Consider the following 57671-nt stretch of genomic DNA (forward strand, 5'->3'; position numbering starts at 1 on the left):
TTAAGTAACCAGGAAAGCGCCGCAGGGTCAAAATCGCGTTCTTCAACAGGAATAGGTACAAAACTGAGTACAGCAGAATCAACTTTAGGACGCGGGATAAACACACCGGGAGGAACAATGAACTCGCGTTTAGGCTTACAAAAACTCTGCAGCCATACAGAAAGAGCCCCGTACTGTTTAGATGAAGGCGCAGCAACAATTCTGTCACCAACCTCTTTTTGAATCATAAAAACAGCACGCTTAAGACCTGTGGCTTTGCTCAAAATATCCCACATAAGCGGAGAAGCAACGTTGTACGGAAGGTTCCCGATGACTTTCCACGGCTTATCAGAGGTAAGATTTTCCCATGGAAACAGTAACGCATCAGTAAGGACAACCTGAAGTTCCGGATCGCCTGCAGGCGGCTGGCGCTTATGCTCATGCGCCCAGTGATTGTCTTTTTCAAGAATAGTGAACCATGCCGGCTTGCGGTCATGAATAAGATGTGTCAGCGCTCCAGGGCCGGGGCCGATTTCGATGACATGGTCATCGGCTTCAATCTTAAGCGCATCAACAATGCGGTTGGCTGTATTTTTGTCCTGCAGAAAGTTCTGCCCAAGACTTTTCTTCGCGCGTGGTCCTTGCTTAATATCCAGTGCCATGTATGTATATCCAGACAGGTAGACTATGGTGCAAACGCAGATGCAAAGAAGCTGTCTACCCATTTAAAAATGTCGTTTTTGCGGATTGATTCCCGCATTCTATCCATCCGTTTCCGCCGCTCACCTTCATCCATCATATATGCCTGATGGATAGCAGCAGCTACACCTTCTACATCAAAAGGATTCACCAGTATAGCCCCATTTCTGAGCTGTGCGGCGGCACCGGCAAACTCACTCAACACCAGCACGCCGTTACGTTCAACATTGGCAGCACAGTACTCTTTCGCCACCAGATTCATCCCGTCCCGAAGCGGTGTAACCAACGCAATATTGCTTGCGCGGTAATACGCAAGCAGCTCTTCAAAATTGAGATTTTTGTACTGATAGTGGATTGCCACATAGCCGGGCTCAGAAAATTCACCATTTATCTGTCCAACAAGCCTTTCAATTTCCTTTTTCAGCTTCGCATACAACGGAATCGTCGCCCTGCTCGGCACAACTACTTGGAGCAGGCTTAATTTTCCCCGCAATTCCGGATAACGGGTAAACAATTTTTGCATGGCATGAAGTCGATGTGGAATACCTTTTGTATAATCAAGCCTGTCCACACCAAGAATGATCTTTCTATCCGGCAACGCACTGTGCACATGCTGAGCCTGCTTGCGAACCACTGCAGAACGGGCTGTTCTGTAGAATTTTTTATAGTCAATGCTGATGGGAAATGCGCCTATCCTGATTGTTCTCCCGCCAACTTTCGCAGTCACCACCTGCCCGCGTCCGGTTACTTTCACATGAGGCGCCAGAATAGAAATTGCCTGAATAAAATTGCGGCGATCATGCAGCGTCTGAAAACCAATCTGGTCAAACTCAAGCAGCGCGTTCAATAATTCTGAACGCCACGGAAGACGCCTGAAGCTGTCCACAGCCGGAAACGGAATGTGCAGGAAAAACCCTGTCCGCCGATTGTCGCCAGCTTCACGCATATACTTTGCCACATGCATAAGATGATAATCATGCACCCATACATAATCATCTGCATTGCCGCTTTCTACCGTTTTACAAGCAAACAATGCGTTCACATCCAGATAGGTCTGCCAGTAATCAGGATTAAAATTACATTCAAACTGCGAATCATGGAAAAGAGGCCATATTATCTGGTTGGTAAACCCGAAATAAAAATTGGCTATCTGCTCATGGGTCAACCCCACCTGCTGTAACGTGTAGCCTGTTTCCTGTGAAAAAAGACGCAGTGCTGCATCCACTCCCTCCACATCCGGAGCGCCGGACCAGCCTATCCATGTACCTTTATTTACAGTCAATACCGGAGTTAATGCTGTCACTAACCCACCAGAAACAGGGGAAGAATGACAGGTGCCACCTGCGCACTCTAACGAAACTGGCAATCTGTTTGAAACAACAATTACGCCCTGACCGGCTCCAGATGTCTTGGACATGGGTACTCCTTTTACAGTTATTCAGCCTGTTAGAATACCCAGAGATGCGGATTGAAACAATGAGAGTATATCCAGATTGACGACAAATCCGCACATTGCGACCCCATTACGACAACGTCAGACGGTCACGTCTGCCTTTCCATGCTTCGAAGCATACGATTTCTCAATACATAACAAACCGTTGCTCTAGCCAGACAGATAGGAGATTCGACAATAACCTCTATCTTCAATAAAAAACCCCGCACTGTTTTTTCAGTACGGGGTAAAAATATATATAGCTAAACTAGGACAAAGACGACGCAGCAGCATTGATAAAATCAATTATGTGTCGACCATCCGGTCTTTCAGGAAGCAGCCATTTTGCAGCTGAAACGCGCGGTTCACGGCCTATAAGAATAGTATGTCCCTGCTCTCCCAGCGCGCGGAATGCATCTTCATCCGTCACGTCATCACCGATGTACGCTGTGACAGCATCCTTTGGCTCTTCTTCAAGAACAGAATAAATCGCACGGGACTTATTGATGCCGGGAACACGCATCTCAACGCCTTCGTGAAAATCCAGAAGCTCGAGTCCGAATTCTTCCGCGACCGGCTCCCACAATTCTTCCACATCTGTCAGGTATTGCGGAATAAGCTCAGCATTTATGCTGCTGACATGCGCAGCAACGCTGCTGGGCTTGCGCTCAATAGCATGTGGAGCCAATAACGATGCGACCTTGGAGGCTGCAATCTGCAATCCCTCTTTGGCTTTTTCTGAGATGGCTACTTCTTCCAGCTTCCCTGACGGCCTGAGGTGCTCGCAACCATGGGAACCCCACGCTTCAAACGGCAGTCGACTTTGCAACAAAGGCTGAATCTCTAGGACCCTGCGCCCGCTCACAAGCACTGTACGGCAATGCTTGACTACAAGAAGTCGTTCAAAAGCCTCCCGCACACCATCATACGGAAGGGCGTTGTCTCTGTCCGGCACAATTGGCGCCAGCGTACCGTCATAATCAAAAAAGAGAACCGCCCTGCGACAGGCAGCCAGTTGTTGTCCGAAATCAGCCTGCTGTTCAGCTGTCCACACTTTTGTCATGGCTGTCATGGTCTCCATGCTTACTCTTATACTGCTTGATAAGTCGGATCATGCGGCGCTGACGGAACCGTGTAACTGCCCTGAACGTAATAAAATAGGACAAAATAGAACATGGCACTGCCATTATCAGCCCGCCTGTCATCATAACGATAACAATACCACCACCCTGCTCAAGCAGATCTTTAAGTTCCATATGATGCGGATCGAACGAAACATCAATAGGAATAAGCCAGTTACCTATAATAAAACAGGCAGTATAAAATGGAACCCAGTTTAACGGGTTGGATATCCACGTACCTGCTGCCGCTGCAATTTTGCTGCATCGTACCACAAACGCAAGTGCAACAGCCACCACTGTCTGAAACGGAAGAATAGGCAAGCAGCCGGAAAAAACCCCGACAGCCATACCCAACGCAATAGAATGGGTTGAAACTTTCAACCGCATTACGCGGAGATAATTGTATTTAATCGCCCGCTTAAATGAGACCCAAAACCGCACCAAAAACTCCTCGTTTCTGACCCTTACGACAGTGTATCAAATCGTAAGAATTGAATTACAAGCCCCGCACGCCCCTGTGTTACAGAGCGCAAATCGGTAGAAAACCCGAAAAGACTGCACATTGGAGCCAACGCTTGCACCATCTTCAATCCTGCACGGTCAAAAAGGTTTTCAACTTTTGCGCCTTTCGCGCCAAGCAGGCTGATAGCATCCCCGACATTTTCATCCGGAACAGAAATCTCTACATCCATAATCGGCTCAAGCAATTCCGGCTTTGCATTTGCCAATGCAGCCTTCAATGCCATGCCCGCAGCCATACGATACCCTGGTTCTGAAGAGCTGTCAGTTCGCTTAATTTCCTGCACTGTGACCTCTACGTCCTGCACAGGATACCCCTTGATAACCCCGCATTGCAAGCCGTCCAGAACCCCCTGCTCCACAGCATCAACCCATGCTGTAGGCCACTCTGATGTATCAAACGCAAACCGGACAACATTACCTGAATCACGCTCACGGGGTGCAACAGAAAGACTTGCGTACCCGTAGTGCTTTTTCTCACCGAGTTCGCGGTCAAATTCTTCCACAGCAGCACCGGTGCCACTGATTGTTTCCTGATACACGACCTGCGGATTACCCACACGCGGAGCAACATGGTATTCTCTGCGCAGTCGATCTACCACAACCTCAAGGTGCAGCTCTCCCATACCTGAAATAACCCGCTGCCCTGTTTCTGGACTCTGCTCATACTGCAATGTCGGGTCTTCAAGCAAAAGCTTTTCAAGGACCTCATCAAGTTTATCTGCTTCTTCAGAGTTTGAAGGCTCAAGCGCACGGGAAATTACAGGACGATAGCCGGAAATATTTTCGAGTACGTACGGCTGTGCTTCTGTTGCCAGAGAATCGCCTGTTCGGGCAAATTTCATTCCCGCCAGAGCAACAATTTCTCCGGCACGGGCTTCTTCCACCTGCTCCCTGTGGCTTGCATGCAGCATATAAAGACGAGCCGGTTTTTCTTTTTTCCCCTGAGTACTGTTATGCACATAGTCACCGGAGCGCAGTGTACCGGAGTAAATACGGGCAAGAACCATTTTTCGCCCTTCATCCATATACACTTTAAACGCAAGCGCAGCTAGCGGGCTGTCCGGTGCAATGACAAGCTCTTCAGTTGTTCCAAGATCAGGCCTGAGCGCTTTGGGTGCTGTTACATCAAGCGGGGACGGAAGATAATCAAACGCACCATCCAGTACGCACTGAACACCGCAATTCCGCAGTGCTGAACCACTGAAAACCGGCGTAATTTTCAACTCCAACGTAGCCTTGCGGATACATTCTTTTATCTTTTCAAGCGGTATTGTTTCACCCGAAAGATACATTTCCATAATGTCGTCGTCGAAATCAGCCACTGTTTCCAGCAGACGTTCGTGCCACTCCTCTGCAAATGCCAGTTCAGCACCTTCCAGCGGAGAGCGCGAGTATTCACGCCCTTCTGTTTCCTGATCAAAATCGAGACGTTCGAGCGTCAACACGTCTGCAAGACCGTAAAATTCATCGCCTTCACCAAGCGGTGCCACCAGCACCAGCGGGGAGGCATTCAAGCGCTCGCGCATGGATTCCAGCACAGACATAAAATCCGCACCGAGTCTGTCCATCTTGTTGATGAACGCAATTTTAGGGACAGAAAATTTTTCTGACTGACGCCAGACAGTTTCTGACTGCGGTTCAACACCACCCACAGCACAAAAAACACCGACCGCACCATCCAGCACACGCAAAGAACGTTCTACTTCAATGGTAAAGTCAACATGCCCCGGGGTATCGATGATATTGATGACGCCGTTGTTCCATTCACATGACGTACATGCTGAAGCAATAGTAATTCCACGTTCCTGCTCTTCCGGCATAAAGTCCATGGTTGCAGTGCCTTCATGCACTTCGCCCATGCGATATATCTTGTCAGTATAATACAGAATACGTTCTGTAAGAGTGGTTTTTCCGGCATCAATGTGCGCAATAATACCAATATTTCTCAAGCTGTTCAGATACGAAGTCGTGCTCTTGCCCATGCAATCCACCTTCACTCAAGTGAGAAATTATACTTCGGAAAGAAGAGAAAAACGTCGATGAATAAACCACTGTGGCACTAATTGCGGCCAAATCCAGCAGCCTTCCTGCCCTGCTCCTAATGAAACAGGTACGGTGTCCGGCACAGTATCCACTACATCCGCCTCGCAACAAATAGCTGCAAGAGAAGAGACGGTTGCAAAATCATCCGCTGCCACATCCACAATGCTCAAATCAGGATGCGCCCATGAAAGCAAATCACGGTCAAAGGCACCACCGGAAACAATGCCGATAGACTTGTACTGCGGTTCAAACCAGACCTGTACTCCGCCTGACAATACACCTGCGTTATGAACAACCTGTCTTGCATCATCACCAAGCGCGAGAATTCTACCGCTCGCTCCTTCCACAGACAGCTCGTCCAATAACGTCGCAGTCTGTTCCTTGCTCACCTGCACGGCCATTTCTATGCCTGCCAGTTCAAGTGCAGCAAGACATTCCGCCGCAACAGGAGTTTCACCGGAGAACACCACGAGGATGTCTTCCACACCACTGAGTAGTGGCATCATTGCAGCAGCCAGCAATCGAACACCGGACACATAGGAGGAGTCAACAATCACGGCTGTCCAGTCAACAGGACGGCTCTCTGCAATAGAGATATGCCCCTGCCGCCAATGGTTCTCCTGCCTTCCCCATGTAACCTGAGGAGTGCCGTACAACACATGGAGCCTTGCAATGGTTGTTTTCAGCCATGCGCGACGATTATCCGGCACGGCATCGTACGCAGAGCCGAACTGCTCATCATCGAGCGCAACGGACTCCAACCATTCAGGAAAAAAGCTATTATCAAACATATATACTCCATACATGCATAGTCGCAAGTATGACAAATATTATTATATTTACGGAATTACGAATTACTGCCGGAAAGGGTCATCGATGACGTCTTTTTCACGCGGGAACGTGTGTACCAGAGAATTCGTCCAAGCGTTATGACAGCAAATAATATATTGGAGAACCATGCTCCGAATACCGGATTAATATATCCCCGCTCGCCAAGTGCCCCAAACCATGTAAAGAGCGCATAAAACGCAAAGGTAAGGATAAGGCCGACAGAGACATTGATATACAGGCTGTCTCTCCAAGTGAGCAGCATAAGCGCCACAAGCCCCATGATGACAACCGCAGCTGCATACGCAATTTTCTGATGATACGTTGTGCGTAACGCTTCCACGTTGGAACCGGACTGTTCAAGCCTCTCGATGGCAGCACCAAGCTCCCACAGCGCCAGACGGTTCAAGTCTGTATCTACAGATACCGTCCTGAAAACTGCAAGCTTTTGCTTTAACGGTACGACAAGCTCCGGCGTATTAACAACAGCATAGCTGCCCGGTTCTGTCTGAATGACGGATGAAAGTACCCAGTCATTCGGGCGCACAACTGCACTTTTCGCTTTGATAACTTCCTGAATAGCATCGCCGCCGTCAGACATACGCATGATGGTCACCCAGTCGGCTCTACCTTCCTTCAGGTACGCTTTTTTCAGGTTCACGACATAGTTGTCTTCAAGGAACCAAATATCAGAAGCGACAGTCTTTTCTGCGCTTTCACCGCGCACATCTTCCTTCCATATCCTTCTTGATTCCACGTCTCCCATTACCCCTAAGTACTGGGAGAACCCGAGCTGTACGACAGCCCAGAACAAACCTATGTAGAGAATGAACCTTGCGAGTGACACAAAAGAAACACCGCCAGCCTGCAGCGCGACAAGTTCCTTGTTACGGGACATTACACACAACTGCACTGTACAGGACAGCAAGAATACCGCTGGAAGAATCTGAGAGATAATCAGCGGCAGCTTACAGATAAAATACAGCGCAACAGTGTAAATACCGAGGCCAGCTTCAATAAAGTCATCCAGTTTTTCAAACAGGTCGGTCAGCAGGTAAATAGCTGTGCCGATCCCGAGAATAAGCAGCATTAAAAACAGATTCTGCTTCAACATATAGCGGGTTAACAGTGTCATTTACTGTCCCCCTTTACGCTTGCCAAAACGCAGAATCACATGCGTAATCATGGCAGTCACGTTTATGGTTCGCTCTTTAGCGGTCAGGTACAGTCCAACCACAGCCAGCACAGCAAACAGCGCATTCGGAATCCACAGGCTGATGTCCGGTGGAAGCCCTCCTCCGCCTTCGCCGCTTTTCATACTGATGGAAAGCAGACTGTAGTACACAAGGAAGTTACCAAGAGCCATAACTACGCCCATCTGCTGGCGCATTCCCTCAAAGGCACAGGCCAGCGGCATGGCAAAAATACCAAGCACGATGCACGCGAACGGCATAGCCCAGCGTTTCGGGATTTCAACATCTGTCTTGCGGATAAAAGACTTACTTTCAGCAAGGGAAGGATCTTTCTTAATCGCCTGTAACTGCGCATACGACATGCCGGAAGGACGCAGCTTTCCTAAATGCACACCTTTTACAAGCTGTGACAAAGAAAGACGCACAACGTACTGGTTGAACCCGAGCACGCTGATCTGGTTTTTATCCTGACGATAAATTTTACCGTTATGGAGGACAAAGCGGATTTCGCCCTGCTTGGTATCAGAAATAATTTTGCCCTTTGGAGCAATGATCGTCACGCCGCCAGTATCTTTACTGGTATCCTGAACAAGCACGTGTTCCAGATCGCCGGTGGCAAGACTGGAACTGCGTGAATAAATCATAAGTTTCGGGATAGAGTTATTAAACACACCCGGCTGTAAAACTACTTTTGCGCGGGTCTGGGCTAACTCAAGAATGGATGAACGGAAGTTGTCCATTCCCCATGCAATACCGAACATGGATACCCACAGTGTAAGTACGGTACACAGGGAACCAAAAACTACAGGTGCCGGAAGAAGTTGATACAGGCTGACGCCGCCTGCTTTCAATGCCACAAGTTCCCTGTCGGAGCTCATACGCAAGAAGGTAAGAAACACGGACAGCATGGTGGCTATAGGAATAATCATAAGCAGAACAGCCGGAATCAGGTAGCCGAACAGCTTCAGCATTTCAATCAACCCGATATCCAGCCCGAGAAACAGCTCTCTGAGCTGCAATACTTTTCCGATTACGATCAGGAAAACTAATGAAAACATGGACAGACAGAAAATGGAAACGTGTTCCTTAAAAATCTGTCTGTGCACTAAACTTACTCTAAACAGAACAGCCCCCTAATGGTCACTTTCTGATTGTTTAAAAAAATTATTAAGCATTTCTGCTTCCTTGGGGCTCAGATTGAAACGCATACCAGCCTGATCCAGCAACCGCCTCAAGTTAGCCGGATGCTCTTTCAAATGTTCCTGTACGTAGGCAACAGCTTTTCTTACAAGTTCACTCTTAGGCATTATCGTTGCCATTTTCAGCTCCTTGTTATTAGTGGTAGATACAACCTGAACCTTTCACTTGGAAAAACATGGCAATCTAACTTACTAACCCGCGCCTTGCAACTCACTCTACTATACTGTATTTTTCTAAGGTTGTTGCCATTAACACTAAACCATATACGATTTATATATGACTGAACTTTATTCCGCTGTTATTCTTGGCATTATCGAAGGTTTGACAGAATTCCTTCCTGTATCTTCTTCCGGTCATCTCATCATCGCCGGACACCTTCTTGACTACACCGGCCCAAAAGCGGCTGTTTTTGAAGTGTTCATCCAGCTAGGCGCTATCCTTGCTGTTGTAGTCCTCTATCTTAACAGATTTTTAGGATTACTGAAGAACACACCGGAAATCCCGTTCTCCGGCATTCGCGGGCTCTGGATGCTTTTTCTTACCTCACTGCCAGCCAGTATTTTAGGGCTTCTTCTGGCAGGGTACATTAAAACATACCTGTTCAACCCCATTACCGTATCCTTTGCTTTAGGCATTGGTGCGATATTTATTTTATGTGTTGAAAAGTATGCGCCATCACACGATACCGATAAAGCAACCTTTCATTCTCTGGATGACATGACGCCAAAGCTTGCGCTCGGCATCGGCTGTTTTCAGTGTCTTGCCCTGTGGCCGGGTTTTTCCCGCTCCGCCGCAACAATAATGGGTGGTATGCTCTTAGGCGCGCGCCGCACTCTTGCCGCTGAATATTCATTTCTGGCAGCAGTACCTATCATGTTTGCAGCAACCGGATACGACATGCTGAAACATTATCAACTGTTTACTACTGCCGATCTTCCCTTTTTTACTGTAGGATTCGTAGTCTCATTCATCTCCGCCCTTATTGCAGTAAAAACCTTTATCACTCTTGTGGGTAAGATGACGTTTAAACCATTCGCTTGGTACAGACTTATTGTTGCACCGTTAGTATACTTTTTCTGGACATAGTTTTTTGACGGTAAAACGACTTTTTTTCAAAAAACGCTTGCATTGTGCGTGAGATTTCCTTAAACACTCTCCCGTCGCAACGAAGTGTGACGCACAAGAGATGGCGAGGTAGCTCAGTTGGTTAGAGCATGCGGCTCATATCCGCAGTGTCGGGGGTTCAATTCCCTCCCTCGCTACCATCTTATTACACACTTTAGGCCGACCACATACTTGATGGCGAGGTAGCTCAGTTGGTTAGAGCATGCGGCTCATATCCGCAGTGTCGGGGGTTCAATTCCCTCCCTCGCTACCATCTTATTACACACTTTAGGCCGACCACATACTTGATGGCGAGGTAGCTCAGTTGGTTAGAGCATGCGGCTCATATCCGCAGTGTCGGGGGTTCAATTCCCTCCCTCGCTACCATCTTATTACACACTTTAGGCCGACCACATACTTGATGGCGAGGTAGCTCAGTTGGTTAGAGCATGCGGCTCATATCCGCAGTGTCGGGGGTTCAATTCCCTCCCTCGCTACCATCTTATTACACACTTTAGGCCGACCACATACTTGATGGCGAGGTAGCTCAGTTGGTTAGAGCATGCGGCTCATATCCGCAGTGTCGGGGGTTCAATTCCCTCCCTCGCTACCATCTTATTACACACTTTAGGCCGACCACATACTTGATGGCGAGGTAGCTCAGTTGGTTAGAGCATGCGGCTCATATCCGCAGTGTCGGGGGTTCAATTCCCTCCCTCGCTACCAACGAAACAGTAAAGGCTCATAGATTTTATCTATGAGCCTTTTTATTTTCAAAGCTGCTTATGCCTTTCCGAAACTAACTTCTCAGTAGTTTTCACATTGCCTATCGATTCTCCTCACACAAATTCAACGCAACTACATGTAAAGCACAAAGCTCCCTTCCTGCATGGCTCATAGCAACGACCAATTCTCGATTCTGCACTACAGTATAAATCAATAATCTAATTAACAGCATAAATGTGAACCTATATCGTGCATGAAATTTATTATAGGAGAGTACTATGCAGTTAGACATGCACTACTATGGAACTTATGCAATGGCGCGTGCTGCAGGGCTAAAGCCAGAAGTAGCAACAACCATCGCGACTGCAGCACAATTTGTAGATGACAATGCTGCAGACAATGATGTTGATTTTAAGGATGGTGGCAAATTCTTAACCGAGGCAACAGCTCATCACCTAGCCTCCACTGAAAACTTTGATAACGATGACCAAAGACAAGTATGGGTTCCTTTTCACTTTTTACCAGGCGGTGAAGGTGAAAGCTATGGAGAAAAACTTCTTTGCCGCAAAGATAGTGCGAATGCACAATCAGTATTAAGTTTTGCACTCAGCTTAAGCGATAGAAACTATGCGCCCGAATTAATCGGTGCAACAGCACATATCTATGCTGATACTTTTGCGCATTATGATTTCTCTGGAGTAAGCAGTCCGTGGAATTATATAGACAACAGCACGTTGACTATTCTGAACGAAAACGATTTTGCTGAAGAATTAAAAGAATACAATAAGCAAAAAGAAAAAAGTTTTTTCGAAAACTTCACATGCCTACTACCAGATAGCCTCACAGGGGGGTGCGCTGAAACTCTCTCATGTGGATTAGGACATGGAGCTGCATGCACACACCCTGATCGCCCTTATCTTCACTGGAGTTTTGTCAGAGAGGAAACAGGGGATACCATTGAACATAACAATATCGAAACGTTTACTGAAGCTTCTGAAGCACTTCATACCTTTTTTACCGACTTCGCAAAACACAGACCAGACCTATGTGAGAATGACCCTATGGAGTTCTCTGAAATCAAGGCTGCTGTTCGTGAAGTGATAATGACTCCAGCTGATAAATCTGGACGTATTTCCGCTTGGCAACAAGCTTGTAAAGCAGGAAAAATTACCGGACATAGCGAAACCATCCCCGAATACAGCAGTGATGGTTGGAATGACGAAAGAAATATGCTGAACCATACTGAGTTTTCGCCTGATGCCGTGCAGCATAGCGCTTATCGTTTCTACCAAGCTGCGGCTCTATTGAGAACTTACATCTTACGAGACTTGTTACCTTCTCAAGGGCTCATCGTTGCGTAGCTAATAACAAAAGGGCGGCTAGGAAAACTAACCGCCCTTTCCTTTTCTTTCATTTTAACCAATTAACTCAGAGCTATTTCTTGCTCCCCTATCAATATAAGATTACAGAGTTCCTTATTCAATTAACTGTTTCTCCATAAAAGGCTTATAGATGCACGACGAATTTAATTTTTTTTCCGATACTCAGCAGATGGAGCCAGTTACTACTAAAAATGAACCATGCATTGGCTGTGGCTGGTGCTGCCTGCGTGATCCCTGTTCCGAGTCCCACCAAAAGTACGGGTATACAAAACGATGCCCAGACCTGCTTTGGGACGAAGAAACCACCCGCTATCTTTGCAAGTTGATGCTCGACCCCAAATATAGTGAAGAGGTACGAAAATCTCAGCACGAAGGGCAAGGCTGCTATGCGCCGCTTAATGAATGGCGGAAGGACGTTAAAAATAGAGGGTAATATTCGCTTACCAACACATAAAAAAGCTGCATACCCGCCTTTATTAAAGCAGATATGCAGTTTTCTTACGCTCATATTTGTTGTTGATCGCACCTCATACAATCAACAGTTCTAAGATCTATCTAAATCTACTCCTCAACGTCTCCCTGCCTTTTCAACTTCCGTTCCTCTACCCAGCAATACAGGACAGGAACAACAAATACTGTCAGCAGAGCAATGGACATACCGCCGAATGATGGAATTGCCATTGGCACCATAATATCTGCGCCTTTACCTGTTGAGGTTAGAATAGGCAGCAATGCAAGGATGGTCGTTGCTGAAGTCATCAATGCTGGTCTGATGCGTTTTTTAGCACCTTCCACAACGAAGTTGCGAATTGCTTCAACATCCTTTTGCGTGCTTCCTCTTTTGGATTCATCAAGGAAGGTTGCCATAATGACACCGTCATCCGATGCAATACCGAACAAGGCAAGGAATCCGACCCAGATGGCGACTGACAGGTTGATGGGATGCACCTGAAACAAGTCGCGCATGTGCGTTCCCATTACAGAGAAGTTCAGGAACCAGTCCTGACCGTAGAGCCAGATCATAATAAAGCCGCCTGACCACGCCACGATGATACCGGAAAAGACCATAAGGGTTGTGGTAATGGCATTGAACTGCAAATACAGGATTATCACGATGACCAGCAATGCCAGCGGTAGAATGACAGAAAGTTTTTTCTGTGCGCGTATCTGGTTCTCGTAGCTTCCGGCAAATTCAAAAGACACTCCGGCAGGAACCACAAGTTCGCCGCTGGCAATTTTATCATCCAGAAACGCACGAGCCTGCTCTACTACATCCACCTCTGCATAGCCGGGTTGCTTATCGAAAAGGACATAGCCTAGGAGGAAGGTGTCTTCACTTTTAATTACCTGAGGGCCACGCACATATTTAATGTCTGCCAGTTGTGACAGCGGCACTTGCTCTCCGGTGGCAGAGGCAACCAGAATAGACTCCAGCCCTTCCAGAGAATCTCGCAATTCGCGCTGGTAACGCACGCGGACAGGATACCGCTCTCTGCCCTCCACTGTTGTGGTAATAACACGCCCCCCAACAGCACTGTCGATGACATCCTGCACCTTGGCGATGCTTATCCCGTAACGGGCAATGGCATCCCGATCTATGATGATTTCTATATACGGCTTCCCGACAATTCTGTCCGCCGTCACTGCGGCAGGCATTATCGACGGTATCTGCTTCAAGTATTGCTCCAACTGCAAACCGAACTCTTCAATAACCGGCAAGGTCGGGCCTTTTACTTTAATACCCATAGGAGCACGCATGCCTGATTGCAGCATCACAATACGCGCTGCAATAGGCTGCAACTTTGGTGCACTTGTTACACCCGGCATATCTGCCGCTTTGACGATGGCATCCCAAATATCGTTGGATGACCGTATGCCACTCCACGCTTCCCTGTCCGGATTAATTTCAGGATCAAGCGCCATACGCCAGATTCTGAACGGTCTGCCATCCGGATCAGGAATAAGTCTGCCTGCGGCATCACGCTCATAATACCCTTGAACAAGGTACGGATAACCGTCTTCTGCCGGAAGCAGCTTGTTATCCACTGAACGCATGTAGTCTTTCTTTGCAGAAGTGAATTTGAAGCGCATGCGCTTACCACTTGCATCAAGCAAAAATTCCGGCTTGTAGTTAATCACAGTCTCGATCATGGAAACCGGAGCCGGATCAAGCGGAGTTTCCGCACGCCCAAGCTTGCCTACAGCACTCTGCACCTCCGGTATTCTCTGGATAGCCATATCCTGCTTTGCCAGTACATCCTGTACTTCGCCGATGGATGCGTGCGGCATAGTGGTAGGCATGTAGAGGAAAGAACCTTCATCAAGCGGAGGCATAAACTCTTTCCCAAGACCGGGGAATGCATGCGTTAACGCAGCAACAGGTGTGGTTGCACGAATAGAATCCGGCAACCAACTTGTGAATGTGCCAAAACCGAGCCAGATAATCATTCCGAATGCAGCAATGCTAGTAGGAACGAGCATGAACGCGCCCTTATGGCGCAAAAATCTTCTGAGCAGGAACGGGTACATTTTCTGAAAACCATAGAAGAATGCCATCAATCCGCCAATTGTCCCCGCTACAAACAGCAGGTTGGCAACAGTACCCTTCTCCGGCCCAAGTGGCAGCCAATGCTGCGCAAGCACCACAGTCACAGCAATAATGACCACCCAGTTTTCTACACGCTCTAGCGTGGAACCTAAAAATTCCGGTAAACGGTCACGGAGAATGCGACGTACACCCATGTACCCCACAACAAGCCCGAGCCACCATGTGACCATCGCACCCACTGCCACACCAGCGACGACAAATACAGCCGGTATCAGGTAAGACCTCAGGGTTCCAAACCGTACCTTTCTGCGTGCCTTGAATAATAAGTGCGTCAGTAACGGCAAAACAGTGAGGGAAAGTAAAATAGATGCACCAAGTGCAAATGTTTTGGTATACGCTAACGGTTTGAACAGTTTACCTTCCGCACCGTCCATAACAAAGACTGGCAGAAAACTGATGATGGTTGTGGCAACAGCCGTCATAACGGCGCTACCCACTTCGGATACCCCTTCAAAAACAAGTTTGAAGGAGTCAGCACCGTCTGGAGCTTTTTCAAGCTTTTTTAAGATATTTTCGCATATGATAATCCCCATATCCACCATCGTCCCGATAGCAATGGCAATACCAGACAAGGCAACGATATTGGCGTCCACACCGAGCGTCCTCATGGCAATAAAACACATGAGTACAGCCAACGGCAGTAAGGAGGAGATAACCAAAGAACTCTTGAAGTGCATCACAGCGATGAGCACAACAATGATGGTGATGAGAATTTCTTCAGTGAGCGCGTTATCCAGCGTGCCCAGCGTCTCCTGAATCAATCCGCTTCGGTCATAAAACGGAACAATAGTCAATTTTGAGACGGTTCCGTCTGCAAGCGTTTTACTAGGCAGACCTGCGCTGAGGGTTGCAATTTTGGATTTAAGATTTTTAATAACCGCGAGCGGGTTTTCACCATACCGCGCAACAACCACCCCGCCGACAACTTCAGCACCGTTTTTATCCAGTGCACCGCGTCGAGTGGCTGGGCCAAGTGTTACGGTGGCGACATCCTTAACGGTTATCGGGGTATTATCTTCAACCTTGATTACGGCTTTTTCGAGATCAGAAAGGTTTTTGACAAACCCGACACCACGAATAAGATATTCAACACTGTTAATCTCCATTGTCCGCGCGCCGACATCAAGGTTGGACTGCTTAACGGCTTTAATAACCTGCTGCAGGGTAACGCCATAGGCTCGCATTGCAGCAGGGTTAACATCAATCTGATATTCTTTGACAAACCCGCCTACAGAAGCAACTTCTGATACACCCTCGGCAGACAGCAGCCCATAGCGTACCAGCCAGTCCTGCACACTGCGCAGTTCATCAAGTCCCCAGCCACCAGTAGGATTTCCTTGGGGGTCGCGGCCTTCAATAGTGTACCAGAACACTTGCCCAAGGGCTGTGGCATCCGGGCCCAGTGTCGGCTGTACACCAGCCGGAAGCGTACCGGGGGGAAGACTGTTTAATTTTTCCAGCAACCGTGAGCGTGACCAGTAAAACTCAACATCTTCATTAAATATGACGTAAATGGTTGAGAAGCCGAACATGGAATAACTGCGGACTGTTTTTACCCCGGGAATCCCCAGTAAGGCTACCGTGAGCGGATAAGTAACCTGATCTTCCATATCCTGCGGGGAGCGTCCTGCCCACGCTGTAAAAACTATCTGCTGGTTTTCCCCGATATCGGGAATAGCATCAACCGGAACAGGGTCACGCGGAATACCGCCGAGATCCCAGTCAAACGGCGCAACCATCGCCCCCCACCCGATCATCAGAACGGTGAGCAGGATAACAACCAGCTTTTGTTTTAAGCAAAAATAGATAAGCTTTTCTGTAAAGGTGCGTGGAACAACAGTGCTTACTGATTCAGCGTCAGGGGCTAGAACGCACTCTTGAGGAGTAGCCTTCTTTTCGGGTGTATTTTCCATATCACTCACAGGCTCCCCCTAGTCCACAGCAAGCTGCTTTTTCACTTCGCCGCAATTGAACATTTTTGCCCCGAAATACGGATTACGAATGCTTTCATCCTGCTGCAACCAACTTGCACCTTTGTTGTCAAAGGCCATTGGGCAATGCACCTCAAACACATCACCTTTCAATACAATGCCCATTTTCTTTGCCACATTGAGTAATCCGTTTGAGATAGTGAAAAAACCTTTACGCATTGATTCGATATCGGATGCATTGCGCATTTCCGCAATACCGGTCGTCATCAAGCGTTTGTTGTCTGTCCAGAGTTTGGATGCCTGTTTTGATAAGCCGGAAGCGGACACTGCGTTCAATGACGCAGCAAAACCTTTCAGGGCAACACGCGCACCGTCTGGATTATCCTTACTTAACGCCTCGGAAACACCAATGTATGCGACCAGTGCTGACCCGATCTGGGTTTTAAATTTTTCTGGAACCTGCACAACAGGTACAAGAGATTTCGCTGCGCTTTGCACACCGAATGCTTTTTTCAGTGCTGCATAGTGTGCCTGTGCCAACGCAAACAGTTCATGCTGGCGCTTAAAGGAATCTGCTTCAGCACCTAAAATGCAGTCATTTACCAGCAGCATGCCATGTTCTTTCCACGCGAGCATTGCTTCGCCTTCAAGCATCCATGTTTCTATTGAACGCAGCTTTGTGCCAATCTGCTCGAATAATGCTTTGGTGCGGGCTTCATCTCTTTGCTGCAATGCCAGCTGTAATGCCTCAAAATCCTTATTCATAAAATAGAGCTTAGAAACAAGAATGGAAGGAGCGCCCAAATGGTCAGAACCGTGATCATGCCCTTCATGAGCACTATGATCGACAGAAATATGCCCACCTGCGGTGTCACTCATCATACTTGGTTTGGCTTTAATCTGAAGCGCACTGTCCAGCTTGAATGCCCCGTTGCTGACTACAAGCTCACCTTCTTCAAGGCCGCTTTTAACCACATATGTACCGTTAGACTTTGCGCCGAGTACGATCTCGCGTCCTTCGTATGTGCCTTCTTTTTCAGGATTCTGCACATAAACAATGGCGCGCTTACCCGTTATCAGCGCAGCAGAAACAGGAATCACCAGTGAAGAGTCATCACTGTCTGCTGTCTTTTTCTGCACAGCCTGCACAAACATTCCCGGTTTAAGCTTTCCATTAGGGTTCGCTACCTCAATGCGCACCGCAACGGTACGGGTTTTCTGGTTTACAGCAGGATCAATATATACAATCCGCCCTGTAAACTGCTCACCAGGGAAGGCTTCAGCCGTAAAGGAAACGTTGTCCCCTTCTTTAATCCACGGCAAATCGCTTTCATATGCATCCAGCACAACCCACACAGCAGAAAGGTCAGCAATAGAATACAGCGGTTGTCCCGCCTTTACATACGCGCCTTCCACAACGTCTTTGCGAATAACAATACCCGCCTGCGGTGCATACACCGTAAGGTTTTTTGAAGGGGTGTCTTTTTTGGCAATGGCTGCTATCTGCCCTTCTGATAAACCGAGAAGACGCAGCTTTTCTTTTGCAGCAGCAATATTGTTTTGCACTGATTTTCGTATAATTGAGGAACTTCGGGAGGTGACTTTTGCCATAGCGGCTTGAGCCTGAATCAGGTCAGCCTGAGCAGAATACAGTTCAGGGCTATAGATAACCGCCATAGGTTGCCCTTTGCGAACTGTGCTGCCTGTCTTGGCAATAAGCAGACGGTCGATACGTCCCGCTGTCCATGCACTGATTGTTTCCACGCGGGATTCATCATAATCGACCTTACCGACCATCCGTCGTCCGGCAACAACAGCCTTGCGGACAACCGGTGTTACTTCAACTTCTGCAAGCTTGCGGGCATTGCTATCAAGCTCAATCTGACGATAGCTTTCCGCCGCAGCTCTATTGGCGTCGATTTCCAGTTTAATCAAATCCATGAAACACAGCGGGCACTTCCCCGGCTGAGGCAATTGAATTTGCGGGTGCATAGAACATGTCCAGACAACTTTGCCTTCTGCCTGTCCTTCTTCCGAACCTTGCTTGGCAGAATCCATATGAACAACATCTGTCAGCTCATCACCGGCAGGCATAAATATGCCGGATGCCCATATACCGCCAGCCAACGCAATGGCGGCTGCACCAAAAACAATTTTACCCATACCACGAGGTAACTGCATCTCATTTCTCCAAAACGCCACACGCGCTCCCAACATACCGCGTTGGAAGCGCGTATGAACCAATTATTTAACGACTTCTACTTCAACGCCCTGTTTTTCGAGCTTTTTAATGAAAAACGCAGGGTTCTTTTTAAACTTCGGCAGGCACATCTGGCAGCAGAAATAGACGCGCTTACCTTTATGGTCTGCATAGAGGTCTTTGGTAATTTCGTTGCCCATTACAGGACACTTAGTCTGCGGAGTGCCCGCAAAACCTGCTGTAGCCGGCAACACAAATGTGATGATAGCCAGTGCCAGCACAGTGATTTTTACAAGTGATTTCATTCTCATCTCCTCGTTTTTTTCTAATTAATTCTTACATCAAGTTCAGGCGGTGGTAAGGGCAAGCCTTTCACTTTTGCTGTGTGCTTTTGCAAGACAGGCAACTCTTTCCCCACCAGTTGTTCCAGTTGTGCAATGCGTTGTGCCTGATCTGTCAGGGCACGCGCCTGAGCAATGTACAGCTCAAAATATGTTTTTTCTGCGGCTATAACCTGTTGCAGATCAACCTTACCGCTCTGGTACGCTTCCAGCGTAACCTCAACAGACTGCTCTGCTTTCGGAATCAGGCTTTCATCATATAACGCAATCTGCCGCACAGCATCGCGGTAGCGAAAAAGCTCCAGTTCCAGATCTGCCAGCAGCACATCCTTTCGGCCTTTCTTTGCCTGAATCGCTACCAGCCGCTTTTCCCTGCCTTCCTCAACAGCAGCATCCCTGCTGTCCTGCCATAACGGAATGTTCACACTTACACTTGCTATGACAGGATCATTCCCGTTCTGGGTAGGATTTCCTGACCGAGCTTTATCAGTATATATGGATGTAATCCCCAGTGTGAAATCAGGATAATAGTTCTTCTCTGCCAATACGATTTGTGCATCTGCACTGGCTAACTGCTGATCAAAGCTCAGTAATTCAGGATTTGTCTTTTCCAGAAGTGCGATGAGTTCTTTGCCGTCAATCCCGAGTTCCAGTTCTGCAATATCGGAGAGGTAAACCGGACACTCCACGTCACGCCCCATAGCAGCATTAAGACGTGCCTGTAGCGGGACAAGCATGTCTTCAAGAGAAGCCTTTCTGTTTCGGGTAGAATCAAGCTCGACTTGTGTACGAAGTACGTCTGAATATAAAACGTTTCCGGCAGTGTATCTGGCACGAATGGTTGCTTCTAAAAATTCCAGCAACTCGACCTGCTCACCTGTCAGCTGAATAGCGCGCTGCAAATAGACAAGTTCGTAATAGGCAACCTTCACGTCACGATAAATTTTTGTTTTGATACTGTCGGCTCTGGCCTTCAGCACATCGGAATCGCGCAGGGCAATTTTCTCTTTGGTACTCAGTTTCCCAAGCCACGGAAATTTCTGCGTAAGCCCGTAGCTCATCCGTTGCGGACCGACACGAGTTTCAACAGGAACGATGTACACACCAAAGGTTAATTGCGGATCCGGCAGTGTGGACACTTGCGGAGCCTTTTGCACAGCCGCCTTCCACTTACTGAATGCTGCCAGCAGCTCCCCGTTGTTTTGCGCTGCCACCTTTAAATACGATGGTAACGGATTCGGCTGCTCCTCAGCTGCATATAAATCGCCCACAGCAACAAGCAAGAGCCATACTATAACAAAAAGACGTGAAAACATACTCCCTCTCTTACAGTTATGTCGCACAGGTATAAAACGTATATAATCAAGCAATTACAATGGTAGTTATTATTTTCTGTAAAATATTGGAGTGTGCTTCCGCCCCATCCCTTTCAAATGAGAAGCAAAATCAATACCACACCACTCAATCCTTACTATTTCAGTCAGGTATGGCCACATCTTACTGAAACTGCAATTCTTTTTTTAATAAAAGTGTAGAATTTTTATACAGGTACATATTGAAAAAACAGCAACTGTCTACTTTTTATACAGCCTGCCAGTAAGCCATCTTTGCTCGCACCCTTTAAAAAAACAGCTGCTCATACCTGCAATATGAAAAATAACAGATGACGCATGGCTACTTGATCTACCAATATAAAAATGGCTACCTTGTGGGGATAGGGACACATAGCCCAAAACAAGCTCTCCCTGCTTGATGGCACCCGTAATTTCACTCAACAACAGCAGATGAAAATTTTCAGGATACCCTGCATACACTTTTCTGCCCAACCGGATTACTTCATCGATATGCCGATTCTTCAATTTGATACTGTAAGTGTACGTAAAGGGCAGATTATGGCTCTTGCCAATGTCTCATGGGAACTGCTCGAAGGGCAAAACTGGGCTGTTATCGGTGGGAACGGTGCCGGAAAAAGCACCTTTCTTTCACTTGTTCGAGGAGATATATGGCCTACCCAGAATATGGGAGTGCGCCATTATTTCAATGACGATGGTAGCCGCTCCCTTTCGCCCATAGGATTCCGAGAACACACCACGACAATTTCTGCGGAGCTGATTGAACATTATCTGCATCTGGAACGGGGCATTACAGGTAAAACCCTGCTTATGAGCGGCCTGCACAATACTCCACTGATATATACTCCACCGACACAAGATGAGTGGAACGAAGTATATGCTCTGGCAGAACGCATGGGTGTCACATCGCTGTTAGATAAACCGCTGACTGAATGTTCGACAGGTCAACTCAAACGGCTTTTTCTCGCCCGTGCATTAGCAAGTAAACCGCACATCCTTTTTCTTGATGAATATGCAGACGGTCTTGATCGCCAATCACGAAAAGAGATTATGGAACTCATCGACCGGCTGGCTGAATCAGGTGTACAAATCCTTTGTGCAACACACAGGGCAACTGAACTTCCTGCCTGTATAAACCGCATCCTGTTGCTGGAAAACGGAAGTATTGTTCATGCCGGAGCGCGGACAATCAGCGCCACTCAAGAACCAGCACCTGTGCTTACGTCCTCTGCTACCACGCCGGACAGCATTCGTCAGACAGCAAGCATGGACTTTTCTTTACTGCCACAACCTACACCTGCTGGCTCAGAACCAGTTATCTACATGAACAACGCTACGGCAGGTATCGTACAACATGCCAGTCTTACTATTGAAGCTGGCGACCGATGGATGATTACAGGTGCCAACGGAGCAGGCAAATCAACGTTATTGCGGATGATCACAGGAGAGCTGCCTGCAGCTCTAGGAGGTACCGTCCGGTGGTTCGGTCAGGAGCGGATGCCGGAAAGTGACGAATACAAAAACTTCTGGGCAATAAAGCAACGCATGGGAATTGTCTCCCCTCTCCTGCAAACACTGCATAGAATGGACATTACGGTGCTGGATGTGGTGGTTTCCGGTTTCTGGCAACACATCGGAGTACATACGTTTCCTACTGCGGCTATGATCGAACAAGCTGAAAGCACATTGTCTGCCCTCGGCATACACAACCTTGCAGAACGCAGCGCAAACACGCTTTCGTATGGACAGTTGCGTAAGGCTATTATTGCACGCGCACTGGTAAACAGCCCCAGCCTGTTGATTTTGGATGAACCATTCAGCGGTCTGGATGCTCCATCACGTAATGACATGCGCACTATCCTCAACATGCTTGCTGAAAAAGGGCTGACTATGGTGCTTGCCACTCATCACCCTGCAGAGTCACACGATTGGGCAACGCATGCTGCTACTATTGATAACGGAACCGTGACCATCTGCACTTCAACATCATGTGATACATAAAGCAACTCTGCTTACATCTCGATGGCTTTCCCCATGTATGCATTTATCACAATACTGCATGTATCAATCTGGTATGATTCACCGATACCCAACAGCAGTCTGACTTGCTGCTTCAGCCCTATCGGAGAATCATATGAAAATAACCATATCCGAGTATCTCCTGCGGAGACTTAAAGAACGTGATGTGAACGTTCTTTTTGGTATTCCAGGCGACTATGTTCTGCCTTTTTTCAACAACTTGCTGGATGGCAACCACGGTGTACGGCATATCGGCACCTGTAATGAATTGAACGCAGCGTACTGTGCTGACGGCTACGCAAAGCTGTCCGGTTTTGGTGCAGCCGCAGTGACTTTCGGACCGGGGTCACTCAATACCAGCAATGCTGTCGCAGGGGCATATGCTGATGATACTCCCATCCTTATTATTGCCGGAGCCCCTGCAGTTCAAATAATGCGTACACCGACACACAGGCTCCTTCATCACGCTATCGATACAAATTTCTCTGCCAACATCGATATCTTCTCCCCCATCACATGTGTTTCAAAGCAGTTACTGCACATAGACACTGCCCCTTCAGAAATCGATGACGTCATCCGCACCTGTTATCAGACAAAAAAACCGGCATATCTGGAAATCCCATACGATTTGCAAACAGCGCTTGTTGATCCACCAACTGCCCCTATAGACCTCATGCTGTTTCAGTCATCAGAACAGGAGCTTACTGCAGCAGTAGAAAACACGCTGGAGCTTATCAACAATGCATCTTCACGCGCAGTCATAACAGGACACCTTCTCCGCAGAGAAAATTGCATTACTGAAGGCATAGAAATCGTTGAAAATATCGGCGCAACAACTGCCACAACGTTTTGTGGAAAATTACCTGATTTTGAAGAACATCCCCATAGCGTGGGCGTCTACACAGGCGCAATGAGCCAGACATTCACAAAAGAAAAAATTGAAGGTGCGGATCTTCTTCTGAATCTGGGGCGGACAAATAATGAATTCGACACCGGCATTTTCACGACCAAAACAGGCAAAGAACAAGATGTCATTCACGTTCACCATGACCACGTCATCATAAACGACCAGCATTTTGCCAATGTATATCTGCGTGATTTTATTCCTGCGCTGGCTGAAGAATCCCGTACAATAACGCCTGTTCCCGTTTCTGTCCCGTTTGATACCAAACGATTTGCATTTCAACGTAGTGAAGCCTTTGTCCCCACAGGTAATAATCTCACCATAGACAGGCTCTTTGTACAATTTGCCAATTTCCTGCAGGAGGGGGACATCGTATTTGGTGACACCGGAGGCTACATTAATAGCTCACAAACCGAATTTCCTGCTAACAGTGAAGTCTTCGGATGTGGAAACTGGGCATCCCTCGGAAGTGGTTTTGGTATGTTTGTCGGTGGAACACTGGCTCCACAGGCACGATCCAGACGCCGGATATGCATTACCGGCGATGGTGGATTCCAAATGACCGCTCAGGAGCTATCCACACTGATTCGGGAGAAAACTGACTCCATCATCATAGTTCTTGATAATGCAGGATATGGCGCTGAAAGAGCCATTTATCCAGACAAGTTCCGCTCTTATAACGACATTCAAGTCTGGAATTACGAACTGCTTCCAGAGGCTTTTGGCGGAATAAAAGGTGTGGACTGCATGAGCTATGTTGCACGGACTGAAAAAGAACTAGCAGATGTTTTTAGCAACTTGGATACGCCGAAAGGTGTTCATCTTATCCGTATTCACCTTGCGCCAAATGACTCAGCAACATTCAACTTACAATTCAGCCAATCATTACGGCATTAAAATAAGAAAAGCTTTCCTCGGCGCCTCTGTTTTCAGGGGCGTTGAGGCATCCAGCCTAACCATAATCTTTTCTTACCTCACCCCACAGACGTACTCTGATAAATCCACATCGAGTACGTTGCCCCTGCTGCATACAATGGCTTTTCACTATTGTATCTACCCGCTCCTCTCAGCGTTCTTTCGCACACCTCACCGTACAGGACATTACTAGATAGTTTTTTACTGATTTTTTAATTTCAAGTGCTTTCTTTTTTCCAGTGCACTAGAGCGAGAAGCTATATTACGTAATTATAAATGAACAAAAACAATTTAACACTTCAATATGCGACGCAACTTACTCCTAAAGAAACCGTTTACACAACATCATAACAACAATGTGTAAACGGTTTCGTTTTAAAAAACCTTTATACCACTTATTAGCACTAATAAAAAAGAGTAGATGTATACGGTTACAATTCTATTACAGTACCATAAGAACTATTGCTATATTACACAAAGTTGACAAAAGCGTTGCAACATCAGTTTTTTTCTAGTAGCTCAGCTTTTGCATTATTTTTAAAGATTAATGCACATTTTTAGTTGCTATTTTATCAATTGAACACTGCTTAATACCTTTAACCTATTTGGAGAGAGAGGATGATTGGTATTTTCAAACCGGCACCGCACATTGCACGCGTGCCAGATGAGCAGGTAGATGCAGAATACAAGAAAAACAAAATGAAAGTTTTTCTTGGTATTTTTATTGGCTACGCAGCCTACTACCTTGTACGAAAAAACTTTGCACTGGCAATTCCTGATATCCTTAAAGAGTATCCTGAATATTCCAAAGCAATGCTCGGTACTGCAATGACTGGCCTGTCTATTGCGTACGGTGTGTCTAAATTCATCATGGGTTCTATTTCAGACAGAAGTAACCCTAAATACTTCCTGCCTTGCGGCCTGCTCCTTTCATGTGCCATTCTCGCCTTTACCGGCTTGAACAAATGGGTCTTTGAAAGCGTAACTCTGCTGGTTGTACTTATGACTCTGAACGGCTGGGTTCAGGGTATGGGTTGGCCTCCTTGTGGCAAAACCATGGTTCATTGGTACTCCACAAAAGAACGCGGCATGACAGTTGCTGTCTGGAACGTTGCACACAACATCGGTGGCGCTCTTGTTGCTAACCTTGCGTTTCTCGGTGTTATGATGTTCAACGACTGGGGTGCAAAATTTTACTTCAACGCAGCCATCGCAGCTGGCCTCGCGTTACTCGTATTCCTTCTCATGCGTGACACACCGCAGTCCTGCGGCCTGCCAAGTGTTGAGGAATACAGAAACGACTACCCTGAAGGTTACGACGCCAAGAAACATGAGAAGACCTTTACCTTTAAAGAAATCTTCTTTGAAAACATCCTTACAAACAAGTACCTCTGGGCAATCGCTATCGCGAACGCATTCTGCTACTTTGTTCGTTACGGTGTAGTTGACTGGATTCCAACATACCTGCAGGAAGTTAAAGGCTACTCCTTTAAAGAATCTTCCATTGCATGGTCTCTGTTCGAATACGCTGCTATTCCGGGTACCATTGTCTGCGGCTGGATGTCTGACAAAATCTTCAAAGGCAAACGTGCGCCAGCAACCATGCTCTTTATGGCACTCACACTCGTCTTTGTTGTTGTATACTGGTTCAACCTTAGCGGCCCTAAATGGATCGACTACGTAGCACTTGTTGCTATCGGCTTCCTCGTATACGGCCCTATCATGATCATCGGCCTTCACGCTCTTGATCTCGTACCGAAAAAAGCAGCAGGTACAGCAGCAGGCTTTACCGGTTTCTTCGGATACGTATTCGGTTCCGCTATTGCCGGTTCCGGTGTTGGCTGGATTGCAGACAACTTTGAATGGCGCGGTGTATTCATCACTATGGTAGCATGTTGTGTGCTTACCATTCTGTTCAGCGCATTCACCCTTGGCCACAAAGCTGAATCCAACGGCGCAGAGTAATCTGCAACGTAACAGCGTATTCTGATCCTTCAACGGTTCAGACACAACATACATAAAAAAACCCGCTTCACATGAAGCGGGTTTTTTCTTTATCTGGATGTAAGAGGCAACGAAAAGCGGTTAGCCTGCATGCTGCAGCTGCACCTCATCCCTGCCATCTATCTCTTCTATTAAAACATCTACTTGCTCATTACGGGCTGTGGCAATCTGCTTACCCACGTAATTTGCCTGAATAGGCAACTCCCGATGCCCGCGATCGACCAGAACCATCAGTTCAATGCGGCTAGGTCTGCCGTAATCAAGCACAGCTTCCAGAGCAGCACGAATAGTGCGTCCTGTAAAAAGCACATCATCCACCAGCAGCAATGTTTTACCATCTACTCCAGAAGGAATATCTGTCTTATTAATCATCGGCTGCACGTCCAGAGTAGTCCAGTCATCACGGTACAAGTTAATATCCAGTGATCCGAACTCGATATCTCTTCCGAGACGTTCTTCCAGAACAGCCCGCACTCGAGCAGCTATATCCACTCCCCTTCTCTGGATTCCGACCAGAACAAGGCTGTCGCATTCACCATGATTCTCTATTACCTGAAATGCAAGGCGATCTACTGTGCGTCGCACTTCATCTTCGGTCATAACAGTCTTAACGTTTCCCATCTTTGTGTCCTTTGTTCTGCGTTATTCCACAAGGAACGAATGCTGAGTACAGTATCTTTTTTCTTTCATAAAATAAACTGCATCCGCGTGCCACATGTGACCTATGTCAATGGCTCCCGTTCAGGATTCAGTTATTTATGACCCGACCGATTGACTTTGCCATTTCTATACTTATGTATTGTTATCCTTGGCATTTGCCTACTGGAACAGTACTCTTTCTATCATCAGCACATTAGCGGTTACTAAATGCCCCGTCTATGGTAGTATGAAAAACTGAAAAGGACTCTTTTCAGCGCACTGTAAAACACAGCCTTCAGGGAACACAGGCATGCACAGCAAATTCCCTGAGATGCCCGTAAAGAGCCTTTTCCGGCGCATCCAAAACCCTGATGCTGCGGTTCCATTTCTATTGACAAAGCCAATAACTGTCTTTACTTGATATGAACAACCTACGTGGAGGAAATTCAATGTTTACATTGACTGAAAACGCCCACAAAGAACTTGCGGCGTATTTTGCAGATAAGGAAAAATCTCCTATCCGCATCTATCTGGCTCCGGGCGGCTGAAGCGGCCCAAGATTGGCATTGGCTCTGGATGAGCCAAACGACGACGACTCCGTATTTGAAGAGAAAGAATTTACTTTCTGCATCAATAAAGACCTCATTGAAAAGTCTGGTAAAATTACCATCGACCTTTCTTACATGGGCTTTGTTGTAGAGTCCGAGAACCCTCTTGGCGGCGGCAGCTCATGTGGCGGTTGCTCCAGCGCAGGTTCTTGCGGCTAGACCAGCTTAGCTTACTAAAGGCGGTTTCTTATGAAGCCGCCTTTTTTATTGTCTCTGGTATATAAAAAACCGATAGGTCTGCGTTCCATGCCCGTGCGTGAATCAATACCGGCAACAGCTGTTTGACTTTTTATTAATAGCGCACATAGTGGTTACCTATACCATAACTGGAGGAACACACTATGTTCACTGTGACTAACGCAGCTCGTAACGCACTTGACCAGCACTTCGAAGATAAAGAACTTGGATCTATCCGTATATACCTTGCACCGGGCGGATGCAGCGGCCCTCACCTCGGCCTCGCCATGGACGAACCGACAGATGACGATACTGTCCTGAATGCAGAACCGTATTCTTTTTGTATCAACAAGGAACTGCTCGACAAAACAGGCGACCTTACTGTAGACATCCGCTACGAAGGCTTTGTTATTGAAACAACAAACCCGCTTGGTGGTGGAGGCTGCTCCGGATGCGGAGGCGGTTGCCACGGATAACTACCAATAAATCAAAAAAGCGGCTTCATGTTGAGGCCGCTTTTTTTATGCTCAGGAGATACTGCCGTGACGTTTAAAGAATCTGTCATGTACGGAATTAAAATTGCGCACAAAGAGAAAAAAGAATTTGTAGTGGGCAAAGAAGACGGACGCTGGGAAGTGCGCGAACTTGCAGACCCTAAATCCGACCAGATGTCTCCAAGCATTATTGTCACCGGTAAAGGCATCAAGTATCCGGATGACGAATATCTTTACGCCCAGTTGATTGAGGAAGGGGCGTAATCTGTCAGCACATATCCCGCTGACAACGTGCCATTCTTCATCGTGGTGCTTTCAAAAGTTCCATCCACTCCGCACTGCTGCAGACACCGCATTCTATCTTTTTTAAATCTGCTTCGCCGGAAGAATGAATACCCGCAATAGCATCACGAAGGGCGACAACACGATAATCATACGCTGCCGCTTCATAAATTGTGGTGCGGACACAATTGGCAAACCATGTGCCGGTAGTCACGACCGTTGTCACTCCCATAGCACGCAGCATTATATCCAGCTGCGTACGGAAAAAACATCCCCAGCGCGGTTTATAGAGAATCTGTTCCGTATCAGAAATCCGTTGCGGCTCTCCGGTACGCAGCAATTCACCATCAGCAACCACGCCTTCAGGAATAATTGCAGAAACCGGCTGCATCCCTTTCGTTCCTGAAATCACCAGATCAAGACCGCTCTGTACTGCCTCCCGTCTGCACACATCAACATTTTGCGCTGCCTCCTCACGGGAATAGATTCGAACCACATGGATAATTGGCAGCCGAAGTTCTCTGTAGCATTGGGCTATCGTTGCCGTAACTGCTGCGGCTTTTGCGGCTCCTTCCCCTTCTGCCGGAGCACCGGGCAGCACAAAGTCGTTTTGCAGATCAATAGTTATCAACGCACTGTTTTGTGGTTCTGGACGGGTAAATTGGGAAAAATGGTCAAACATAGAACGTTCCTTTTTTATGGATGGAACGTAATCATTCCAGAAAATTAGACAAAAAAAAAGCCGCACAATGTGCGGCTTTTTTTATTGTAATACTGCTTATTTTTTAAGCCAAGGCATCATCTCACGGAGACGACCGCCGACTTCTTCAATCTGATGAGCAGCTTCGATACGACGAGTAGCAGTGAAGAACGGGTATTTTGCCTGAGACTCAAGGATGAAGTCACGTGCAAAACGACCTTTCTGGATATCTTCGAGAACTCGTTTCATTTCTTTTTTGGTTTCATCTGTAATGATACGAGGACCAGTTACATAGTCACCATACTCAGCTGTGTCGGAGATGGAGTTGCGCATGTTGGCAAGGCCACCTTCGTACAGCAGGTCTACGATCAGTTTTGTCTCGTGCAGGCATTCAAAGTATGCAATTTCAGGCTGGTAGCCTGCTTCACACAAGGTTTCAAAACCGGCTTTAATAAGTGCAGAGATACCGCCGCAGAGAACAGCCTGCTCACCGAAGAGGTCAGTTTCTGTTTCTTCTGCAAAAGTTGTTTCGATGATACCGGAGCGTGCACCGCCAACGCCTTCAGCGTAAGCCAAAGCCTTCTCCTGTGCTTTACCTGTTGCGTCTTGGTGAACTGCGAACAAGCAAGGTACGCCACCACCCTGGGTGTAGGTACGGCGTACGAGATGACCTGGGCCTTTCGGGGCTACCATGAATACATCAACGTCTTTCGGAGGTACAATCTGTCCGAAATGAATATTAAAGCCATGTGCAAAGACAAGAGAGTCACCAGCTTTGAGGTGCGGCTTAATGTCGTTCTCAAAGACAGAAGACTGGTACTGATCTGGGAGTAGGATCATAATAATGTCTGCCTGAGCAGCTGCTTCTGCTGCAGACACCGGCTCAAAGCCGTCAGCTTTAGCTAAGTCGTAGTTTGCTCCGCCAGGACGCTGCCCGACAACAACATTAACACCAGACTCGCGAAGGTTCTGAGCATGTGCATGCCCCTGGCTACCGTAGCCAATGATTGCTACAGTCTGATCTTTCAGGATTTCCAAGTTGGTGTCCTGTTCGTAGTAAACCTTCATCTCCACTCCCTGCCGTGCTTTGCACGGAACATACGTTTAGGTTATCGATAGTATAAAAAACCCCCGCCTGAGGGTAATCACAAGCGGGGGCATGCCAAGCAAATGATTCTTATTTCTCAGGTTGCATGGAACGTCGCAGTGCGACAGTACCAGTGCGTGCAATTTCTTTAATGCCAAAACGGTCTAGTAGTGCAATAACTGCTTCTACTTTACCATGATCGCCGATGACTTCCAGTGTTAGTTCATCTAGGCTCACATCAACGACTTTGCATCTAAAAATATCTACAATACGTAGAATTTCTGCGCGGTTAGACTCGGTTGCATTAACCTTAATCAACGCCATTTCGCGCTCTACAGTTGTGCTGTGCTGCATATCAGTCACTTTAATGACTGTTACAAGCTTGCGCAGCTGCTTAACAATCTGCTCAATAATCTGCTGATCGCCACGGGTAACGATGGTCATCAAAGAGACGCCCTCTTCAAGAACCGGTGCTACATTCAGAGAATCGAGGTTGAAGCCGCGTCCGCTGAACAAACCGGAAATACGGGATAAAACGCCCGGTTCGTTTTCTACAAGTACGGATAACACGTGTCTCATATCTTTCCCCTACACCAGCAACATTTCTTCAAGAGAGGCTCCCGCAGGAACCATCGGATACACATTCTCTTCTGTTTCAACGCGAACATCCACAATACATGGAAGCGGAGAAGCAAAAGCAGCCTTCAATGTTTCTTTCAGCTTGGAAGGTTCAGTAACTCTGTACCCTTCCGCACCGTATGCTTCAGCAAGTTTCACAAAATCCGGCTGTGCATCCATACATGTTGAGCAGTAATTCCTGTCGTAGAACAGTTCCTGCCACTGGCGAACCATTCCGAGGAAGCAGTTGTTCAACACAACAATCTTAACCGGCAGCTTGTGACTTACAGCTGTCATAAGTTCCTGACTGTTCATCTGAATTGAACCGTCACCGGCAACATCAATCACCAGCTTGTCAGGAAATGCCATCTGTGCACCGATAGCTGCGGGGAAACCGTAGCCCATTGTGCCAAGACCGCCGGATGTCAGTAACGTACGCGGCTGACGGAACTTGTAGAACTGTGCAGTCCACATCTGGTTTTGCCCTACCTCAGTACTGATAATGGCATCACCTTTTGTCAGCTCAAAAATTGTTTCAACAACGTGCTGCGGTTTCAAAGATTCTTCTTTGTGGTAGCGCACAGGGTGCGTAACCGACCACTCTTTAATCTGCTCGTTCCACTCATCATACTGACCAGCCCAGTCAACATCGGCAAATTCAGTCTGCTGCACAGTAACCAGTCCCTGCAATGCAAGCTTACAGTCGCCTACAATCGGAACTTCAACTTCAACATTCTTACGGATTGAAGTCGGATCAATATCAATATGAATGATCTTGGCTCCGGCTGCAAAAGACGAAAGTTTACCGGTCACGCGATCATCAAAGCGTGCTCCAACTGCCAGAATAACATCGGCATTGCTCACTGCTTTGTTTGCAGCATAGGTTCCGTGCATGCCAAGCATACCAAGCCATAACGGGTCATCCCCGGGGAATGCACCCAAGCCCATCAAGGAACCTGTTACCGGAATCTGCATGGAACGGGCAAGCATTCCCAGATCTTCCGCTGAGTTTGAAGAAATAACACCGCCGCCTGCAAAAATTAACGGGCGCTTTGCTTCACTTAACAGTTCAATAGCGCGTCGTACCTGATTGTTATTCGGCTTATACGTCGGGTTATAACTGCGCATCTTAATACGTTCCGGATACTGGAACGCATACATCTGGTTCTGAACATCCTTTGGAATATCCACAAGCACCGGCCCCGGTCTGCCGGAACGAGCCACGTGGAATGCTTCCTTGATAGTCGCTGCAAGTTGACTCACGTCTTGCACCAAGTAGTTATGCTTGGTGCAAGGACGTGTTATACCTACAATATCAACTTCTTGGAACGCATCGTTTCCAATAAGAGGAGTTGGAACCTGACCTGTTAGAACAACTAGCGGAATAGAGTCTGAATATGCGGTGGCAATACCGGTAACGGTATTTGTTGCACCCGGCCCCGAAGTAACAAGACAGACACCGACTTTGCCGCTGGCTCTTGCATACCCGTCTGCTGCGTGAACTGCACCTTGTTCGTGGCGTACCAAAACGTGTTTTAAATCGTTGTGGTTAGACAATTCATGATAGATATCAAGAACCGCTCCGCCCGGATACCCGAAGAGAACATCAACGTTCTCTTTCTTTAAACTCTCTAACAGGATTCTGGCTCCAGAATACTCCATTTACATCTCCAATTCCCTGTACCGATCAAGCATTATTTGTATTTTGGTTTTACCGTCTAACTTTTGCTTCTTAATTTCCCGCAGGGAAAGTTCCTCCTGGGGGGTTAAGAATTGCTTGCTCTCAAGTTTATCTACCTGCTTTTCAAATAAGATGTGCTCATCCCAAAGCGCCTTGAGGTTCTCATCATGGGGCAAGTGTTTCTCGAGTAATTCAACGTCACGTACTTCCATGATTTCTTCTCCTTTTTTGGAGGTTATCGGCGATCTTCTCGGTTAAAGACCACCCATAGGGAATCGAAGCCGTTACATTCACGAGTAACGGGATCGTATATAGCAAGAGTGTAAGACACTCTTTTCATCATTCTCCAAGCGTTACTTTTGAGCTTTTTATGTGCTTAATCAGTTTTAAGGTTAATCTTTCTCTACTTTTCCAACTCTCCTGCTGCGAATATTCTTCAGTCTGTTTTCCTGCCGCTTCAACGGTAGCAAGCGTCTCCTCAGTGTTCACCATGCCCTGCCAGGTGCATGGTTAGCTCTGACAGAGACTGCCAGTGCTAGTGAATAGCTCCGGCGAGTTGGTACAAGGAACGGATAACAAAAATCTGTGCAAATTGAATTGCAAGCAGCAACACAACGGGAGATAGATCCAGCCCGTTGAAATACGTAAACGGCAACCACTTACGAATGCGGTAAAATGCCGGTTCTGTAAGATTTCTTAGTATGCGTACAATTGGGTTATACGGATCAGGATTGACCCATGAAAGAAGTGCAGAAATAATAACTACCCAAAAATATATGCTTAAGATTGCGTCGAGTACCTGTGCAATCCCTACTACAAAATTCATCGCAAAAATCTCCATTAAGCCTCCGGGTTACTCTCCCACGATTACCTACCGTCGGGAGCTCCACTAAGTTCTACTTAATCATCATGATGGATTACTTATCAAGTAAAAAATTACGAAATTGGCAATTTTTTTTATTTTTTTGTAAAGAGTCTATAATCCAGACTGCTTAATCCACTCGATAAGTGTTTGCTTAACCTGAGCAAAATCATCAATATGAACACCGCGCAGCGTTGCGCTCTTATAAGCCCAAAAAGGAATGCCTGCCCGCTTGGCTGCTTCTTCGTCAACAATGCTGTCGCCGATAAAGACAACCCTCTCCGCAGGTTCATCCCATGCCTTCATAATTTCAAGTGCCCCTTCAGGGTGCGGCTTGCACTCAACTTTTGCAGCAGTCATAACAGGATGGAAAAAATCATCCATGTCATGCTGTTCAAGAACCATTTCCATAGTGTCAGAACGGTTCGTGAATACCGCCAGCTTCATGCCAAGCCCCACAGCCGCTTCAAGTAACTCATACAACCCTTTTTCAGGAGTCATGAGCGGGAGCACAGTTTTTATATAGTTAACTTTTTTCTGCGCCGCAGGAATAAGGTAATGTTTCTCCTTCGGCACAATGGCTTCATAAAACCCCGTTACAGAGGAGTAATGCGCCACGTCTTCCTGCTCTTTTGTCAGGGGAGGCATTCCCAAAACTTCGAGCACCTGATTATAATATCCTATATTACAGGCACGTGTGTCAAACATCACCCCGTCACAATCGAATATAAGACCGCCAAGTCCGTTGGGGAACATGTCGTCCAGTAATTCAGGCGTAAACTTCATTTTATATGTCCATTTTTCGAGTATGTGTCCCCTTGTGCGCCATGCCAACCAGTTCAGCCAACATACCGACTGATAGCTATAAAAAATCTATAGGGTTAACAGAGACTACACAAAATCCTTTTAGAAATATGTGAGAAACTATTTGGCACGTCATATAACACATCAGCAAAATGCCATAACCCCATCAAGGCTATTGTTGTGCTTGCAGGCAATTATGCTGTGATGAAAATTTCCACTGCGCGACCAAGATGTGCCTGACCTTCCGGTGCACGGCTATGCCCCAGTAAAGCATATGCAGGGATTGAATACAATCTCCAACCGCTTTGCTCCGGCAGAGAAAACCCGTATTCCTCAACAGCTACTGATTCAGGTGTAATATCCGTGCCTGCTTCAGTCAGCACGTCTACCAGCTCCTTCTTCACGGCAACAAAGCGGGCGTAATCAGGCGCAAACTCAATGATGGCATTCGCCACAGCACGCCACGGCACACCCAGATCTTCTTCAACATCACCTGCAAGTGTTGCTTTCGGCTCTAAACCAGGAAGTTCATCCAGTTCGTCCTCGTCTGTAATACCGAGAATTGCATCCATATTGGCACTGGATGCAGAAAATTTGTCTTTCAGTGCTGCCAGTTCTGCTACACGACCTTCCATATCCCATGCCAACAGCAAGGTTTTCTGTGCTGCAATCCGTGCCTGTAAAGCAGGGTCCTGAACAGGCTCATCTTTCTCTTTCGGAATGAATTCACCAGTTGCTGCAAACGCATCAAGATCCGCAAATTCATCTGCTAACGGCTTTGATTTTTCGGTATCGGCAGTTTTTTCAGCCAGAACAGCACCGGACATATCGCGTGCACTGCGAAATGACATACCGTACTGAAGAAGTTCATGCAGCTGTCCGCGCGCCTCTGCCGGAGTGAAAGGAAGCTCCGGCGACACGTAAAACTGTGCGCCAGTAGCCTCGCGTAAGCCAGGAGAGCAGTACTGTATTCCTTCCGGCAACACTGTTTCCACATGCTGCGGCTGCACAGCCGGAATAACTAACGTAAGATTTTTCAATTCAGATGCGCTCATTAATTCATCCAACTATTTTGAACAGCCTGCCGCTGTTCCAGCATTTTGAGAATGTTTGTACCGGCGGCAAACGCCGGCACAAACAGGTAGTTTTATAACACAAATCAGGTTCAATTCGTAATAACAGTCAGTCAAATTATCGTTGTCCGAACTCTGACCACATTCATCAGAACAGCAAACAGGATTGTAAGCAGAACACATGGCACCTGCCGGCGGCAGTTCATCCACATACCCTTCCCACAAACGCGTTGCCTTATCATCGTCCAGAGAAAAACGATCAGCACGGTCAATAAACTCGTCATATTCACGCATAAACCGCGTAACTTCTGAGCACGCCCATTCGTCATTATCACCGGGATTCACATGTTCCTCATACAGACAATGTCCCAGCCTGTAGAAAGCGCAATGAATACCGGGTAGTCTTTGAACCTGACCAGCCACACGTTATCCCTGCACTACATCATACGGCCACATATCCATGCCGCCATCAAGCACATACAGGCTCTTGGCTCCAAGGCCATAGAGGTAGCATGCTATGGAATACGGGATATCAGAATTGTGGCTTACAATGACCAGCGGGGTAAAGCGCGGAACTTCGTCCTGCAAACGTTTTTTAAGCTGCGTAAATGGAATATTGTACGCCTCTTCAATATGTCCCTCGCGCCATGCAATCTGGTCACGGAGATCAAGAATAAAGAACTTGGCGCCCGCTTCGCGTGAGGCAAGTAATTCATCCGGTGTGATGCCGAAAATACGTTCTTCCAGTTTGTTAGAAAGCATACAGGCCGCTTTGTTCAGCATCAAGCCGCCAGCGGTCATATCTACACACGCGAGAGTCTGCACGGTCATATTGCTTGTCAGAGCAACGGCTACACCGGCAGCTACGCCATCAAGCCAGCCTGCATTACGTCCGCCACATGCCTGAGCACCAAGGACAACACCTGTGGCTTTATCACACACAAGCTTTACAACTGCTGTCGCATCGATACCGGCAAGAACTGGTGCTGCATCAAAAACAACAAATTCTGGCTCGTATCCGGCTTCTACAGCTTCCTTCTGTGTCAGCCCAGTGCGGAATGCTACACAATCTGCGGCCTGATAGCGGGAGGAAGCACAGCTTCCCTGCCATGTGACCGGCTGACCGAGCACAATGCTGCTCAATGCACGCCCCTGTGAAATAAGGGACTCCACAGAGCTTGCTTCAAACGGAGCATTGTATTTACCGGAAACTTCAGCACGTTTTACTGCTACTGCGGAACCAAAAAGATGCACATCTTCAAGTCCGCAGGAAAAATCATCCTTGACTGAAATAAAACCGGAAGGCTCAAGTTCCACGCCCTGCTCCGCAACAATCGGATGCACAGCTCGCGGAGTATCCGCCCAGAAGAACACATCGCCTTCAACAACCTGTTCCCCGCAAGTCAACGCACGAACATCACCTTCAGCAGACAACTCCGGCAGTACAGCAGTCTCTGTCATAGGCACAACCCGCACAGAACCCTCTGTGCCAGCCTCTACTCTGTCAGTTACGGCATGCCAGAATTCAGGGTCAAACTCCGCACACTCAGAACGTGCCCATGTTACTGAAACACCGGCCTTCACGAGCGGGTCAATCAAGCCCATAGCATGAGCACCGCCGTATACAACTGCGGTTTGCGGTTTGTAGCTTTCCAGCCACTCATCAACCAGACCAGCCTGCTCAAGCGGCCACGGAATCACATTCTGTGCTCCACGGACAGCGCGTGGCAATCTTGGGGCAGCGTCTATTTCCATGATAAGCTTTGTGTAGCGGATAGGAATAGTGCCCTGCGGAGAAGAAGCGTGAACAGTTTTATTTTCAAAATCCAATTCCATTGAAGCAATCGGGAGCACGCTTATCTGTTTAGCATCAAGCAAAACAGAAGATACGTGTGCCATCGGGTTACGTTTACCAAATACACCCTCTTTGGAACCTTCCTCAACTTCAATAGGAACAACTAAATTAACTTCAGCAGACGGAGCCTGCCTTTTAATGCGCGCAGCGGTCTTGGCACCGGCAAGACCAGAACTTATAATAACAATACGTTCCATTTTACACTTCCTCTTTTCTTAAAAAACTTAACAAACGGAGTACTGCCTTTTTTCCGTTTGTTATTCGACATATTACGGGAAACAGCGCAAGAACAACCCCTTGACCTGTCTTCCCCCCGTGTGTATAGCGGCTTCATATCCTTTTGGAGGGAACTATGTTCGGTATCGGTATTCCAGAATTATTAGTTATTCTTGTCCTTGTTCTGCTCGTTTTCGGAGCCAACAAGCTTCCAGAAATCGGCGGCGGGCTTGGCCGTGCCATTAAAAATTTCAAAAAGGCTACTACCGAGCCTGACGAAATTGATGTCACTCCAACTTCTGAAAAGAAGAAGGAAGAAGACTAGCAAGCTTTTTCAGCTTACAAAAAATCCCGAAGTACATCGTACTTCGGGATTTTTTTATTCGTAATAAACGTTATTCGGAGGCTGGCTGAAACTCGTAAGTCAACCCGCGTCCATTTACATATTCAGACAACTTTGTCAGCACACGGTCAATGTTTTTGGATTTGATAACCCACCGTGCCACAACCGAGTCAGACTGGATGACGACGCCATCCAGACGTGCATCAGAAGCAGAACCAACCCATTCACGCAGCACTCTGTCAAACGCTTCAACGCCATCAGGGAACAACCAGCCGCGTACCTGAAGCACGCCATGCTGTGTATTACCTGCAGGTTGCGGAGTTTTGCTCTGGGCAAAATACTCACCCCACACCTGATACCACGCTTCATCGAGATCTTTTGACTGTGCGGAAATTGGCGTGCCAGCTCCCTGTAATGACAGCTCCCAAGTGCCATCAACGGTATTCATTACCAGCACAAGAGGAGCATTGTAATCTGGGCGCAAGCCGTACAACTGATGCAAGCGACCAAGTTTGTCCCATGTTTCACTCTGCACACCGGAGTATTGCGGATTATATGTTACAAGTTCCGCTCCGGTATTAAAGAATCCAAGCCGCTTGATGACAGATGTAAGAGAGGGACGGTTGACTGAAACCTCCACGGACATCTCATGTCCGTACCCGTCCGGCAGCTGTTTTGATCCGAGTTCACGATAGCTTGTCACGTATGCCTTTGCTCGCGGAGTAAGGAAGTTATGCAACTCTTCCTTACGCACGTCGGAAATATCATAATCAATAATTTCCAGTGCTTCATCATATACTGCATTGGCAAATGCAGCCTGAAGTGCGGCAGATTTACTGCGAACAGAAAATCCCTCTTCGTCAGCACCATCCGGTATAGATTCATACCATACGGACTGTGCAACACGAGCCTGTGCAAGCGACCCCACCATGAGTACAGCAGCAAACGCTATACCTATAAGAAGTAGTTTTTGTTTCATCATATTTATTACTGTATGCCTTACAATTTCAGTTAGCCAAATGTACTGTATCACTCTGTAAAACACCAGAGTTTTATAAATACGGAGAAAGGCCGGACACCCTTGGGAATCCGGCCTTTATTATTATAACAACAGGTTGCAAAAGCTTATGCAAACACCACATCAACCTGTTCGGCATCTTTACTTGAACGCTTTTCAATATTGCCAATGACCCATGCATCCTGATGCATGGCTTCAAGACGGGACATAATCTCATCTTTATCATTCGCACTGACAATAAGTACGTATCCGATACCACAGTTAAAAATCTGCAGCATTTCCGGCCAGCTCAGATCACCCTGCTCCTTCAGCCATTTGAACACAGGAAGCACATCCCATGAACCGAAGGTGATGGACGCAGCAACCGAGGAAGGAAGTACGCGCGGAATGTTATCGTAAAATCCGCCACCAGTTACATGCACCATGCCTTTAATTGCAAAGTCACGCATGAGAACATTAACTGTTTCTGTATAAATCGCAGTAGGTTCAAGCAAAACTTCCGCTACAGGCTTATCTGTTCCCGGCATAATATCATCACCGGAAAGCCCGCTCTTTTCAAAAAGCTTGCGAACAAGAGTGTATCCATTAGAATGAATACCTGTTGAACCAATACCGATAACAACATCGCCTACACGGATATTAGAACCGTCAACGATATTCGCATTATCCACCATGCCGACACAGAATCCGGCAAGATCATACTCGCCTTCTTCATACATATCCGCCATTTCTGCGGTCTCACCGCCCAGCAGAGCCATTTTGGACTTACGACAGCCAGCAGCCACACCGGCTACTACCTGCTCTGCTTTATCTACATCAAGTTTACCTGTGGCGAAATAATCAAGGAAAAAAAGTGGCTTTGCACCCTGAACCAGAATATCATTAACGCTCATGGCAACAAGGTCGATACCTACTGTATCATGCTTGTCGAACATGAAGGCTAATTTCAGCTTAGTTCCCACTCCGTCGGTTCCGGACACGAGCACAGGCTCTTCCATACCCGACAGATCCGGTTTGAATAAGCCACCGAAGCCACCGATGTCCGAAAGCACACCTTTGGTATGGGTATCAGCTACAACGTGCTTAATTCTATCAACAAGGGCGTTTCCTGCATTAATATCAACACCTGCTTCGGTATACGCTCTTGAACGATCTTCAGACATTATCTGCTCCTTGATACTAGTATGATAACAAGATCCTTCGGGAAGCCCGTACATAGGCTTTTACGAAACAAAGAGCAAGGGAGAAACACATGCATCACATCTCAGTTACAAACAGATCATCATCCTTATCAAAACGCATGGCGGCTATACTTTGTGCAAGCGCACTATGTACTGTCGTACTCATGCCTTCCCTTACTGTTGCCAAAAAAACACGTGCTGTTCCAAGAGAGGATACAGTTATAGGAACTGGCTCACCAGACATAAGCATAACAGAGGATCCAATGAACGGTGATAGAATTCTGCGAGCCACACCGCCTAAGCAAAAAGAGGAAGAGTGCAACAAATATACTAACGGTCAGTACCCCATTATTTTAGATTTGGATTTACGCCCCAACTTTCCAAAGCATAAAAAGTAGGTGACTATGCATCCTGCCAGATTATGGAGACCTTTAGAAAAAGCGGATCACAGCGAATACGCTGACGTTAAATGCAGACTGTGCAGTCATTTTTGCACAATAGCACCGGAACATATCGGACTCTGCGGTGTCCGGAAAAACGTCAACGGAAAGCTGTATACTCTTGTCTACGACAGAGTCGCGGCCGCCAACCTTGACCCTGTGGAAAAGAAACCGCTGTATCATTTTCTTCCGGGTACTAACACCTTCTCCTTTGGCACCGTTGGATGCAACCTTGCGTGCTCTTTTTGTCAGAACTATTCACTTTCAACAGCTCCGAGACTGACAGGGCAAATTACCGGACAGATGACCAAGCCGGAGCAAATTGTTGCTCTGGCGCTTGAGTCCGGTGCAAAGTCAATTTCGTACACCTACTCCGAGCCAACCGTTTTTTTTGAACTGATGGCTGAAACCGCAGAAATTGCCATCCAGCATGGATTAAAAAACATTATCGTTTCCAATGGATACCAGTCTCCAGAATGCCTTGAAGAACTGAAAGACCTTATCCATGCCTGTAATATTGACCTGAAAGCGGCAACTGAATCCTTCTATCATTCAATCTGTAAAGCCCATATCCGGCCGGTATTACGCAATCTTAAAACCATACGAGACATGGGCTGGTGGATGGAAGTCACCACCCTGCTTGTCCCGGGTGAAAATGACGACAAGGAAGAGATTGCAACCCTTGCCCGTTTTATTAACGATGAACTGGGAAGCGATACTCCGTGGCATTTATCCAGATTCCATCCTACCTATAAAATGCAGGACCACATTGCCACACCACTGGAAGATCTTGAACGTGCTGCAGCTATTGGCAAAGATGCGGGGCTGCACTATGTATATGTCGGCAACGTTCACGGTCATGGCGGACGGGACACGCTTTGTCCTGCCTGCGGATGTACTGTGATACGGCGCAAAAGCTACACAGCTGCAAAAAACGACTATTCACACTGTCCAACCTGCAAAGCAGATATTGCAGGCATATGGAGTACCAATGATCCTCGTTAACACAGGAAACGGTAAGGGAAAAACTACTGCATGCGTCGGTCAGGCCATACGGGCACTGGGACAGGAGCATTCAGTCGCCTTCGGACAATTTATGAAACGGGATAATCAGGCGGGCGAGCAATACATGCTGCGCAAGCTGCTTGGTGAATTCTTTTATGCACCGGGTGACGGTTTCCTTACAAAACCGGAACAGTACCCTGCCCACAGAGCAACGTCTGAAAAAGTTATCTGGTGGGCAAAAGAACGTATTCTTGACGTAGATATGCTTATTCTTGACGAAGCACTCTACGCCCTCTCCTCCGACCTCATAAAAAAAGAAGAGCTTGAGGAACTTATTGCACTTGCCCGCAACAACGATACACATCTGGTTCTATCCGGACGCGGAGCGCCGCAATGGCTCATCGATGAAGCAGACCTTGTTACAGAGATGACCGAGATCAAGCATCATTATAAAGCAGGTATTCCGGCACAGAAAGGAATCGAATTTTAACATTCATTTATACAATTCCTCTTGCCAGTAAGGGTACTTTCCCTTAAACACTTCTTCGCGACGGAGAGTGGCGCAGGTTGGTAGCGCATCTGGTTTGGGACCAGAGGGTCGCAGGTTCGAATCCTGTCTCTCCGACCACGATAATTTAGCTCACAGTACACACTGTGAGCTTTTTTCTTTGCTTTGAATGCAGACTGCACAATCCTGCAACAAAATTTTGTATAGTTCACATACTGTTTTCAACGTATGACCACCTGAATATGCTGTTGTGCAATCAAAAACGTCTCTCGAAGAGATAAATTTGATTTTTTCTGCATTTTTTACTTGCAAGTCATGCAAGTTTTCCTTAGTACTTCTTTCGCGACGGAGAGTGGCGCAGGTTGGTAGCGCATCTGGTTTGGGACCAGAGGGTCGCAGGTTCGAATCCTGTCTCTCCGACCACGATAATTTAGCTCACAGTACACACTGTGAGCTTTTTTCTTTGCTTTGAATGCAGACTGCACAATCCTGCAACAAAATTTTGTATAGTTCACATACTGTTTTCAACGTATGACCACCTGAATATGCTGTTGTGCAATCAAAAACGTCTCTCGAAGAGATAAATTTGATTTTTTCTGCATTTTTTACTTGCAAGTCATGCAAGTTTTCCTTAGTACTTCTTTCGCGACGGAGAGTGGCGCAGGTTGGTAGCGCATCTGGTTTGGGACCAGAGGGTCGCAGGTTCGAATCCTGTCTCTCCGACCACGAAATTTAAGCTCACAGTACACACTGTGAGCTTTTTTTATTTTCCGACTGCCGACTGATGAAATCATCAGCAGCATTCTTTTTATAGTGGCAGCCGCTGTAAGAGGAGAATATAGTCTCTTCTTACGCCAAAACGAGGTGACCCTGCATTAATTTTGCATTTTCTGCATTTTTTGCTTGCACCTCACGCAAGTTTTCCTTAGTACTTCTTTCGCGACGGAGAGTGGCGCAGGTTGGTAGCGCATCTGGTTTGGGACCAGAGGGTCGCAGGTTCGAATCCTGTCTCTCCGACCACGAAATTTAAGCTCACAGTTTATACTGTGAGCTTTTTTTGTATCCTTTTTTCCTTCAGAACATCACAACTACCGCTTTATTTTATTCACAATACATCGTATCACTGCCTTCTGTTTACAAACTTGTCATTTTCGGAGTTTTTGTTGTGATTCTTCCAGTCGGCTCTCTTTTTAACGTGGCCTGCATCATAGCAGGCGGTGCATTCGGATTAGCCCTTGGCGGCAAACTGCCGGATCGGGTTCGTAACATCGTTTTTTCCGGTCTGGGACTATGCGTCCTCATTATCGGAATTCAAATGGGCATGCAGAGTAAAAACCTGCTTGTGCTGGTATTCAGCGTCCTGCTCGGCTCAATTGCTGGCGAGCTGCTTAATCTGGAAAAAGGACTCACGCTCGCAGCCGACAAGCTCAAAAGTATGGTTAAATCCAACAACTCAAAATTTACCGACGGATTTGTCTCCACTTCAGTGCTCTTCTGCATAGGCTCCATGGCAATCCTCGGTTCTTTTGAAGAGGGGTTACGTGGCGAGCACACAATTTTATTTGCCAAATCAATTCTTGATGGATTTGCAGCAATGGCCTTTGCAGCAACCTACGGAGCCGGAGTGCTGTTCTCCGCCCTGCCCGTATTCATCTATCAGGGAACATTAACTGAATTCGCCACATTCTTGCAGCCAATAATGACCGACAGCATGATGACCGAGCTCACTGCAACCGGTGGTGCACTCATCATCGGCATCGGCATCAACCTTCTTGAACTGCGCACAATCAGCCTGACTAATATGCTTCCGGCTCTTCTCTTTGCGCCTGTCTTGGCATACTTCTTCGGGTAACCCGAATTTCTCTTAGCAATAATAACAAGGCGTGGATGCTNGCACAGCATCCACGCCTTGTTTTTTTATATCACTTTGCAAAATCAACACGCCCTGCCCCGTTACTCAAACTGGTGCGCCTTATTCTCTACTCATCAAAGCTGCCAGCAGGAACGAACCGCAGTATCAACATCGCGGTCATGCTCCATCGCCGTCTGAATTGCTACCTTCAAACCGGACACTGTCGTGTCGAGTGACATGCTGGGGTTACCCAGAAATGCATCCGTCGCAGCCACCTCCGGCAAAGATGGCAAGTGAATCCACCCCGCCCTGATCGGCAACGTATTCACAGCAATATGATGCAACACTCCGTACATCAAGTGGTTGCACATGAGTGTTCCTGCTGCATCTGAAATATCTGCCGGAAAACCAGCACGACGCATTGCCAGAACCATAGCACGCAACGGAAGAGTCGTGTAATAGGCAACCGGCCCTTCCGGCACCACAGGCTCCCCTTGCTGCGTCAGTCCTGCGTTATCTGCCAACCCGTACCGAGTTGAGTCATTAATATTTTGCGCAATCCGCTCAATCGTCAACATAGCTCTGCCGCCAAACTCACCAAGCATGATCACCATTACCGGATTAAACTCTTCAATGGCAGTAATCACAGAATTTATGCATTTGAACCAGTAACTCGGAGCCTCTATTCCAACTACGCGCGCTCCAGAAATTATTTGACCATCCAAAGCCTTGGCTGACTGATTCGCAGGATTTACAGGAGTATTCCCGTAAGGTCCGAACCCTGATACTAAAATGGTGTCCATTAACGACTCTCCTTTCTGTGCTATCGCAGTCTTTCAGCACAGCATGCCAATGTCTCTTACGAACAAGGGAGATAGGGGTTCCCATCGTATGAGAGTAGAACATGCTGAAAGTCGTTACAAGAAAACTGCCGAAGAATATCACTTGCCCTCATGACTTCATTAAAGCAGGGAGCCTTCGAATAAATATGTCCTGTTTTGTGAAGTAAACTCTGCAAATGTACCTTTTTTGAATTGAAGTTCAAACCAACAGTCTTTTTTTGCTTTTTTTTGTTGTTTTTTGAAATTTTTCCTTGCAAGTCGCTGCGGTTTTCCTTAGTACCTTCTTCGCGACGGAGAGTGGCGCAGGTTGGTAGCGCATCTGGTTTGGGACCAGAGGGTCGCAGGTTCGAATCCTGTCTCTCCGACCACGTAAATCTAGCTCACAGTTCATACTGTGAGCTTTTTTTATGCCCTAATTCCAATCAGGAAAAATCATATTCCCCAGATCCAGCCACACCGTTTATATGCAACTTCTTGCAATGAAAATTTATAAAATTTGCATTTTTTACTTGCAAGTCCCGCCAGTTTTCCTTAGTTACATCTCTCGCGACGGAGAGTGGCGCAGGTTGGTAGCGCATCTGGTTTGGGACCAGAGGGTCGCAGGTTCGAATCCTGTCTCTCCGACCACGTAAATTTAGCTCACAGTTCATACTGTGAGCTTTTTTTATGTCTGATGCCCAAGAGCCAAGTAACGTTTTTATACTGCTCCATCCTTCCACCCCCCGACGCGGGATACTAACCATGCCTGAATACATAAGAATACGTTACATACAGCTACTCTTTTCCTGCACCACACTGCACCAGAGGCCAACACTATAATCAAAAAAAGCCTCCGCGACAGATCACGAAGGCTTAGTAGATATAATTTTAGCGCTGACTAGCGCCCGGCAAGCAATGAATCAATAGCTGCTACAGCCTTCGAAAGCCGCACAGCCTGAGCCCCCTGCACCTCAATATACGGCAGACATCTGTCATCAAGCTCTTTACGAAAAAGACTCTGCATATACTCACGCTCTTGCGGTCTGTCGCGCTGCCCGTCATCTGTCCACGGAACATCTATGCCGCACAACAAATACAGGTCATACGAACGCTCTGAGAAGGCAGCCTCAATCCATTCCGGATTCTCTTTGTAATAATACTTATTGTACACCACAGAGGACAGCATGTTTGTATCACACAGCAAAAAAAGTGGCTGCTGTGCTTCGACATCTAGTTCAGCTTGCAACTGCCCCTTCGCAACAGGAACAGCATCTGCCAAGGTCAACACTCCGTTGTTAGCAATAAAGTATTCACGCAAAAACTCCTGTGCATACGGAACAGAATAATGTTCTGCCAGCAGTGCAGCCAGCGTCGACTTTCCTGTACACTCAGAACCTGTCACTACTATGCGTATCAATTGAGCACCAGCCTTCTGCATGCCATTCGTCTGTCCTAAGCAGTCTGGCATTTAGCCTCTGCTTCTGCTGATTCTGCCTGCATAAATTTATACCAGCTGTACAAGCCAGCTACTGCCATGACTGTATACACTGCCATCAAGCCACTATATCCTGTCCAACCTTTTGCAAAATAGATGTAAATATACATTGAATTTGCAACAATCCATAAGATCCAGTTCTCAAGATATTTTCTTGCCAGCAGGTACTGAGCAATCAAGCTGATAACAGTTGTAATTGTATCGAGCCACGGGAAAGCTGCATCCAGCACATACTGTGAAATATATCCGAAAATGATCACGGCAACCACACCGATTCCTGCAAGCTTCAATGCAAGCGGACGATCTACTGTGCGCACCGGAAGCGGCGTTTCGTTTTCTCCGCCACGCAGCCATTGCCACCAGCCATAAAAGCCGAGCACAACATATACAAATTGCAAGAAAGCATCCATATACAGCTTGCCATTAAAGACAACCACCATCCAGATACCGACGCTTACAATACCAATAGGCCAGCATAGCGGCTTCTGCCGGACGCTGAGCACAATATAAATAAGGCCGGTTGCAATTGAGATACGTTCCGGCCAACTCATGCCTTCGATAAAACCAGAAACAAAGCTAAGCAATTCCATCTATAATCCTTTTTTCCTGCATTTGCAGAAAGATACACTCAAAAAATATAAAAGTAATGATATCCACCTGACTACTTTTATTTAAGCAACCATGTGCACACGGGTTATGTATTGATTGAAGGCACAAAGTCAACAGGACAACAGCATCGCCTGCTATTTAGGAACTGTCTCCAGTAGTCGTCATTCTCTGATACGCAGCAAAAACACAAAGCCACGACCAGACTTCAGCGCAAGATCATAAAAAAAAGCTCTTTTTTTCATTTTTTACTTGCAAGTCACGCCAGTTTTCCTTAGTTACTTCTTCGCGACGGAGAGTGGCGCAGGTTGGTAGCGCATCTGGTTTGGGACCAGAGGGTCGCAGGTTCGAATCCTGTCTCTCCGACCACGAAATTTAAGCTCACAGTATATGCTGTGAGCTTTTTTTGTGCCTTCCCCCTCAAATTCACAAGTCAGATTTCTTTACCGCTCCTGACCTAACTTACAGAATTGGTCTCCCTTCCTTTCTGCATAAAAAAAGAGCTCCGAATTTCTTCGAAGCTCTCTTCTGTATCGTTGGATCATCCCGCCGCAACCGGCGTGATGCTAGAAAAACTAGTCTTCTACAACGTATGCTTTGTTGATAACGATCTGCTCAGCAGGTACGTCCTGATGGAAACCGAAGCTACCTGTTTTTACGCCTTTCATTGCATCAATAACTTCAGTACCTTCTACAACTTTACCGAAAACTGCGTAGCCCCAACCACTCACAGTCTTGCCGGAGTGGTTAAGGAATGCGTTATCTTTAACGTTAATGAAGAACTGAGCAGTAGCAGAATCAGGATCCTGAGTACGTGCCATTGCGAGAGTGTATTTATCGTTAGCAAGACCGTTGTCTGCTTCGTTTTTAATTGGCTCACGGGTTGGCTTCTGGTTCATGTCAGTGTCAAAACCACCGCCCTGTACCATAAAGTTGTCGATTACACGGTGGAAAATAGTACCATCGTAGAAACCGTCACGAACGTACTGTTCGAAGTTTTTGGAGCTTTCAGGTGCTTTTTCTGTATCGAGTTCAACAACAAAGTTGCCCATTGTAGTTTCAAATTTAATCAAAACAGGTTCCCCTTTAGCCAGCGCGCCGCTGGAGGTGAATGTTGCTAAAAGAAGCGCTACTGCGCCCAGTAAGTGTAAAAGTCGCATGTGCACTCTCTCCATATTCTTAAGATTGATTGTGGTGCATTATCAAAAGCAGCCTGCCTCTGCAATACGCGTGTTATGAAATCGCAAATTGCAGATCTTCAAAGTCATCATCATTTGTCGCAACATCAATGATAACCTGTTGACCTTCCCGTAATTCACCGCCAATCAACTTTCGTGCAAGTGTAGTTTCTATTTTCTGCTGCAAATAGCGTCGCAGAGGGCGTGCACCGTACACCGGGTCGTACGCATTGTCTGCAATAAAATTGCGTGCCGCTTCAGTAAGCTCCAAAGATATCTTTCTATCTTTGAGACGCCCGCGCAACCTGCCGAGAAGAAGCTCAATAATTTCCTTAATCTGTTCTCTGAGCAATGGCTTGAAGAGTACAGTTTCATCCACACGGTTGAGAAATTCTGGTCTGAAATGCTTACGGAGTTCGTGCATAACTGTATCGCGTACACCTTCAGCAAGATGACCATCCGGTGAAATACCTTCAAGCAGGTTCATCGCGCCAATATTCGAGGTCATAATGATGATGGTATTTTTGAAGCTCACAGTACGCCCCTGACTGTCTGTCAGGCGCCCGTCATCCAGAATCTGCAACAGCGTATTGAATACGTCAGGATGTGCTTTCTCAACTTCGTCAAAAAGCACTACACTGTACGGCTTTCGACGCACAGCTTCCGTAAGTTGGCCGCCCTGATCATATCCGACGTAGCCCGGAGGTGCCCCAATAAGGCGAGCCACAGTGTGTTTCTCCATGTACTCACTCATATCAAGCCGGACAATATTATCTTCTGAGTCAAATAGTGCCTCTGCAAGCGTCTTACATAACTCTGTCTTACCCACACCTGTCGGCCCGAGGAAGATAAAGGAACCGATCGGTCGGTTTGGGTCGGACAGTCCGGCTCGGGACCGAAGAACAGCTTCAGAAACAGCATCAACAGCTTCATCCTGCCCTATGACACGCTCATGCAACTCTGCCGGCAAACGCAGTAACTTATCGCGTTCAGCTTCAACGAGACGGGTTACGGGAATGCCTGTCCAACGCGCTACAATACCAGCGACATCTTCCGGTCGGACTTCTTCTTTAAGAAGGCGCTCTTCACCTTCACCCTCTTCAGGTTCAGTGCTCAAACGCCGCTCAAGATCGTTCAACACAGAGTATTTAAGCTGCGCCGCAGTATTCAAATCATAATTACGTTCAGCTTCTTCAATCTTGCGCTTAGTTTCTTCTATCTGCTCTTTCAACTCACGCTGTGAATCAATTGCGCCCTTCTCGCTTTCCCACTTAGACATGAGTTCAACATGGGTGGCACGTAATTCTGCAAGTTCATTTTCCAGTTTTTCCAAGCGCTCACGGGAAGCCTCGTCAGTCTCTTTACGCAAGGCTTCACGCTCAATTTCAAGCTGCATAATCTTACGATTCGCTTCGTCCAACTCCGCAGGCATAGAATCAATTTCTGTACGGATCATGGCCGCAGCTTCGTCAATAAGGTCAATCGCTTTATCAGGTAACTGACGATCTGCAATATACCTGTCCGAAAGCGTTACAGCTTCAACAAGTGCGGAGTCACTGATGCGTACACCATGGTGCACCTCAAAGCGTTCTTTCAATCCGCGAAGGATAGAAATGGTATCTTCAATAGAAGGCTGCTCTACAACCAATGGCTGGAAGCGGCGTTCAAGAGCCGGATCTTTCTCAATATACTGACGATATTCATCAAGTGTCGTAGCACCAATGCAGTGCAGTTCGCCCCGGGCAAGCATCGGCTTAAGCAGATTACCCGCGTCCATGGCTCCTTCTGTTTTACCGGCGCCTACAATAGTATGCAGCTCGTCAATAAACATAAGAATCCGGCCTTCAGATTTTTCCACTTCAGACAGGACAGCTTTCAGACGTTCTTCGAACTCACCACGATATTTAGCACCAGCAATGAGCGCTCCCATATCTAGGGCAAACAAACTCTTATCTTTAAGGCTTTCCGGAACATCACCATTGAGGATACGGTGCGCAAGCCCTTCAACGATCGCGGTTTTACCAACCCCTGCTTCGCCTATGAGGACAGGGTTATTTTTAGTACGACGAGAAAGGATACGGATAGTGCGACGAATCTCGGAATCTCGCCCGATAACAGGGTCAAGCTTACCCCTGCGAGCTTCATCCACCAAATCCCGACCATACTTGACCAGAGCCTCATATGTGTCTTCCGGATTCTGGGATGTAACGCGCTGGGCACCCCGCACCTCATTTAAGGACTTCAGAACATCTTCGTACGAAAGATTTGTTTCTTTCACCACGGTTGCAACCGTAGGGGCCACTGGTGGCTCCAAAGCAACGCAAAATAAGTGCTCTACGCTGACATATTCATCCTTCATGCGCTTTGCAAAATCCTGCGCACGCACTAAAAGCTGGTTCAGCTGCTGGGTAACAAGAACAGTGTCATGTCCGGCACCGGGCCCGCTTACAGAAGGACGTTTACGAATCTCTTTTTCAAGAGCCAAACCAAATCGGGAAGGGTCTACATGTACCCGCTCTAGAATACGTCTTACAAGGCCATTTTCCTGATCCACCAACGCTAGTACCAGATGATCAACATCTACCTGCTGGTGCCCGAAGCGAATAGCAATGTTCTGTGCCTCACTGATAGCTGCCTGAGATTTTTCAGTAAACTGATTTAAATCCATAGTGCACTCTCCGAATCATTGAACATTCTGATATATAAAAATATGTGCAGCATTATTCCACACTTGATTCCAATTCATGAACCTTACGTTCCAAATCCTCAACACGTTCGAGCAAATCAACAATAATCGAACCGCCTGTAGGACTTAAACTGAAATCATCACAAATACGGATAAGCTTGCGTACACGAAAAACATCTTTACGAGTAAATAAGTAATGCTTGTCTGCAGCCTTGGCAGGAACAATCCACTCCATTTCAAGCAATTCGCCTAATCTGGAAGGATGAACTCCTGTAAGCTCAATAAACTGCGCCCATGCAATGCGATCAGACTGAACAGGTAACTCTTCAGATATCGCCTGTAATTCCAGAATCGTTCGTGACATTGCAAGCCTCCCGTATTTGCATTGATATTACTACATATTAAAAATCACGAGGGGTAAAACTTTCATACTCTTTCGCAAGTTCTTCCCAAAGCTCTTTTTGCTTATCGGTTGCAGAATCTGGAACAACAATTTTGATACGTACAAATTGATCGCCCTTTTTCGAAGCGCTGCCCAATCCTTTACCGCGTAAGCGCAACTTCCGGCCGCTACCTGTGCCTGCAGCAATACGAAGACTTACATTGCCATCCAACGTCGGCACTGTAGCCTCTGTTCCAAGAGCTGCTTCCCATGGAGATAACGGCAGGTCGAGCATAACGTTCACACCATCCAGTGTGAATCTATGGTGCGCAGCGATGTTGACTTTAAGATATAAATCACCAGCACCGCCGCCTGCGTACCCCTGATCTCCCTGACCGGAAAGACGAATGCGGGCTCCATCTTTAACACCAGCAGGAATATTAACTTCAAGAGCCTTTGAACCGCCACCAGCATCGGAAAGAGTGATGGACTTGCGGCCACCGTGATACGCTTCTTCTAATGTTAATGTTAACGAAGCTTCTACATCACGTCCGCGCTGAGGACGATTAGCATACCCGCCCTGACCACCGAAGCCCTGAAACCCTCCGGCGCCTTGAAAACCACCGCCACCACCAAATATGGTTTCAAAGAAATCGCTGAAGTCGCCGCCACCCTGGAAACCACCAAAATTCATATTCTGGTAACCACCAGCGCCACCGCCGAAATGCTGACCTTGCTGCCAGTTCGGCCCAAGCTGATCATACATGCGTCTTTTTTCGGGATCTTTAAGCACTTCATGTGCTTCATTGACTTCTTTAAATTTCTTTTCTGCCTCTGCATCATTGGGGTTCAAATCCGGATGGTATTTTCTCGCAAGTTTTTTAAACGCACGAGAAATTTCATCCTTCTCTGCAGTCTTAGATACACCTAAAATTTTATAATAATCTTTATACTCAACTGACATGATCACCCCTATCTATATAAAATACGTATTTTTTAAGAATCTAACATCTTCGATATGGGGCCGTGCACACCGGTTTAGTATTACGTAAACCAGATGCCGGGACTCTTATATTTTCCCGAAGCCCAATCGACACAGTGATACAGCCATCACTACTCAGCGTCCTGCATAGCAACAGCCGGTTTCTATTTGATGAACAGATAGATACAACACTACAATAGGTTCAGGTTTCATCGAGTCAACCCCGACCTGCCGCAATATTGCCAATAAAAAACAGCACATTGCCCCGATCAATCTTCAGAACAATGTGCTGTTAAAAAATAACACACTTAATTATAAAGCAAAATTATGCGCACACTGCTTTCACTGCAGCGATAAAACTATCTACGTCCTGCTCTGTTGTATCGAAGGAACAAACCAAGCGCGACTCATGAGTTGCTTCAACCCACTCATAAAACGCAAACTGTTTATGAAGTTCTTCCTGATATTCAGGCTTAATAATAGCAAAAACGGAGTTCGCTTCCACCTTGTTACAAATAGTAATAGCAGGAATTTCTGCAAGGCCGTCCGCAAGACGTTTAGCCATTGCATTAGAATTTTTCGCAAGTTCAAGCCAAAGCCCGTCGCATAGCAACTCTTTAAACTGACAAGATGCGTAACGCATTTTCGACAAAAGCTGTAAATTCTGCTTACGGAGATATTCAAACCCTTCGGCAAGTTTTTTATCAAAAAAGATAACAGCTTCACCGAACATCATGCCGTTCTTAGTGCCGCCAAAAGAAAGAACATCTACTCCGGCATCACGGGTAAAGACATTTACATCCACATCAAGCGCAGCAGCGGCGTTTGCAATCCGTGCACCATCCATATGCAGGTACATATCGTGCTCGCGCGCAAAATCGCCCAGAGCTTTCACTTCTTCCGGTGTATATACCGCGCCATACTCTGTGGACTGCGTAATTGATATCACTTTCGGCTGACTATGATGAACTACCCCTTTGGCGAAAAGGAACTGCTCAACATCCTTCGGAGTCAATTTGCCATCTTCAGAGTCGACGGTAAGCAGTTTACTACCAAGAATATTTTCTGGAGCACCGGTTTCGTCAACATTAATATGCGCCATAGAGGAGCAAACCACCGCATGATACGGCTTCATAATAGAAGCAAGTCCAAGCACGTTAGCACCGGTACCATTCACCATAATATATGAAACAATATCTTCGCCGAATAGCGCTTTAAAGGCAGTGTCTGCTTCCGCTGTATACGTATCGTCGCCATATGCGCATGCGCACCCCTGATTGGCTGCTGCAAGAGCTTGCATGATACGCGGATGCACTCCAGAGTAATTATCACTGGCAAAATTGATCATGATCTAGCTCCTTATCATTATTCAAACACACAAAGAACAGCCGCTTCCAAGAAGCGGCCGAAAAGTATCAAAAACGATTATTCAACTGTACTGAACGCTACAACGCTCTGTACAGATCAAGTGTCTTTTCAAGAAAATTAGTACCGGACAATGTAGCGATTTCCTTTTGCTGCGAACGTAAAATACGTTTTCTGTATACTTCGTCTGTCGCTGCTCGCTCAATCGCCGCTGCCAATGCATCAACATTACCGGCTTCGAACATTGCTTCATCATCCATAAAGTCCGGCATAACCCCAACTCCGGTTGAAATCAAAGGTCGTTCACATGCCATAATTTCAAAAGCAGCACGGGCTATTGTTTCCGACCATTTAGAGGCAATCACTCCAAGATCCATAGCAGAAATTGCAGCCGCAACATCGTCTACTTTACCGGTTATCCGGTTAATTTCTTGTAAATTATTGACAGCTATCCAAGATTCGACTTCTTCCTGAGAGGTTGCGGAATCAAACCCGAGCAACATCAATCGTAAGTTTTTCATCCCTTTTTCATGATACAGCTTTGCCACCGCTTCAATTAACTCCTTCTGCCCTTTGACTTCGTCAAAACGCCCGAGCATTGCAACAACAAAATCAGAATCATCAAAACCAAGTTTTTTACGAAAATCAGTACGCCCTTCACTACTATAGACAAATTTGTCCGTATCAACGCCCCCAAGGATAGTAGACACTTTCTCCTCTGGAACATGTAGTGTTGAAATAAAGTGTTTTGCCATCACGCTATTGGTGGCAACCACAGCATCTGCGACATTTGTATGCAACCAGCGGTTGGGCAAATTATTTTTAGGAAGACGCTGATCTCCCCTTGTACGGACAAGTTTAAATGTCCCCAGAGCTTTTCTCAGTAGCCCCCATAAAATAAATCCTTCTCCGCGATGACAATTAACAATATCAGGAGAAAATTCAGTAACAAGCTTACGCAATTCAGAGTAGGCACGAAGCAATCTTACTGGATTAGAAGAATTTAAATCAAAATGCAGTGGAGAAAAGCCCCACTCCCTTGCTTTTGCATCTGCAGCAGTATCCGGCTCAGTAATGACAAGGGTCTCATGTCCGGCATCGCGCAACATTCGAGCAAGGTACAGACCATACCACGCAGTCGCATTAAACCAGCGTACATTTATTATTTGAATCGTCTTCATTTATCTACTCATGACAACAACATAGTTACACTGCTGTCTTGTTATAAGTAATAAGCCTGACGAGATGGGCATTTCTTCATGTGAAGTATGCGTATCTCAACTGAGTGAAAGCGCCCAAGCTCATATAAATAAAAATATAACATTCTGTTTTTTATAAACAAAAAGAAATATATCTATGATATCACAGCGTGTAAAACCACACGTTCACACATATTGACTCTACATCACTAACGTTAACAATAGGAAATGAGACAAATGCCACCCGAGCCCCTGCTACGTCAACCTGTCTTAATTACAACCCTTCTTTATTCTGCGACAGGGTTGCAAAGTGTCTCAAAAAACGTTGCAAAACGACCTGAGTAGACTCATTCAAAAAAACAGGCTACCACACGGGCAGATTATACACATTAACATTTCCGCATGCAGGCGGACAGAACATATATGACAAACACATCCGTGACGAAGACATTAGACTTTGATGACATTCAGCTTGCGAACGAACTTTTTGGCCCACAAAATAAAAATCTCGCAGTCATCGCAAAAGAAAGCGGGGTTGAGCTGGACACCAAAGGAACAGCGCTCCACGCCACTTCACCCGATCCGGATTCACTGCAAACTGTTCTTAATCTCATCACACAACTTTACGGCCTGCTCAAAGCTGGTAATCCTGTATACACAAAAGATATTGTCTACGCTTACGGCATGCTGCAGCGTGAACCAAGCATTAATTTGCAAAAACTGTTTAAAGACTCAGTTTTTGTAGTCTCTCCCAAAAAGACAATTGCTCCCAAAACATTAAGCCAGCGCGACTATGTTTCCGCCTTACGGGACAATGAAATGGTATTTGCTGTTGGTCCTGCAGGAACAGGCAAGACGTACCTCGCTGTGGCTATGGCACTGTCCATGCTTCTCACCAAGAAAGTGCAAAAAATCATTCTTACCAGACCGGCTGTTGAGGCGGGTGAGAAATTAGGATTTTTACCGGGCGACCTTGTGGAAAAAGTGGATCCGTACCTGCGCCCACTTTACGACGCCCTGCATGACATGCTGGATTCCGAGAAAGTTAACCACATGCTTGAAACCGGCATTATTGAAGTAGCTCCGTTAGCATTCATGCGCGGTAGAACGCTGAATAATGCATTTGTTATATTGGATGAAGCGCAAAATACTACCCCTGAACAGATGAAAATGTTTTTAACACGTATGGGTTACGGTTCCCGCATGGTCGTTACAGGCGACGTTACCCAAATTGACCTGCCTGTTTGCGGTCAAGCTCGTGCGCCACGCTCCGGTCTTATCGAAGCCCAACGGGTCTTGACAAACATCAACGGAATTCGTTTCTTACATTTTCATGAGAATGATGTTGTTCGTCATCCTCTGGTTGCAAAAGTTGTACATGCGTACGAACGCTATACAGCAGAACTGACAAACAAAGACTAACCGAGCAGGCTATGACTTCTAAAGGTAAAGCACGCGGTTCGGGACAAAAAGGTTCAACAAAACTACGGGACGCTGTTGCAAGATATCCGCGCCTCGGCATGTTTGTTTTCCTTACTGTGCTCATATCCCTTGCGATTCTCAGCGGAACAAATCTGCGCCCGCCTCTGCCACTCTATGTTGCAGGGGAAGTAGCGGCACAAGACGTGCTCGCCACTCAGGACCTACTCTTTGAAGACACCAGTTCCACTCTTGTCAAACGCCGACAAGTGGCGGAACTGCAACCACCTATTTATGATCTGGACAGAACTCCGCTTGCAAAAATTCAAGACAAATTCCGTCTGATTTTTGATCTCATCAACTCTCCCATTGCCACAGCAACAGACGAAGACACTGTTCGCTGGCAAATTGAAGAAATTCTGAATGTTGAGGTATCCCGCAAGACATTCAATCACTGGAAGGAAGAGCAATTCCAGAACATCTTCTATTCTCAGGCCATCCCATACATAGTTGATGAACTCAACAAAGGGATTGTTGCGGACAGCAGCCTGCTGTTACAAAACCGAAACGGATATATTGTTAGAGATCTGGCGCAGAGTAATGAAACACTCCATTCTGTAGCATTCAAAATTGGAGATCTTGCATCTACCAAGAAAGGGTTACTTAAGGAATTGCGTAAAAAGGGAAAAGCACCTCTGCGAACCCGCAACGCTGTTCTTTCTCTTGTTTCCCCGGTGCTGACACCAACTATTACTCCAAACAGAGTAGAAACTCAGCTCCGTGAGCAACTTGCTCTGGATGCTGTTGACCCCGTCTATTACAGCATCAAAAAAGGCGAGAGCATCGTTCGCAAAGGCGAACGTGTAACTCTGCCTATCCAGATTAAATTACAGGCACTTCTTGCGCATAAAAACCAACGTTTTTTCCCGTACCAGATGCTCGGGGTCTTCATGACTACCCTGTTACTGGGAGCTGGACTGGCCTTTAAGCGACGCGGTCGTCGGTTAAGCTCTCTTCGCAACGAAGACTTACTGTTTACCAGCCTGCTTATCATTCTATTCGCAGGTGGAGCCAAAGCATTCACTTTGCTTCAAGGTAACTTTGATGGAGCACAACACGCAGCGGACATGCTCCCTATTCTGTACCCTGTTCCGGGTGCCTTAGGCCTTGCCGGACTCATTTTTGGTGTCAGACGATGCAGTGTTATTGCTTTGATCACTGGATTCCTTTGTACAGTTATGCTTGGGGGAGGCATTGAGCTTTTCCTCTTCTACTTCATTGGCGGCATGCTCAACGTCTGGCTTGTACAGCATGCAGAAAGCCGTAAAGACATTGCCATAAGCGGACTGCCGCTCATGGGTGGCTTACTTATTACATGGCTGGGGCTTGCACTCTATCAACAACTGGGAATGCCTAACATTGCAGTTGGTGCATCATTTGCTGCTGCTAACGGACTCATTTCTCTGCTCATTGTTTTTGCACTCAGCCCGATCATTGAACTTATTTTCAACTACACTACTCGCTTCAAGCTGATGGAACTTATGAACCTTGAGCAGCCTTTGCTTCAGGAACTGATGATGAATGCTCCGGGC

51 protein-coding genes and 13 tRNA genes (2 of these 64 cut by a window edge) are annotated in these 57671 nt (G+C 46.8%); 29 read left to right on the forward strand and 35 right to left on the reverse strand.

The features are described 5' to 3' along the window. The 9 genes from rsmA to SP90_RS03685 form a co-directional block, all read right to left on the reverse strand. Nucleotides 1–641: the 5' portion of a 16S rRNA (adenine(1518)-N(6)/adenine(1519)-N(6))-dimethyltransferase RsmA gene (gene rsmA / locus SP90_RS03645; RefSeq protein ID WP_066852708.1), read on the reverse strand. 178 nt of this gene lie to the left of the window's left edge; 641 of the gene's 819 nt are visible here — the first part of the coding sequence; the start codon lies at nt 639–641; its stop codon lies off the left edge, out of view. 23 nt (nt 642–664) lie between these two features. Beyond that, on the reverse strand, nt 665–2095 hold the full coding sequence (locus SP90_RS03650) for an alpha,alpha-trehalose-phosphate synthase (UDP-forming) (protein WP_066852711.1): 1431 nt from the start codon (nt 2093–2095) through the stop codon (nt 665–667). A gap of 283 nt (nt 2096–2378) precedes the next feature. Continuing rightward, the gene (otsB, locus tag SP90_RS03655) at nt 2379–3191 is read right to left on the reverse strand and encodes a trehalose-phosphatase (protein WP_082936275.1); all 813 of its coding nucleotides are present in this window, start codon (nt 3189–3191) and stop codon (nt 2379–2381) included. Then, entirely contained in the window at nt 3151–3672 is a 522-nt protein-coding gene (locus SP90_RS03660) for a DUF2062 domain-containing protein (RefSeq protein WP_066852717.1), read from the reverse strand. Before SP90_RS03660 ends, otsB begins: the two co-directional genes overlap by 41 nt. 23 nt (nt 3673–3695) lie before the next feature. Beyond that, nucleotides 3696–5735: an elongation factor G gene (gene fusA, locus SP90_RS03665; RefSeq protein WP_066852720.1), complete on the reverse strand. Its 2040-nt coding sequence runs from the start codon at nt 5733–5735 to the stop codon at nt 3696–3698. Between the two features lie 27 nt (nt 5736–5762). Next, nucleotides 5763–6587, reverse strand: coding sequence for a hypothetical protein (locus SP90_RS03670; RefSeq protein WP_066852722.1), 825 nt, complete (start codon nt 6585–6587; stop codon nt 5763–5765). 56 nt (nt 6588–6643) lie between these two features. Beyond that, entirely contained in the window at nt 6644–7759 is a 1116-nt protein-coding gene (locus SP90_RS03675) for an LptF/LptG family permease (protein ID WP_066852725.1), read from the reverse strand. Further along, nucleotides 7760–8923 carry an LptF/LptG family permease gene (locus SP90_RS03680; RefSeq protein WP_157471183.1) on the reverse strand — a complete coding sequence of 388 codons (1164 nt, stop codon included), beginning with the start codon at nt 8921–8923 and terminating at the stop codon, nt 7760–7762. A gap of 27 nt (nt 8924–8950) precedes the next feature. Next, complete coding sequence (locus tag SP90_RS03685; protein WP_066852728.1) at nt 8951–9136, reverse strand: hypothetical protein; 186 nt, start codon at nt 9134–9136, stop codon at nt 8951–8953. Nucleotides 9137–9293: 157 nt separating this feature from the next. Here SP90_RS03685 and SP90_RS03690 point away from each other — a divergent pair, with 157 nt between their 5' ends. From SP90_RS03690 to SP90_RS16440, 9 genes are all read left to right on the forward strand, one after another. Continuing rightward, nucleotides 9294–10103 carry an undecaprenyl-diphosphate phosphatase gene (locus tag SP90_RS03690; protein ID WP_066852731.1) on the forward strand — a complete coding sequence of 270 codons (810 nt, stop codon included), beginning with the start codon at nt 9294–9296 and terminating at the stop codon, nt 10101–10103. Nucleotides 10104–10205: 102 nt separating this feature from the next. Continuing rightward, nucleotides 10206–10282, forward strand: a tRNA-Met gene (locus SP90_RS03695). A 36-nt stretch (nt 10283–10318) separates the two neighbouring features. After that, nucleotides 10319–10395: transfer RNA gene (locus SP90_RS03700), tRNA-Met, on the forward strand. 36 nt (nt 10396–10431) lie between these two features. Further along, nucleotides 10432–10508, forward strand: a tRNA-Met gene (locus SP90_RS03705). A gap of 36 nt (nt 10509–10544) precedes the next feature. After that, nucleotides 10545–10621: transfer RNA gene (locus tag SP90_RS03710), tRNA-Met, on the forward strand. 36 nt (nt 10622–10657) lie between these two features. Then, nucleotides 10658–10734 (forward strand) — tRNA-Met (locus SP90_RS03715). Between the two features lie 36 nt (nt 10735–10770). Next, nucleotides 10771–10847, forward strand: a tRNA-Met gene (locus tag SP90_RS03720). A gap of 278 nt (nt 10848–11125) precedes the next feature. After that, nucleotides 11126–12208 (forward strand): DUF6765 family protein, encoded by a 1083-nt coding sequence (locus tag SP90_RS03725; protein WP_066852734.1) that lies wholly within the window; start codon nt 11126–11128, stop codon nt 12206–12208. Nucleotides 12209–12359: 151 nt separating this feature from the next. After that, nucleotides 12360–12662, forward strand: a complete 303-nt coding sequence (locus SP90_RS16440; RefSeq protein ID WP_331710482.1) for a hypothetical protein — start codon at nt 12360–12362, stop codon at nt 12660–12662. A 128-nt stretch (nt 12663–12790) separates the two neighbouring features. Here the strand turns inward: SP90_RS16440 and SP90_RS03735 are convergent, their stop codons facing one another. From SP90_RS03735 to SP90_RS03750, 4 genes are all read right to left on the reverse strand, one after another. Further along, entirely contained in the window at nt 12791–16750 is a 3960-nt protein-coding gene (locus SP90_RS03735) for an efflux RND transporter permease subunit (protein ID WP_066852858.1), read from the reverse strand. An 18-nt stretch (nt 16751–16768) separates the two neighbouring features. Further along, nucleotides 16769–18949, reverse strand: a complete 2181-nt coding sequence (locus SP90_RS03740; RefSeq protein WP_066852740.1) for an efflux RND transporter periplasmic adaptor subunit — start codon at nt 18947–18949, stop codon at nt 16769–16771. 63 nt (nt 18950–19012) lie between these two features. Further along, nucleotides 19013–19273 (reverse strand): TRASH domain-containing protein, encoded by a 261-nt coding sequence (locus tag SP90_RS03745; RefSeq protein WP_066852743.1) that lies wholly within the window; start codon nt 19271–19273, stop codon nt 19013–19015. Between the two features lie 20 nt (nt 19274–19293). Beyond that, nucleotides 19294–20625, reverse strand: coding sequence for a TolC family protein (locus SP90_RS03750; RefSeq protein WP_066852746.1), 1332 nt, complete (start codon nt 20623–20625; stop codon nt 19294–19296). Nucleotides 20626–21153: 528 nt separating this feature from the next. On the opposite strand from SP90_RS03750, the gene SP90_RS03755 reads away from it, so the two are divergent. The 3 genes from SP90_RS03755 to glpT all read left to right on the forward strand — a co-directional run bounded on the left by SP90_RS03755 (nt 21154) and on the right by glpT (nt 26464). Then, nucleotides 21154–22662 (forward strand): ATP-binding cassette domain-containing protein, encoded by a 1509-nt coding sequence (locus SP90_RS03755; RefSeq protein ID WP_066852748.1) that lies wholly within the window; start codon nt 21154–21156, stop codon nt 22660–22662. A gap of 133 nt (nt 22663–22795) precedes the next feature. Further along, on the forward strand, nt 22796–24481 hold the full coding sequence (locus SP90_RS03760; protein ID WP_066852751.1) for an alpha-keto acid decarboxylase family protein: 1686 nt from the start codon (nt 22796–22798) through the stop codon (nt 24479–24481). Between the two features lie 636 nt (nt 24482–25117). After that, a complete protein-coding gene (glpT, locus tag SP90_RS03765; protein WP_066852754.1) occupies nt 25118–26464 on the forward strand; it encodes a glycerol-3-phosphate transporter in 1347 nt (448 codons plus the stop codon). A 120-nt stretch (nt 26465–26584) separates the two neighbouring features. Here glpT and pyrR read toward each other — a convergent pair whose 3' ends face one another. Continuing rightward, the gene (gene pyrR, locus SP90_RS03770; protein WP_066852757.1) at nt 26585–27124 is read right to left on the reverse strand and encodes a bifunctional pyr operon transcriptional regulator/uracil phosphoribosyltransferase PyrR; all 540 of its coding nucleotides are present in this window, start codon (nt 27122–27124) and stop codon (nt 26585–26587) included. A 467-nt stretch (nt 27125–27591) separates the two neighbouring features. Between pyrR and SP90_RS03780 the strand changes: the two genes are divergently transcribed. The 3 genes from SP90_RS03780 (at nt 27592) to SP90_RS03790 (ending at nt 28685) form a co-directional block, all read left to right on the forward strand. After that, on the forward strand, nt 27592–27909 hold the full coding sequence (locus SP90_RS03780) for an IscA/HesB family protein (protein ID WP_175565971.1): 318 nt from the start codon (nt 27592–27594) through the stop codon (nt 27907–27909). 182 nt (nt 27910–28091) lie between these two features. Next, nucleotides 28092–28403, forward strand: coding sequence for an IscA/HesB family protein (locus SP90_RS03785; RefSeq protein WP_066852763.1), 312 nt, complete (start codon nt 28092–28094; stop codon nt 28401–28403). A gap of 66 nt (nt 28404–28469) precedes the next feature. Then, nucleotides 28470–28685: a hypothetical protein gene (locus SP90_RS03790; RefSeq protein WP_066852766.1), complete on the forward strand. Its 216-nt coding sequence runs from the start codon at nt 28470–28472 to the stop codon at nt 28683–28685. Between the two features lie 37 nt (nt 28686–28722). On the opposite strand, the gene SP90_RS03795 is transcribed toward SP90_RS03790, so the two are convergent. The 10 genes from SP90_RS03795 to SP90_RS03840 form a co-directional block, all read right to left on the reverse strand. After that, a complete protein-coding gene (locus tag SP90_RS03795; RefSeq protein WP_066852769.1) occupies nt 28723–29385 on the reverse strand; it encodes a cysteine hydrolase family protein in 663 nt (220 codons plus the stop codon). Between the two features lie 96 nt (nt 29386–29481). After that, on the reverse strand, nt 29482–30471 hold the full coding sequence (gene ilvC / locus SP90_RS03800) for a ketol-acid reductoisomerase (protein ID WP_066852771.1): 990 nt from the start codon (nt 30469–30471) through the stop codon (nt 29482–29484). A gap of 109 nt (nt 30472–30580) precedes the next feature. Next, nucleotides 30581–31069, reverse strand: a complete 489-nt coding sequence (gene ilvN / locus SP90_RS03805) for an acetolactate synthase small subunit (RefSeq protein WP_066852773.1) — start codon at nt 31067–31069, stop codon at nt 30581–30583. A gap of 9 nt (nt 31070–31078) precedes the next feature. After that, a complete protein-coding gene (gene ilvB / locus SP90_RS03810; protein WP_066852775.1) occupies nt 31079–32770 on the reverse strand; it encodes a biosynthetic-type acetolactate synthase large subunit in 1692 nt (563 codons plus the stop codon). Further along, complete coding sequence (locus SP90_RS03815) at nt 32771–33001, reverse strand: DUF465 domain-containing protein (RefSeq protein ID WP_066852777.1); 231 nt, start codon at nt 32999–33001, stop codon at nt 32771–32773. 323 nt (nt 33002–33324) lie between these two features. Next, nucleotides 33325–33630: a YggT family protein gene (locus SP90_RS03820; protein WP_157471184.1), complete on the reverse strand. Its 306-nt coding sequence runs from the start codon at nt 33628–33630 to the stop codon at nt 33325–33327. A gap of 135 nt (nt 33631–33765) precedes the next feature. Further along, nucleotides 33766–34437, reverse strand: a complete 672-nt coding sequence (locus SP90_RS03825) for an HAD family hydrolase (RefSeq protein ID WP_066852779.1) — start codon at nt 34435–34437, stop codon at nt 33766–33768. A 212-nt stretch (nt 34438–34649) separates the two neighbouring features. Then, a complete protein-coding gene (locus SP90_RS03830; RefSeq protein ID WP_066852781.1) occupies nt 34650–35510 on the reverse strand; it encodes a hypothetical protein in 861 nt (286 codons plus the stop codon). A 12-nt stretch (nt 35511–35522) separates the two neighbouring features. Further along, complete coding sequence (locus SP90_RS03835) at nt 35523–35951, reverse strand: hypothetical protein (protein ID WP_066852783.1); 429 nt, start codon at nt 35949–35951, stop codon at nt 35523–35525. Nucleotides 35952–35954: 3 nt separating this feature from the next. Further along, entirely contained in the window at nt 35955–37580 is a 1626-nt protein-coding gene (locus SP90_RS03840; protein ID WP_066852785.1) for a rhodanese-like domain-containing protein, read from the reverse strand. Nucleotides 37581–37735: 155 nt separating this feature from the next. Between SP90_RS03840 and SP90_RS03845 the strand changes: the two genes are divergently transcribed. Then, complete coding sequence (locus SP90_RS03845; RefSeq protein WP_066852788.1) at nt 37736–37924, forward strand: twin-arginine translocase TatA/TatE family subunit; 189 nt, start codon at nt 37736–37738, stop codon at nt 37922–37924. A 70-nt stretch (nt 37925–37994) separates the two neighbouring features. Here SP90_RS03845 and SP90_RS03850 read toward each other — a convergent pair whose 3' ends face one another. Together SP90_RS03850 and purM are read right to left on the reverse strand one after the other, a co-directional pair. After that, nucleotides 37995–38924 (reverse strand): hypothetical protein, encoded by a 930-nt coding sequence (locus SP90_RS03850; protein ID WP_066852791.1) that lies wholly within the window; start codon nt 38922–38924, stop codon nt 37995–37997. Between the two features lie 143 nt (nt 38925–39067). Further along, the gene (gene purM, locus SP90_RS03855; protein WP_066852793.1) at nt 39068–40123 is read right to left on the reverse strand and encodes a phosphoribosylformylglycinamidine cyclo-ligase; all 1056 of its coding nucleotides are present in this window, start codon (nt 40121–40123) and stop codon (nt 39068–39070) included. Between the two features lie 89 nt (nt 40124–40212). Here purM and SP90_RS03860 point away from each other — a divergent pair, with 89 nt between their 5' ends. From SP90_RS03860 to SP90_RS03895, 8 genes are all read left to right on the forward strand, one after another. Continuing rightward, nucleotides 40213–40539: a hypothetical protein gene (locus tag SP90_RS03860; RefSeq protein ID WP_066852795.1), complete on the forward strand. Its 327-nt coding sequence runs from the start codon at nt 40213–40215 to the stop codon at nt 40537–40539. A 6-nt stretch (nt 40540–40545) separates the two neighbouring features. Continuing rightward, on the forward strand, nt 40546–41586 hold the full coding sequence (amrS, locus tag SP90_RS03865; protein ID WP_066852798.1) for an AmmeMemoRadiSam system radical SAM enzyme: 1041 nt from the start codon (nt 40546–40548) through the stop codon (nt 41584–41586). Beyond that, nucleotides 41573–42076 carry a cob(I)yrinic acid a,c-diamide adenosyltransferase gene (locus SP90_RS03870; protein WP_066852801.1) on the forward strand — a complete coding sequence of 168 codons (504 nt, stop codon included), beginning with the start codon at nt 41573–41575 and terminating at the stop codon, nt 42074–42076. Before amrS ends, SP90_RS03870 begins: the two co-directional genes overlap by 14 nt. A gap of 61 nt (nt 42077–42137) precedes the next feature. Beyond that, nucleotides 42138–42214, forward strand: a tRNA-Pro gene (locus SP90_RS03875). A gap of 226 nt (nt 42215–42440) precedes the next feature. Then, nucleotides 42441–42517 (forward strand) — tRNA-Pro (locus tag SP90_RS03880). Nucleotides 42518–42743: 226 nt separating this feature from the next. Further along, nucleotides 42744–42820 (forward strand) — tRNA-Pro (locus SP90_RS03885). A gap of 217 nt (nt 42821–43037) precedes the next feature. Continuing rightward, a tRNA-Pro gene (locus SP90_RS03890) sits at nt 43038–43114 on the forward strand. Between the two features lie 145 nt (nt 43115–43259). Beyond that, a complete protein-coding gene (locus SP90_RS03895) occupies nt 43260–43946 on the forward strand; it encodes a DUF554 domain-containing protein (RefSeq protein ID WP_066852804.1) in 687 nt (228 codons plus the stop codon). Nucleotides 43947–44080: 134 nt separating this feature from the next. Here the strand turns inward: SP90_RS03895 and pcp are convergent, their stop codons facing one another. After that, on the reverse strand, nt 44081–44749 hold the full coding sequence (gene pcp, locus SP90_RS03900; RefSeq protein ID WP_066852806.1) for a pyroglutamyl-peptidase I: 669 nt from the start codon (nt 44747–44749) through the stop codon (nt 44081–44083). A 330-nt stretch (nt 44750–45079) separates the two neighbouring features. Here pcp and SP90_RS03905 point away from each other — a divergent pair. Together SP90_RS03905 and SP90_RS03910 are read left to right on the forward strand one after the other, a co-directional pair. Continuing rightward, nucleotides 45080–45156 (forward strand) — tRNA-Pro (locus tag SP90_RS03905). 182 nt (nt 45157–45338) lie between these two features. Beyond that, nucleotides 45339–45415 (forward strand) — tRNA-Pro (locus SP90_RS03910). 250 nt (nt 45416–45665) lie between these two features. Here the strand turns inward: SP90_RS03910 and SP90_RS03915 are convergent. After that, a complete protein-coding gene (locus SP90_RS03915) occupies nt 45666–46235 on the reverse strand; it encodes an AAA family ATPase (protein ID WP_231895527.1) in 570 nt (189 codons plus the stop codon). Further along, entirely contained in the window at nt 46220–46852 is a 633-nt protein-coding gene (gene pnuC / locus SP90_RS03920; protein ID WP_066852809.1) for a nicotinamide riboside transporter PnuC, read from the reverse strand. Before pnuC ends, SP90_RS03915 begins: the two co-directional genes overlap by 16 nt. Before the next feature lie 308 nt (nt 46853–47160). On the opposite strand from pnuC, the gene SP90_RS03925 reads away from it, so the two are divergent. After that, nucleotides 47161–47237, forward strand: a tRNA-Pro gene (locus SP90_RS03925). A gap of 206 nt (nt 47238–47443) precedes the next feature. On the opposite strand, the gene SP90_RS03930 is transcribed toward SP90_RS03925, so the two are convergent. From SP90_RS03930 to SP90_RS03955, 6 genes are all read right to left on the reverse strand, one after another. After that, nucleotides 47444–48028, reverse strand: coding sequence for a peptidylprolyl isomerase (locus SP90_RS03930; RefSeq protein WP_197498756.1), 585 nt, complete (start codon nt 48026–48028; stop codon nt 47444–47446). A gap of 73 nt (nt 48029–48101) precedes the next feature. Beyond that, entirely contained in the window at nt 48102–50714 is a 2613-nt protein-coding gene (gene clpB / locus SP90_RS03935) for an ATP-dependent chaperone ClpB (protein ID WP_066852812.1), read from the reverse strand. Between the two features lie 52 nt (nt 50715–50766). Then, nucleotides 50767–51096 carry a chaperone modulator CbpM gene (locus SP90_RS03940; protein ID WP_082936279.1) on the reverse strand — a complete coding sequence of 110 codons (330 nt, stop codon included), beginning with the start codon at nt 51094–51096 and terminating at the stop codon, nt 50767–50769. Between the two features lie 37 nt (nt 51097–51133). Beyond that, nucleotides 51134–52078 (reverse strand): DnaJ C-terminal domain-containing protein, encoded by a 945-nt coding sequence (locus SP90_RS03945; RefSeq protein WP_066852815.1) that lies wholly within the window; start codon nt 52076–52078, stop codon nt 51134–51136. Nucleotides 52079–52421: 343 nt separating this feature from the next. Next, nucleotides 52422–53444 carry a threonine aldolase family protein gene (locus tag SP90_RS03950; protein WP_066852818.1) on the reverse strand — a complete coding sequence of 341 codons (1023 nt, stop codon included), beginning with the start codon at nt 53442–53444 and terminating at the stop codon, nt 52422–52424. A gap of 97 nt (nt 53445–53541) precedes the next feature. After that, nucleotides 53542–54642 carry a glycosyltransferase family 4 protein gene (locus SP90_RS03955; RefSeq protein ID WP_066852820.1) on the reverse strand — a complete coding sequence of 367 codons (1101 nt, stop codon included), beginning with the start codon at nt 54640–54642 and terminating at the stop codon, nt 53542–53544. Nucleotides 54643–55083: 441 nt separating this feature from the next. On the opposite strand from SP90_RS03955, the gene SP90_RS03960 reads away from it, so the two are divergent. Together SP90_RS03960 and SP90_RS03965 are read left to right on the forward strand one after the other, a co-directional pair. Further along, nucleotides 55084–56082 (forward strand): PhoH family protein, encoded by a 999-nt coding sequence (locus tag SP90_RS03960; protein WP_066852823.1) that lies wholly within the window; start codon nt 55084–55086, stop codon nt 56080–56082. 11 nt (nt 56083–56093) lie between these two features. Then, nucleotides 56094–57671: the 5' portion of an HD family phosphohydrolase gene (locus SP90_RS03965; protein WP_066852825.1), read on the forward strand. It continues 714 nt past the right edge of the window; only the first 1578 of its 2292 coding nucleotides appear in the window; its start codon is at nt 56094–56096; its stop codon lies beyond the right edge, outside the window.

This window comes from Halodesulfovibrio spirochaetisodalis, from assembly GCF_001672295.1.
Classification (GTDB): domain Bacteria; phylum Desulfobacterota; class Desulfovibrionia; order Desulfovibrionales; family Desulfovibrionaceae; genus Halodesulfovibrio; species Halodesulfovibrio spirochaetisodalis.

Excerpts from the sequence above, each read along its gene's own strand:
- SP90_RS03690 (WP_066852731.1), top strand. The coding sequence starts at position 9,294 with ATGACTGAACTTTATTCCGCTGTTATTCTTGGCATTATCGAAGGTTTG.
- SP90_RS03955 (WP_066852820.1), bottom strand. The coding sequence starts at position 54,642 with ATGAAGACGATTCAAATAATAAATGTACGCTGGTTTAATGCGACTGCG.
- pyrR (WP_066852757.1), bottom strand. The coding sequence starts at position 27,124 with ATGGGAAACGTTAAGACTGTTATGACCGAAGATGAAGTGCGACGCACA.
- SP90_RS03750 (WP_066852746.1), bottom strand. The coding sequence starts at position 20,625 with ATGTTTTCACGTCTTTTTGTTATAGTATGGCTCTTGCTTGTTGCTGTG.
- SP90_RS03760 (WP_066852751.1), top strand. The coding sequence starts at position 22,796 with ATGAAAATAACCATATCCGAGTATCTCCTGCGGAGACTTAAAGAACGT.
- pnuC (WP_066852809.1), bottom strand. The coding sequence starts at position 46,852 with ATGGAATTGCTTAGCTTTGTTTCTGGTTTTATCGAAGGCATGAGTTGG.
- SP90_RS03930 (WP_197498756.1), bottom strand. The coding sequence starts at position 48,028 with ATGCGACTTTTACACTTACTGGGCGCAGTAGCGCTTCTTTTAGCAACA.
- ilvN (WP_066852773.1), bottom strand. The coding sequence starts at position 31,069 with ATGAGACACGTGTTATCCGTACTTGTAGAAAACGAACCGGGCGTTTTA.
- pcp (WP_066852806.1), bottom strand. The coding sequence starts at position 44,749 with ATGGACACCATTTTAGTATCAGGGTTCGGACCTTACGGGAATACTCCT.
- SP90_RS03815 (WP_066852777.1), bottom strand. The coding sequence starts at position 33,001 with ATGGAAGTACGTGACGTTGAATTACTCGAGAAACACTTGCCCCATGAT.
- SP90_RS03825 (WP_066852779.1), bottom strand. The coding sequence starts at position 34,437 with ATGAAGTTTACGCCTGAATTACTGGACGACATGTTCCCCAACGGACTT.
- SP90_RS03860 (WP_066852795.1), top strand. The coding sequence starts at position 40,213 with ATGCATCACATCTCAGTTACAAACAGATCATCATCCTTATCAAAACGC.
- SP90_RS03735 (WP_066852858.1), bottom strand. The coding sequence starts at position 16,750 with ATGGAAAATACACCCGAAAAGAAGGCTACTCCTCAAGAGTGCGTTCTA.
- SP90_RS16440 (WP_331710482.1), top strand. The coding sequence starts at position 12,360 with ATGCACGACGAATTTAATTTTTTTTCCGATACTCAGCAGATGGAGCCA.
- SP90_RS03785 (WP_066852763.1), top strand. The coding sequence starts at position 28,092 with ATGTTCACTGTGACTAACGCAGCTCGTAACGCACTTGACCAGCACTTC.
- SP90_RS03675 (WP_066852725.1), bottom strand. The coding sequence starts at position 7,759 with ATGACACTGTTAACCCGCTATATGTTGAAGCAGAATCTGTTTTTAATG.
- SP90_RS03725 (WP_066852734.1), top strand. The coding sequence starts at position 11,126 with ATGCAGTTAGACATGCACTACTATGGAACTTATGCAATGGCGCGTGCT.
- SP90_RS03650 (WP_066852711.1), bottom strand. The coding sequence starts at position 2,095 with ATGTCCAAGACATCTGGAGCCGGTCAGGGCGTAATTGTTGTTTCAAAC.
- SP90_RS03745 (WP_066852743.1), bottom strand. The coding sequence starts at position 19,273 with ATGAAATCACTTGTAAAAATCACTGTGCTGGCACTGGCTATCATCACA.
- purM (WP_066852793.1), bottom strand. The coding sequence starts at position 40,123 with ATGTCTGAAGATCGTTCAAGAGCGTATACCGAAGCAGGTGTTGATATT.
- SP90_RS03940 (WP_082936279.1), bottom strand. The coding sequence starts at position 51,096 with ATGTCACGAACGATTCTGGAATTACAGGCGATATCTGAAGAGTTACCT.
- ilvC (WP_066852771.1), bottom strand. The coding sequence starts at position 30,471 with ATGAAGGTTTACTACGAACAGGACACCAACTTGGAAATCCTGAAAGAT.
- SP90_RS03845 (WP_066852788.1), top strand. The coding sequence starts at position 37,736 with ATGTTCGGTATCGGTATTCCAGAATTATTAGTTATTCTTGTCCTTGTT.
- SP90_RS03840 (WP_066852785.1), bottom strand. The coding sequence starts at position 37,580 with ATGGAACGTATTGTTATTATAAGTTCTGGTCTTGCCGGTGCCAAGACC.
- SP90_RS03755 (WP_066852748.1), top strand. The coding sequence starts at position 21,154 with ATGCCGATTCTTCAATTTGATACTGTAAGTGTACGTAAAGGGCAGATT.
- SP90_RS03945 (WP_066852815.1), bottom strand. The coding sequence starts at position 52,078 with ATGTCAGTTGAGTATAAAGATTATTATAAAATTTTAGGTGTATCTAAG.
- SP90_RS03820 (WP_157471184.1), bottom strand. The coding sequence starts at position 33,630 with ATGGAGATTTTTGCGATGAATTTTGTAGTAGGGATTGCACAGGTACTC.
- otsB (WP_082936275.1), bottom strand. The coding sequence starts at position 3,191 with ATGGAGACCATGACAGCCATGACAAAAGTGTGGACAGCTGAACAGCAG.
- SP90_RS03850 (WP_066852791.1), bottom strand. The coding sequence starts at position 38,924 with ATGATGAAACAAAAACTACTTCTTATAGGTATAGCGTTTGCTGCTGTA.
- fusA (WP_066852720.1), bottom strand. The coding sequence starts at position 5,735 with ATGGGCAAGAGCACGACTTCGTATCTGAACAGCTTGAGAAATATTGGT.
- SP90_RS03795 (WP_066852769.1), bottom strand. The coding sequence starts at position 29,385 with ATGTTTGACCATTTTTCCCAATTTACCCGTCCAGAACCACAAAACAGT.
- clpB (WP_066852812.1), bottom strand. The coding sequence starts at position 50,714 with ATGGATTTAAATCAGTTTACTGAAAAATCTCAGGCAGCTATCAGTGAG.
- SP90_RS03670 (WP_066852722.1), bottom strand. The coding sequence starts at position 6,587 with ATGTTTGATAATAGCTTTTTTCCTGAATGGTTGGAGTCCGTTGCGCTC.
- SP90_RS03740 (WP_066852740.1), bottom strand. The coding sequence starts at position 18,949 with ATGCAGTTACCTCGTGGTATGGGTAAAATTGTTTTTGGTGCAGCCGCC.
- ilvB (WP_066852775.1), bottom strand. The coding sequence starts at position 32,770 with ATGGAGTATTCTGGAGCCAGAATCCTGTTAGAGAGTTTAAAGAAAGAG.
- glpT (WP_066852754.1), top strand. The coding sequence starts at position 25,118 with ATGATTGGTATTTTCAAACCGGCACCGCACATTGCACGCGTGCCAGAT.
- SP90_RS03830 (WP_066852781.1), bottom strand. The coding sequence starts at position 35,510 with ATGAGCGCATCTGAATTGAAAAATCTTACGTTAGTTATTCCGGCTGTG.
- SP90_RS03915 (WP_231895527.1), bottom strand. The coding sequence starts at position 46,235 with ATGCCAGACTGCTTAGGACAGACGAATGGCATGCAGAAGGCTGGTGCT.
- SP90_RS03950 (WP_066852818.1), bottom strand. The coding sequence starts at position 53,444 with ATGATCAATTTTGCCAGTGATAATTACTCTGGAGTGCATCCGCGTATC.
- SP90_RS03870 (WP_066852801.1), top strand. The coding sequence starts at position 41,573 with ATGATCCTCGTTAACACAGGAAACGGTAAGGGAAAAACTACTGCATGC.
- SP90_RS03960 (WP_066852823.1), top strand. The coding sequence starts at position 55,084 with ATGACAAACACATCCGTGACGAAGACATTAGACTTTGATGACATTCAG.
- SP90_RS03685 (WP_066852728.1), bottom strand. The coding sequence starts at position 9,136 with ATGGCAACGATAATGCCTAAGAGTGAACTTGTAAGAAAAGCTGTTGCC.
- amrS (WP_066852798.1), top strand. The coding sequence starts at position 40,546 with ATGCATCCTGCCAGATTATGGAGACCTTTAGAAAAAGCGGATCACAGC.